Annotated in this window: 43 protein-coding genes (2 of these 43 only partly in view); 16 read left to right on the top strand and 27 right to left on the bottom strand. The window is 72.1% G+C overall.

Annotated features, from left to right (window positions below):
• The 5 genes from WMF33_RS18435 to WMF33_RS18415 form a co-directional block, all read right to left on the bottom strand.
• Nucleotides 1–1,827, bottom strand: the 5' portion of a protein-coding gene (locus WMF33_RS18435; protein ID WP_437338352.1) for a type VI secretion system Vgr family protein. It extends 924 nt beyond the left edge of the window; 1,827 of the gene's 2,751 nt are visible here — the first part of the coding sequence; its start codon is at nucleotides 1,825–1,827; the stop codon falls past the left edge of the window.
• Nucleotides 1,828–1,843: 16 nt separating this feature from the next.
• Nucleotides 1,844–4,117 carry a type VI secretion system Vgr family protein gene (locus tag WMF33_RS18430; RefSeq protein WP_437338351.1) on the bottom strand — a complete coding sequence of 758 codons (2,274 nt, stop codon included), beginning with the start codon at nucleotides 4,115–4,117 and terminating at the stop codon, nucleotides 1,844–1,846.
• Nucleotides 4,118–4,144: 27 nt separating this feature from the next.
• A complete protein-coding gene (locus WMF33_RS18425) occupies nucleotides 4,145–6,370 on the bottom strand; it encodes a type VI secretion system Vgr family protein (RefSeq protein WP_437338350.1) in 2,226 nt (741 codons plus the stop codon).
• 410 nt (nucleotides 6,371–6,780) lie between these two features.
• On the bottom strand, nucleotides 6,781–9,069 hold the full coding sequence (locus tag WMF33_RS18420) for a S8 family serine peptidase (RefSeq protein WP_437338349.1): 2,289 nt from the start codon (nucleotides 9,067–9,069) through the stop codon (nucleotides 6,781–6,783).
• A 555-nt stretch (nucleotides 9,070–9,624) separates the two neighbouring features.
• Entirely contained in the window at nucleotides 9,625–10,122 is a 498-nt protein-coding gene (locus tag WMF33_RS18415; protein ID WP_437338348.1) for a hypothetical protein, read from the bottom strand.
• 162 nt (nucleotides 10,123–10,284) lie between these two features.
• Here WMF33_RS18415 and WMF33_RS18410 point away from each other — a divergent pair, with 162 nt between their 5' ends.
• A complete protein-coding gene (locus tag WMF33_RS18410; RefSeq protein ID WP_437338347.1) occupies nucleotides 10,285–11,151 on the top strand; it encodes a helix-turn-helix transcriptional regulator in 867 nt (288 codons plus the stop codon).
• A gap of 9 nt (nucleotides 11,152–11,160) precedes the next feature.
• Here the strand turns inward: WMF33_RS18410 and WMF33_RS18405 are convergent, their stop codons facing one another.
• Nucleotides 11,161–11,985, bottom strand: coding sequence for a helix-turn-helix transcriptional regulator (locus tag WMF33_RS18405; RefSeq protein ID WP_437338346.1), 825 nt, complete (start codon nucleotides 11,983–11,985; stop codon nucleotides 11,161–11,163).
• A gap of 103 nt (nucleotides 11,986–12,088) precedes the next feature.
• On the opposite strand from WMF33_RS18405, the gene WMF33_RS18400 reads away from it, so the two are divergent.
• On the top strand, nucleotides 12,089–12,961 hold the full coding sequence (locus tag WMF33_RS18400) for an SDR family oxidoreductase (RefSeq protein WP_437338345.1): 873 nt from the start codon (nucleotides 12,089–12,091) through the stop codon (nucleotides 12,959–12,961).
• A gap of 131 nt (nucleotides 12,962–13,092) precedes the next feature.
• Here the strand turns inward: WMF33_RS18400 and WMF33_RS18395 are convergent, their stop codons facing one another.
• The 4 genes from WMF33_RS18395 to WMF33_RS18380 form a co-directional block, all read right to left on the bottom strand.
• Entirely contained in the window at nucleotides 13,093–13,413 is a 321-nt protein-coding gene (locus WMF33_RS18395) for a LytTR family DNA-binding domain-containing protein (RefSeq protein ID WP_437338344.1), read from the bottom strand.
• Between the two features lie 58 nt (nucleotides 13,414–13,471).
• Entirely contained in the window at nucleotides 13,472–13,834 is a 363-nt protein-coding gene (locus tag WMF33_RS18390; protein ID WP_437338343.1) for an ATP-binding protein, read from the bottom strand.
• A 106-nt stretch (nucleotides 13,835–13,940) separates the two neighbouring features.
• Entirely contained in the window at nucleotides 13,941–15,155 is a 1,215-nt protein-coding gene (locus tag WMF33_RS18385; RefSeq protein ID WP_437338342.1) for a cytochrome P450, read from the bottom strand.
• A 59-nt stretch (nucleotides 15,156–15,214) separates the two neighbouring features.
• Nucleotides 15,215–15,970: an SDR family oxidoreductase gene (locus WMF33_RS18380; RefSeq protein WP_437338341.1), complete on the bottom strand. Its 756-nt coding sequence runs from the start codon at nucleotides 15,968–15,970 to the stop codon at nucleotides 15,215–15,217.
• 307 nt (nucleotides 15,971–16,277) lie between these two features.
• On the opposite strand from WMF33_RS18380, the gene WMF33_RS18375 reads away from it, so the two are divergent.
• Both WMF33_RS18375 and WMF33_RS18370 read left to right on the top strand, forming a co-directional pair.
• A complete protein-coding gene (locus WMF33_RS18375) occupies nucleotides 16,278–17,123 on the top strand; it encodes a helix-turn-helix domain-containing protein (RefSeq protein ID WP_437338340.1) in 846 nt (281 codons plus the stop codon).
• Nucleotides 17,124–17,466: 343 nt separating this feature from the next.
• On the top strand, nucleotides 17,467–18,864 hold the full coding sequence (locus WMF33_RS18370; RefSeq protein ID WP_437338339.1) for a PA14 domain-containing protein: 1,398 nt from the start codon (nucleotides 17,467–17,469) through the stop codon (nucleotides 18,862–18,864).
• A 31-nt stretch (nucleotides 18,865–18,895) separates the two neighbouring features.
• Here WMF33_RS18370 and WMF33_RS18365 read toward each other — a convergent pair whose 3' ends face one another.
• Both WMF33_RS18365 and WMF33_RS18360 read right to left on the bottom strand, forming a co-directional pair.
• A complete protein-coding gene (locus tag WMF33_RS18365) occupies nucleotides 18,896–19,762 on the bottom strand; it encodes a GNAT family N-acetyltransferase (RefSeq protein WP_437338338.1) in 867 nt (288 codons plus the stop codon).
• A gap of 134 nt (nucleotides 19,763–19,896) precedes the next feature.
• Nucleotides 19,897–20,853, bottom strand: coding sequence for a LysR substrate-binding domain-containing protein (locus WMF33_RS18360; protein WP_437338337.1), 957 nt, complete (start codon nucleotides 20,851–20,853; stop codon nucleotides 19,897–19,899).
• 124 nt (nucleotides 20,854–20,977) lie between these two features.
• Here WMF33_RS18360 and WMF33_RS18355 point away from each other — a divergent pair, with 124 nt between their 5' ends.
• Nucleotides 20,978–21,730 (top strand): glucose 1-dehydrogenase, encoded by a 753-nt coding sequence (locus tag WMF33_RS18355; protein WP_061622507.1) that lies wholly within the window; start codon nucleotides 20,978–20,980, stop codon nucleotides 21,728–21,730.
• Nucleotides 21,731–21,918: 188 nt separating this feature from the next.
• On the opposite strand, the gene WMF33_RS18350 is transcribed toward WMF33_RS18355, so the two are convergent.
• The 4 genes from WMF33_RS18350 to WMF33_RS18335 form a co-directional block, all read right to left on the bottom strand.
• The gene (locus WMF33_RS18350) at nucleotides 21,919–22,464 is read right to left on the bottom strand and encodes a hypothetical protein (protein WP_437338336.1); all 546 of its coding nucleotides are present in this window, start codon (nucleotides 22,462–22,464) and stop codon (nucleotides 21,919–21,921) included.
• Nucleotides 22,465–22,496: 32 nt separating this feature from the next.
• Nucleotides 22,497–23,048, bottom strand: a complete 552-nt coding sequence (locus WMF33_RS18345) for a hypothetical protein (RefSeq protein WP_437338335.1) — start codon at nucleotides 23,046–23,048, stop codon at nucleotides 22,497–22,499.
• A 50-nt stretch (nucleotides 23,049–23,098) separates the two neighbouring features.
• The gene (locus tag WMF33_RS18340; RefSeq protein ID WP_437338334.1) at nucleotides 23,099–27,898 is read right to left on the bottom strand and encodes a hypothetical protein; all 4,800 of its coding nucleotides are present in this window, start codon (nucleotides 27,896–27,898) and stop codon (nucleotides 23,099–23,101) included.
• Between the two features lie 409 nt (nucleotides 27,899–28,307).
• Nucleotides 28,308–28,988, bottom strand: coding sequence for a TetR/AcrR family transcriptional regulator (locus WMF33_RS18335; RefSeq protein ID WP_437338333.1), 681 nt, complete (start codon nucleotides 28,986–28,988; stop codon nucleotides 28,308–28,310).
• Nucleotides 28,989–29,227: 239 nt separating this feature from the next.
• Between WMF33_RS18335 and WMF33_RS18330 the strand changes: the two genes are divergently transcribed.
• From WMF33_RS18330 to WMF33_RS18315, 4 genes are all read left to right on the top strand, one after another.
• Nucleotides 29,228–30,268, top strand: coding sequence for an MBL fold metallo-hydrolase (locus WMF33_RS18330; protein ID WP_061629619.1), 1,041 nt, complete (start codon nucleotides 29,228–29,230; stop codon nucleotides 30,266–30,268).
• Between the two features lie 113 nt (nucleotides 30,269–30,381).
• Nucleotides 30,382–31,896, top strand: coding sequence for a PLP-dependent aminotransferase family protein (locus WMF33_RS18325; RefSeq protein WP_437338332.1), 1,515 nt, complete (start codon nucleotides 30,382–30,384; stop codon nucleotides 31,894–31,896).
• 114 nt (nucleotides 31,897–32,010) lie between these two features.
• Nucleotides 32,011–33,549: a hypothetical protein gene (locus WMF33_RS18320; RefSeq protein ID WP_437338331.1), complete on the top strand. Its 1,539-nt coding sequence runs from the start codon at nucleotides 32,011–32,013 to the stop codon at nucleotides 33,547–33,549.
• Between the two features lie 216 nt (nucleotides 33,550–33,765).
• Complete coding sequence (locus WMF33_RS18315) at nucleotides 33,766–33,996, top strand: VF530 family DNA-binding protein (protein ID WP_437338330.1); 231 nt, start codon at nucleotides 33,766–33,768, stop codon at nucleotides 33,994–33,996.
• 67 nt (nucleotides 33,997–34,063) lie between these two features.
• Here the strand turns inward: WMF33_RS18315 and WMF33_RS18310 are convergent, their stop codons facing one another.
• On the bottom strand, nucleotides 34,064–34,525 hold the full coding sequence (locus WMF33_RS18310) for a macro domain-containing protein (RefSeq protein ID WP_437338329.1): 462 nt from the start codon (nucleotides 34,523–34,525) through the stop codon (nucleotides 34,064–34,066).
• Between the two features lie 627 nt (nucleotides 34,526–35,152).
• On the opposite strand from WMF33_RS18310, the gene WMF33_RS18305 reads away from it, so the two are divergent.
• Nucleotides 35,153–36,403 carry a DNRLRE domain-containing protein gene (locus WMF33_RS18305; protein WP_437338328.1) on the top strand — a complete coding sequence of 417 codons (1,251 nt, stop codon included), beginning with the start codon at nucleotides 35,153–35,155 and terminating at the stop codon, nucleotides 36,401–36,403.
• 76 nt (nucleotides 36,404–36,479) lie between these two features.
• Here WMF33_RS18305 and WMF33_RS18300 read toward each other — a convergent pair whose 3' ends face one another.
• The 8 genes from WMF33_RS18300 to WMF33_RS18265 all read right to left on the bottom strand — a co-directional run bounded on the left by WMF33_RS18300 (nucleotide 36,480) and on the right by WMF33_RS18265 (nucleotide 48,372).
• The gene (locus WMF33_RS18300; RefSeq protein WP_437338327.1) at nucleotides 36,480–37,139 is read right to left on the bottom strand and encodes a hypothetical protein; all 660 of its coding nucleotides are present in this window, start codon (nucleotides 37,137–37,139) and stop codon (nucleotides 36,480–36,482) included.
• Nucleotides 37,140–37,294: 155 nt separating this feature from the next.
• Complete coding sequence (locus WMF33_RS18295) at nucleotides 37,295–38,188, bottom strand: hypothetical protein (RefSeq protein WP_437338326.1); 894 nt, start codon at nucleotides 38,186–38,188, stop codon at nucleotides 37,295–37,297.
• A 43-nt stretch (nucleotides 38,189–38,231) separates the two neighbouring features.
• Nucleotides 38,232–39,287: a beta-ketoacyl synthase N-terminal-like domain-containing protein gene (locus tag WMF33_RS18290; RefSeq protein ID WP_437338325.1), complete on the bottom strand. Its 1,056-nt coding sequence runs from the start codon at nucleotides 39,285–39,287 to the stop codon at nucleotides 38,232–38,234.
• Entirely contained in the window at nucleotides 39,284–40,315 is a 1,032-nt protein-coding gene (locus WMF33_RS18285) for a DUF2169 family type VI secretion system accessory protein (protein ID WP_437338324.1), read from the bottom strand. Before WMF33_RS18285 ends, WMF33_RS18290 begins: the two co-directional genes overlap by 4 nt.
• A 51-nt stretch (nucleotides 40,316–40,366) precedes the next feature.
• The gene (locus WMF33_RS18280; protein ID WP_437338323.1) at nucleotides 40,367–41,830 is read right to left on the bottom strand and encodes a YkgJ family cysteine cluster protein; all 1,464 of its coding nucleotides are present in this window, start codon (nucleotides 41,828–41,830) and stop codon (nucleotides 40,367–40,369) included.
• An 89-nt stretch (nucleotides 41,831–41,919) separates the two neighbouring features.
• Entirely contained in the window at nucleotides 41,920–43,227 is a 1,308-nt protein-coding gene (locus WMF33_RS18275; protein WP_437338322.1) for a DUF1566 domain-containing protein, read from the bottom strand.
• A 920-nt stretch (nucleotides 43,228–44,147) separates the two neighbouring features.
• Nucleotides 44,148–46,592, bottom strand: coding sequence for a right-handed parallel beta-helix repeat-containing protein (locus WMF33_RS18270; protein ID WP_437338321.1), 2,445 nt, complete (start codon nucleotides 46,590–46,592; stop codon nucleotides 44,148–44,150).
• Nucleotides 46,593–47,358: 766 nt separating this feature from the next.
• Nucleotides 47,359–48,372, bottom strand: coding sequence for a hypothetical protein (locus WMF33_RS18265; protein ID WP_437338320.1), 1,014 nt, complete (start codon nucleotides 48,370–48,372; stop codon nucleotides 47,359–47,361).
• A 108-nt stretch (nucleotides 48,373–48,480) separates the two neighbouring features.
• On the opposite strand from WMF33_RS18265, the gene WMF33_RS18260 reads away from it, so the two are divergent.
• Nucleotides 48,481–49,557 carry an MJ1255/VC2487 family glycosyltransferase gene (locus tag WMF33_RS18260; RefSeq protein ID WP_061628223.1) on the top strand — a complete coding sequence of 359 codons (1,077 nt, stop codon included), beginning with the start codon at nucleotides 48,481–48,483 and terminating at the stop codon, nucleotides 49,555–49,557.
• 79 nt (nucleotides 49,558–49,636) lie between these two features.
• Here the strand turns inward: WMF33_RS18260 and WMF33_RS18255 are convergent, their stop codons facing one another.
• Nucleotides 49,637–50,428 carry a Stp1/IreP family PP2C-type Ser/Thr phosphatase gene (locus tag WMF33_RS18255; RefSeq protein ID WP_437338319.1) on the bottom strand — a complete coding sequence of 264 codons (792 nt, stop codon included), beginning with the start codon at nucleotides 50,426–50,428 and terminating at the stop codon, nucleotides 49,637–49,639.
• A 58-nt stretch (nucleotides 50,429–50,486) separates the two neighbouring features.
• On the opposite strand from WMF33_RS18255, the gene WMF33_RS18250 reads away from it, so the two are divergent.
• The 3 genes from WMF33_RS18250 to WMF33_RS18240 all read left to right on the top strand — a co-directional run bounded on the left by WMF33_RS18250 (nucleotide 50,487) and on the right by WMF33_RS18240 (nucleotide 53,138).
• Nucleotides 50,487–51,872, top strand: a complete 1,386-nt coding sequence (locus WMF33_RS18250) for an aldehyde dehydrogenase family protein (protein WP_437338318.1) — start codon at nucleotides 50,487–50,489, stop codon at nucleotides 51,870–51,872.
• 153 nt (nucleotides 51,873–52,025) lie between these two features.
• Nucleotides 52,026–52,454, top strand: coding sequence for a VOC family protein (locus WMF33_RS18245; RefSeq protein ID WP_437338317.1), 429 nt, complete (start codon nucleotides 52,026–52,028; stop codon nucleotides 52,452–52,454).
• A 213-nt stretch (nucleotides 52,455–52,667) separates the two neighbouring features.
• The gene (locus tag WMF33_RS18240) at nucleotides 52,668–53,138 is read left to right on the top strand and encodes a hypothetical protein (protein ID WP_061628228.1); all 471 of its coding nucleotides are present in this window, start codon (nucleotides 52,668–52,670) and stop codon (nucleotides 53,136–53,138) included.
• A gap of 86 nt (nucleotides 53,139–53,224) precedes the next feature.
• Here the strand turns inward: WMF33_RS18240 and WMF33_RS18235 are convergent, their stop codons facing one another.
• Complete coding sequence (locus WMF33_RS18235; protein WP_437338316.1) at nucleotides 53,225–55,930, bottom strand: hypothetical protein; 2,706 nt, start codon at nucleotides 55,928–55,930, stop codon at nucleotides 53,225–53,227.
• A gap of 400 nt (nucleotides 55,931–56,330) precedes the next feature.
• Between WMF33_RS18235 and WMF33_RS18230 the strand changes: the two genes are divergently transcribed.
• Both WMF33_RS18230 and WMF33_RS18225 read left to right on the top strand, forming a co-directional pair.
• Nucleotides 56,331–56,963, top strand: a complete 633-nt coding sequence (locus WMF33_RS18230; RefSeq protein WP_061625402.1) for a PadR family transcriptional regulator — start codon at nucleotides 56,331–56,333, stop codon at nucleotides 56,961–56,963.
• Nucleotides 56,964–57,433: 470 nt separating this feature from the next.
• Nucleotides 57,434–57,671: the beginning of an alkaline phosphatase family protein gene (locus WMF33_RS18225; protein WP_437339492.1), read on the top strand. The gene runs 1,829 nt beyond the window's last position; only the first 238 of its 2,067 coding nucleotides appear in the window; its start codon is at nucleotides 57,434–57,436; its stop codon lies off the right edge, out of view.

Raw genomic sequence — 57,671 nt, 5'->3', positions numbered from 1 at the left:
GTTCGCCATCACGCTCGCGAACTGCACCGCCGCCTGCGCCGCGAGCGCGAGCATCGCCTCGAGCGGGTTGCCGTCCATCTCGAACTGGTTCCCGCCCACCGTGGTCGTCGCGTTGCCCTTCGCCGTCACGGCCGACACCGCGTTCACCTCGAGGGTGCGGTTGCCGCCCACGCTGATCGTCTGATCCGCGCCCACCGTGTTCGACGAGCCCTTCGTGATCTTCGTCGTCTGGTTGCCGCCGACCTCGAGGGACGCGTTGTTCCCGACCACCGTGGTCTCGTTGTTGCCGATGTTCTTCTTGGCGTTGTTCGCGGCGGCCGTCTTCATGTCGTGCTGCGCGTGCACCATGATCTCCTCGGCGCCCGCCTTGTCCTCGAAGCGCACCTCGTTGGCGCCGCCGCCGCCCGGCGTGCTCGCGGTCCGGATCGCCGTGCGGGTCTTGCCCTCCGGCAGGGCGTACGGCGGCATGTACACGCCGTTGTAGAGGCGGCCGGTGACGATCGGACGATCGGGGTTCCCCTCGAGGAACTCGACGATCATCTCCCAGCCGATGCGCGGGAGCATCATCGAGCCCGACGTCTGGAGCTGCGCGACCCGCATCCAGCACGAGGCCTTGTCGTCGGTGACGTCGCTGCGATCCCAGTGGAACTTCACCTTGCAGCGCCCGTGCTCGTCGGTGTGGATCGCCTCGGGCTGCGCGCCGGCCGGCGCCACCACGGTCGCGGTCTGCGGCCCCTCGATGACCGGGACCGGGGTGACGCGCCGCGGCCTGTACTTCACGTCGGCCGGCACGAGCCGCGCCCGCGCCCTCGAGCGCGACGCGCCGCCCTCGCGCTCCTCGCCGTCGTCGTGGACGAAGGTGTGCGTCACCGCGAAGAGGAAGTACTCGCCGTCGAGCTCGCCGGCGTCCGTGATCGTGAGCGTGTGGCCGACCGCGAGCCGCGGGCAGACCGCCTCGATCTCGATCGTGCGCCGCTCGACCTGCTCCTCCTCGAGCCGGATCTGCGCGAGCCGCTGCCCCTCGCTCGGCTCGAAATAGCCGCCCGGGTAGTCGTAGCGCTCGAGCTCGGCGTGCTCGCTCGACGCCGCGCTCGCCGTGAGGTCGAGCTGCGGCCGCTTGAAGTCGAAGTCGCGGAGGACGAACTTGCCGGAGCGCACCCGCTCGAGCTCGCGGATCGCGTAGATCGCGTCGCGCTCGTCCGCCGCGCTCAGGCCCGTGCGCCGCCGGAACGGCAGCGCGGGGTCGCCCGGGATCGGCGCGGCGATGGCGCTGTCGTCGTCGAAGACGAGCAGCTCCCCGTCGGCGTCCACCTCGACGAAGCTGTAGATGCCCTCGTGCTCCATGAGCCGCGAGATGAACGCGAGCGCGCTCTCCTGGTACTGCACGCAGTACTCGCGCTTCGGACAGTCGCCGCTGAGCCGCCACTCGACCCGGGCGACCCCGTGCTCCTCGAGGACCTGCGCGACGATCTCCTTGGCGCTCATGTCCTGGAAGATGCGGGAGTCGACGCTGCGCGCGAGGAGCGCGAGGGAGGACACGACGCGCACGACGTAGCGCGCGCCGATCGCCTCCATGCCGAGCTCGGTGGAGCCGATCGACGTCGCGGCCTCCACCGTGCCGGCGAGGACGCGCGGCGCCTCGCCGGGCGCGCCGAAGGAGAGCGCCGCGGGCTTGCCGATCATCGCGTCGAGCTCCTGGAACACGTGGAGGATCACCTCCACGTCGACCACGAGCGGCCTGCCCGCCTCGTGGATCGACTCGAAGCGGAGCACCCGGGCGGCGGGGACCTCGTCGATCGTGAAGTGCGCAATGGTCTCGCGTGCCACGTTCGCCTCCTGCTCCTCAGTTGTCGATCACGAGCGCCGCGGTGTCGGCGACGTCGCCGTCGAGCTTCGCGGACACGCCGAGGATCGCGACGCTCGCGGGCGTCAGCGACACGATCGACGCGCCCATCACCAGCGTGAGCGCGCCGGTCGCCTCGAAGACGACGTTGTTCGCCTTGACGAGCTGCGCGCCGCCCGCGAGCTCGGTGTAGGTGCCGAGCGAGCTCTCCACGCGATCCCCGTTGGCGACGTTGACGATCGCGCCGCCGACCTTCACGTTCATCGATCCGCCGACCTGGACGCCGCGCCCGGCCTTGACCGCGATCACCTTCGCGCCGGTCGCCGTCTCGCTCCGGTCGCCCTGGACCGTCACGGAGCGGTGGCCCAGCGCGAGCTCCACGAGCGCCGCGCCGACCTCGTGGTTGAAGCCGGCCAGGGTCTGGTCGGTGACCGACCCGACCACGAGATCGATCTGGTTGCCCGAGACGTTGAGCGCGCTGTCGCCGGCGACGTCGCGCTTGTGATCCCCGCCGATCTTCATGTCGCGGTTGCCGCCGATCGAGAGCGAGTGATCGCCGCCGATGTCGTCCACGTGGAAGGTCTCGACCTTCATCGCCTGGTTGCCCGCGACCGAGATCTTCTGGTTGGCCCCGACGCTGCTCGTCATGCTGTTCGTGACGTTGGTCGTCTGGTCCGCGCCGATCTTCTTCGCGTGGTTGTTGCCGATCGACTCGGTGGCGTTGTTCTTCACCTCGGTGGACATGTCCTTCGAGGCGTTGATGAACATCTCCTCGCCGCCCTTCGTGTCCGACATCCGGAGCTCGTTGCTGCTGCCCCCGCCCGGCGTCGTCGCGGTCTGGAGCGAGCTCTTCCCGGCCTCCTTCGGCAGCGCGTAGGGCGGCGGCGTCAGCGCGTTGTACATGCGGCCCATCACGAAGGGCCGATCCGCGTCGCCCTCGACGTGGCGCACCGTGACCTCCCAGCCGACGCGCGGCAGCAGCATGGAGCCGCCGGTCGGCACCTGGCTCGTGCGGATCCAGCGGCTCGACGTGTCGTCCTTCTTGCCGGAGCGATCCCAGTGGAACGACACCTTCACCTGCCCGCTCGCGTCGGTGTGGATCTCCTGCCCCGAGGGCCCGGTCGTGATCGCGGTCTGCGCGCCCGGGATGACCTGCTCGCGGGCGCGGCGCGGGGGCCGGTAGCGCGTGGTCCCGGTCGGAACGCCCCAGAACTCGCAGGCCATCCGGACGTCGCGCGCGCCCTCCACGGCGGCGTCGCGGCTCGAGAGCTCGAAGTTCCGCGGCCGGCTCCCGGCGATGCGCGAGCGGACCACGAGGTACTCCTGGTTGAGCGGATCGTACGGGTGGCCCTCCACCGAGAAGCGCCGGCCCGGGAGCAGCGCGAGCGAGCCGGTCTCGCCGCGCACGACGTCGCGCTCGGCCTGCACCGCGTCGAGCAGCACCTTGGCGAGCCGCTCCGCCACGCTCACGTCGGCGGTGCGCGCCGGGTACTCGTAGATCTCCAGCGCGTGCTCCCCGGGGTCGCTGCTCTCGGCCGACGCCTCCAGCTTGAGCGAGGGCTTCTCCGGGTTGTAATCGCGGACGAACACCTTGTCGCTCCGCACCGAGACCTCGCGGGAGAGGCGCGCGACGCGATCCGCCGAGCCCGCGACGCCGAAGTCCTGGAAGAACGGGAGCGAGGTCGCGCCCTCGATGTCCTCGAGGCCGGCCTCTGCGTCGCTGAAGACGGCCACGTCCTGCTCGCCCCTCGTGTGGATCGCGAAGTAGATCCCCTCCTCGGCGAGGAGGCGGTGGACGAAATCGAGGTCCCGCTCGCGGTACTGGACCGTGTAGACCCGCGCGGGGTGCGGCTCGGTCACGCGCCAGTCCTGCTGGCCCGCGGGCACGCCCGCGCCCTCGAGGACCTCCTTCACGATGTCGACCGCGCTCTTGTCCTGGAAGATCCTGCAGTCGGCGCGCTGCGCCAGGTTCCACAGCGCCGGCGCGACCTGGATCCGCAAGGTCGGCACGTCGTCCGGGTCGGGCAGGAGCTCGGCGAGCACGATGGTCCCCGCGAAGGTGCGGGTCTGCGTGTCGTCGCTGCGCGACAGCGTGAAGACCGCGCGCTTGCCGAGGACCTCCTTCGGCCTCGGGAGCGCCGCCGCGTCGTCGAGCAGCTCGCACTCGAGGTGGGTGAGCTCCGAGAGCTGCTCGGAGAGCTCGAAGCGCAGCACCCGGTAGACCTTGCCCTCCACGCTGACGGAGGGGATCGCGAGGACATGATGGTCAGCCACTCTTCACCTCACAAGCGCCCTTGGACCTCACGATCCGAGCTTCATCGACGCGCCCATCTTGACCACCAGCGCGCCCTTGACCGCGATCTTGGACCCCTTGATCACGATGGGCCCGCCGCCGAGCTTGAGCTCGCTGCCGCCGCCCTTGAAGACGCCGACGGCGCCGAGGAGCGTGATGAGCGGCGCCTGCACCACGAGATCGCCGTTCAGCTTCTGGTAATGGAGCCCGCCCACGAGGTTGGTCACGCCGGCCGCCACGTGGGAGAGCGAGCCCTTCGTGAGGTGGAGCTCGGCCGCGAGCGACGTCTGGTCCTTGTTCGCGGTGATCTGCTCTCCGTGGCTGCCGTTGATGATCTGCGCCTTCACGGCGCCCACCGTCTCGGTCATGCCGCCGAGGACGTTGTCGTTGATCGAGGCGAGGCTCCCGGAGAGCTGGAGCGCGCCGACCTTGCGGCTCATGTCGCCGGTGATCGACTGCTCGACGCCGTTCGAGATCGTGATCTGGTTGCCGCTCACCGTGTAGGAGCGATTGCCGGTGACCTTCTCGACGTAATTGCTGATCGCGTTGGTCGTGTCGTTGCCGCCGATCGAGATGCTCTGGTTGCCCGAGATCTTGTGCGAGAGCACCGCGCCGACGTCGAGCGATTGATTGCCGGCCACGGAGATCGACTCGTCGACCTTGACCGACCGGGAGCCGTTCACGCTGATGTGCTGCTCCTCGTTGACCGCGACCTCCTCGACCTTGTCGTTGCCGATGGTGACGTTGAGGTCCTTCTGGGCGTGGATGCCGAAGCCCTGGCTGCCGGAGCTGTCGGACATGCCGATCTCGTTGTGGCCGCCCGCGCCCGGCGACGACATGCTCTTCAGCGAGCCGGACGCCTTCGAGGCGGGGAGCGGCTGCGGCGGCGTCTTCTCGGCGTTGTAGGTGCGCCCGAGGGCGACGGGCCGGTCCGGGTCGCCGTCGAGGAAGGCGACGGAGACCTCCCAGCCGACGCGGGGGAGGATCATCGAGCCGCCCATCGCGATCTGCGAGACGCGCAGCCAGCAGCTCGAGGTGTGGTCCTGCTGGCCTTGCCGGTCCCAGAAGAAGCGGACCTTGATGCGGCCGTATTTGTCGACGTGGAGCGCCTGCTCCTGGGTGCTCGACCCCGTGACGACCGCGGTCTGGACGCCGCGGATGCGCGGCCGCCGCGCGCGGCGCTCGGCCGCGAAGGGGGCGCCCTTGGGGATGCCGCGGAAGTGGTTCTCGACGTCGACGTTGGTGTCTCCGCCGGTGAGCGTCTGGTTGCCGCGCGAGACGAGGTGGGTGACCACGAACTCGCCGTTCAGGCACGGCTCCGCGGCGCCCTCGACGAGGAACGGCTCGCCCACCTTCAGCCCGGCCGCGCGGCTCTCGCCCTCGCACACGTCGGCGTCGGCGGCGAGCTCGCGCATGCGGGCGTCGGCGCGGCGGGCGCCCACGCTCCCCTTGGTGAAGCCGGCGGGGTACTCGAAATAGGGCAGGACGAAGGCTTCCTTGCGGGGCAGCGAGGACTCGGGCTTCACGTCGGGCTTCTCGAAATCGTAGTCCCGGAGGTGGACGCTGCTCGTGCGCAGCGCGCGCGTCCGCGCGAGCTTCTTGAGCGGCAGGCTGCCCGGGAGCCCGCCCTGCGCCATGCGGAAGAGCACCGGCGTCCCCTCCTCGACCGCGAAGGCGGCGGGGTCGTCGGTGATGATCATCGTGTGCCCGCCGGCCTCGTGCCGGAAATAGTAGAAGAGGCCGTTGTCCTCGAGGAGGCGTGAGACGAAGTTGAGGTGCGACTCGCGGTACTGGACGATGAACTCGCGCGGCTCGTACTCCTTCGCGGTCCGCCACTCGACCTTGTCGCCGAAGCCCGCCTCCTCGAAGATCGTCTGCGCCACCTGGACGATGGTCTTCTCCTGGAAGATGCGGCACCCCTCGCGGTGCGCGAGGGCCGCGAGGGCGGGCCGCAGGCGGACGTCGAACTGGCGGGAGTCGCCGGCGAGGCGCGCGAAGCCGGCGCGGTCGACGATGCCGTCGAACAGGCGCTCCTTGCCGGAGGAGTCGGTGACGCGGAGGCAGAGGCGGCTGCGCAGGCAGTCCTCGACCCGGAAGGCGGCGTCCAGCGTCGCGAAGCGCACCTCGACCGTGTAGGGGGTGGAGATGGCCTCGACGGCCTCGAAGCGGGTCACGGCGGTGTCCGCGGGGAGCTTGTCGCCCTCGAGGGAGAAGGTGGCGAAGGTGTCGGCCATCGGGGCCATGGTAGGCGATCGGCGGGCGGCGCCAAGCCCCGGCGCCGGGCGGGGCACGAGACCGACGCGGGGAGAGGGGCGTGGGGGGCGGATCGTGCGGTTCTAAGACCTTCGCGCGCCCGCCGCGCGATCCGAGCTCGCCGCGCGACCTGCGCCGCGCGCGTTCGCGGAGCGCCCGAGGCCCAGGATCGGCGCGAGGCATCGTCGGCTCGTTCACCGAGGACTTCGAGAGCATCGCGCCGATGCACCCGTCGCGCAGCTTCGTCGATAATGATCGCGTCCGCGCGAACTGGGGCCGCCTGCTGGCCCGCGTGCCGCACCTCCGAGCGCAGATTCAGCGCGCCGTCTTCGACGCGGAGTCCGGTCAGACCTGGTCAGCGTGGGAGATGATGGAGCAGCCGCGGGGCTCCTTACTCGGGGTCGATCTCCGCACCCGGGCCATCCGCGTCGTCGCGGTTTCGATCCTCGTAGATATAGCCCAAGTAGACCCGCATCGAGTTGGCACCGCACCCCTCGTCGTCCGACGTGACCCTCGTGCCGATGATCTCGAGTTTAAGGGCTTTGCCGCCGACCCCGCTCGCGTACACTCGCTCCTTGTTGTCGTAATCGTCGAGGCTCTCCTGCACGGGCGTCCCTGCGGTAGTCAGGAGCCTCAGATCGATGTCGTCGATCGCGCCCCCGGTCTCGTGGCGGCGGTCGTACCAGTACACGACCGCCTTCAAGTCGTCGACCCTATCACTCAACACGTTGCCCGAGTTGATAGGAAGCGTATAAACTTCTCCGTCGTCGATACATACCCTGCCTGCTTGCCAGCCGTAAGGGCTGTCCATGCCCGCTGCGTCCAGGCGCCTCATCTTCAACCGCCCGGCCCCCCAGAGATGGTCGTAGCCATGTGTGATCTTTCCGCTCTCGCCCTGCCGGTCGCCCATGAGCAAGAGGTGCGTGTACAGCATGCCGGGCTCTGCGATCAGGCTCGAATGGGAATCCTTGTAATAATCGATGAAGTTGATGGCGCCAGCGGTCACGGTCGGCGCGGAGATGCTCGTGCCGCACGCGGAGACCGAATACCCGAGGCTCAGATCGAAGAGATTCTTACGGCATGCATAGGCGGTCACGTCGACGATAGACCGGTTCTTCCCCTCGGACAGGCTGGCTCCGCCGCGCGACGTATACGAGAAAACCGCAGCGCTCCTCACGTCGGTCTCCGTGCCGGAAGACGAGTTGCCGTGCCCCCCCACGGTGAACACCCCGATGGCTGACCCGGGAGACCCAACGGTACAGTCGCTCGTGTTCGAATGCTCGGTGTTGCCAGCTGTCTTGACGAGCAGAATGCCGTTTTCATAAAGATCGTTAGCGTCCCTGGACAAGGCGCTCTCGCCGAGGCAGCTCGGATCGTCGGTGGCGGAGCCGCCGGAGTAGTTGACGACGCTCGGAGGGTGCTCCAGGCCGATCATGTGATCGAACGCCATGCGCGTTCCGCTGTTGCTCGCCCCATTGCCGTACATGTAGGCGAGGGCTTCGCCGGCATACCCTGAGTAAGCGATCTGCTGGCTGGCGGTCAGGCCCGACGCTTGCCCGTCGCGCAGATCGCCCATCACAATGCCGCTGACCAGGGTCGCGTGATCGCCTTCGTTCGTGAAATCGCTCACTGCTGTGCATCCGCTCGCGGTGCATTCGTAACGGCCGCCGATGCGAGTGCTCGTACTGGAAGCGTCCTCCCGGTACCCGGGATGCTCATCGTCCGGACCGGCTTGTTCGAGGATGGCAACGCGGACGTCGTCCGAGGAGTCTTCGGTACGCTCACCATCCCACCCGGCGTTCACGAACTGATTCAGCTGGGTCCCGCTGAGGACGAGGGTGCCATTGATGTCTGCATCGGGCGCCTCCTCGGCATCCAGGTCCATGCGCGCGATCTCCGGCCGCTGCGCCAGCGACCGAGCCGCTGCGAGCGGCATCCTCACGGTGAGACACTCGAGGTGCTCGCATCGGTAGGCGACTTTGCCGCCGAGCGCGCGGAGCGCGTCGATCACCGGCGCCTGGGCTGCCGCGATCTCGTAGCGCCTGCGCGCGAGGAGCTCGGCCCGCTTTGCCCGGTAGTCGGCCGTGGTCTCGATCTCTCCATAGGCGACGGCACGCTCGAGCTGGTCGATGAGCGCTCCGCGCGTCGACTTTTCAAGACGGATCAGGACGGTGCCGTATACGCCTCTGTGCGGAGCGGCATCGACCGCAGCAGCGAGAGCGGGGCCCAGCTTCGGCGCGGGTGCCCGGTCGGGCGAGCGCGCCCCGTTCTGCTTCCGCTTCAGCGCTTCGAGCGCGTCACGGTCGGCGCGCGTCATCGTCCTCCGTCCGAGGCGCTCGACGCCCGAGGTCGTGACCACCTTCGCCTCCTCGTGCGCCCGGGCGCCTTCGATGAGGGCGTAACGCGAGCCATCTGGCGCGTCCTTGGTGTCCACGAATTGCACCTTCCCTCCCGTGATGCCCGCCTGGCGAAGGGGATGCCGGTAAGTGCGTTCCTGTCCGCTCTGTTGCGATTCGCCGCCGCCAGACTTGGTGTTGGCAGCGTCGGGCGTGCCCAGGGCCTCGCGCGACTCGAGCTCCTCCTGTGGATCGAGCTCGCTGCACGACGACACGAGCAGCGCGACACTCAGTAGCTCGGGCAGCAGGACGGCGATTCTCCGAGACCTATGCCACTTTCGCATCAGTGCTCCCTCTCCGTCACACCCCGAGCTTCATCGACGCGTGCATGCGTCAGATGGTTCGGGATCCAAGGACGTCTGCACGTGTATCATGGTTCCTGTATGCCAGCATAGTGCGGAAAGTCACGAGTGGATGAACGTCGGGCGCTCAGCGCGTGAGGGTAATCTCAGGTGAGCGGAGCAGGATGTGAGCTGCTGAGTGCTTCGCTGCGCACCACGGCGCGAAGACCTCCCCGGCGGGGCCGTCGACGTTCATTGGGTTGAACCTCAGGATGGCTACCAGGCGCGAGATCGAGGCGCTGATCGCCGCGTGGGATCATCCAGGCGAGCCGCGACACCTGAAGCCCCCGGGCGGCGGCACCCCGGGCTGAGCTGGTGACGGCATGCGGGTGCTCCGGTCGCCATCACTAGGGTTTTCTGGATGGCACGGCCACGTCGTGGTGTGTGCGATGATGTCAATCGAACGTCGGCGCGAGTGGGCACTTTCCTTCGCAAAGGCGTTTGGACCCCCTTACCCACGCCGTGCCGAATCTCCCCAAGGCCCGACGCGCGGCTGCGTCACGCGCGCCGCTGGCTGCCGTTCTGCCAGGCGATCAGCGCGAACCAGACCATCATCAAGATCGACGCCGGCGCCAGCACCGTCGGGGGCAAGAAGGGCGAGACGAAGCTGTAGGCGAAGAGCAAGGCGCCGGCGGGGACGCCGACGAGCTTCACCGGCAGCGAGCCGGCGCGCGACGCCGTCACGATCCAGATGCCGGCGAAGATGTGGGCGCCGAGCCGCACCGGATCGGCGACGGCGCGGGGCACGTCGTTGAGCGCCAGCACGCCGGTGGTTACGTCGAGGAACAGCCAGCCGTAGCCGGCCATCCGCGCCCACTCCGGCGCGCGCAGGCTCGGGACCAGCGCGAAGACCGCGAGGTGGAAGGCAAGGCCCGGGTACTCGGGCCACAGCGCGCCGGGGGCGACGGCGAAGCTGACGATGACGGGGGCGAAGCACAGGAACGCGGCGCTGGCGGCGACGCGCGGCGAGCAGGGGGCGGCGGACGATTCGTTCATGCGTGGGCTCCTCGCTTGTCGAGCGCGAGCATGCGGCGCGACCGCGGCGTCGTCTTGGGCTTCCTTGCGCCAACGTTGGCGCGCGACCGCGAGCGTCGTCCTCGAGCGCTCGCGCGAAAACTTCGGCGAGCGCGGCCGCCGGCGCCGGTTTACCCTCGGAGGATGCCGAGAGACGCTGCGCCCGTGCGCACCGAGCTGCGCGCCTATGCCGACGTGCCCGGGGTGCGCTCGCTGCTGGTCGACGCCGACGAGCGGCTGTGGTGCGCGGTCAAGGAGACGTACGCGGTGGCGCTGATCCACCGCGGGCGCGCGGAGTTCTGGTCGCGCCGCGGCGGCGTGGCCAGCGCGCCGGGCGACCTGCACTTCGACGCGCCGGCGAGCGTGCACAGAGATCTGCGGCGCGACGGGCCGGCGCGCTTCCAGATCGTGAACTTCGACGTGGCGCTGGTGCGCGAGCAGGCCGAGCGCCGCGGCCTGCGGCCGAGCCTTTCGCTGCGGGTGCCGCTGCTCGAGCGGCGCCATCCCGATCGCCGGCCCCTGCTCGCCCTCCACCGTGCGTACCGCGGGCGGCCCGATCCGCTCACGCGGCAGGTCGTCGTGGCCGAGGCGCTCGACGCCCTGGTGCGCCAGCTCGACGGCGCCGATGCGCGGCCGCACGCCAGCGTGCCGCGCGGCCGCCTCGGGCGCGCCGTCGAGCTCGTCCACGCGCGCCTCGGCGAGGCCCTGTCGCTCGACGAGCTGACGGCGGCGGCCGGCCTCGATCGCTTCCAGCTGTGCCGCGCGTTTCGCGCCGAGCACGGGATCCCGCCGTACACCTACGTGCTGCGCACGCGCATCGCGCGCGCGTACGCGTGGCTGGCGGCGGGCAGGCCGGTGAGCGAGGTGGCGAGCGCGCTCGGCTTCTGCGATCAGAGCCAGCTGCACGGCCATTTCCGGCGCGCCTTCGGGATCACGCCCGGCGCCTTCGCCCGCGCCGCCCGCCGTGGCTACGCCCACCGCGGCATGGCGGAGGCCGGCTCCGCCGAGTGAGCGCACCGCTCAGCCGGCGTGGGCGGCGGCGAGCGCCCTGATCCGGGCCGCGTCGTCGGCCGAGAGGGGCGTGTAGACCAGCATGGCGAGGTCCGGCCGGCCATCGATCGCGAACGCCGAGAATTCGAGCGCGATCTCCCCGAGCACAGGGTGGCGTAGGCGCTTCACGCCCTCGCAGGCGCTGTGGACCTCGCTGTCACGCCACATCGCGGCGAAGTCGGGGCTCTTCGCGCAGAGCTCGTCCACCAGCGGCTGCACGGTCGCAGCCGCCCCGGCGCGGGCGGCGTCGCCCCGGAACACGCCGACGACGAACCGCGCGGCGCTCTCCCAGTCGAAATCGGCCGCGCGCGTTCGGGGATCGAGGAAGATCAGGCGGAGCACGTTGCGCTCCGCCGACGGCAGCGCGCCATAGTCGGTGAGCACGGCGGCCGCCGCCCGGTTCCAGGCGACCACGTCCCAGGTCGCGGTCCGGATCATGGCGGGGCAGGCGTCCAGCGCGTCGAGCACGCGCTGCAGCCGCGGCGTCACCCCTCCCGACGGCTGGTAGCGGACCTCCGGCGGCCGGCCGAGCCCGAGCAGGAACAGGTGCTCGCGCTCCGCGTCCGTCAGCATCAGCGCCTTGGCCAGCCGGTCGAGCGCCTGGGCGGAGGGCGCGCCGCCGCGGCCCTGCTCCAGCCAGCTGTACCAGGTGGCGCTGATCCGGGCGCGCTGCGCCACCTCCTCGCGCCGAAGCCCGGGCGTGCGCCGCCGGCCGCTGGCATAGCCGAGAGCCGCCGGATCGAGCCGGGTGCGCAGTTCGCGGAGATAGGCGCCGAGTGAGCCGTTGCCGGGCATAGAGGGTCCAGCCTGTTGAGGGTTATACCTGGATAAGCTCTCAACTTTACCCCGAAGACACGCACCCCGACAGTGACTGGGGAACTGTTCAGGAGGCATTGCGATGCGCGTATTTGTAACGGGCGCCACCGGCTGGGTGGGCAACGTGGTGGTGGACGAGTTGCTGGGCGCCGGGCACCAGGTGCTCGGCCTCTCGCGCTCGGAGGAGAGAGCGGCGGGGCTCGCCGCGAAGGGCGCGGACGTGCTGCGCGGCACCCTCGACGACCTCGGCCGGCTCGCCGAGGCGGCTGGCAACGCCGACGCGGTCATCCACCTCGCCTTCAACCACGATTTCTCGAGGTTCGCCGAGAATAGCGAGCAGGACCGGCGCGCGATCGAGGCGATGGGCGAGGCGCTGGTTGGGACGGACAAGCCAATCCTCGTCACCACGGGGTTGGCGCTGCTCGCCCCCGGCCGGGTCGCGACGGAGGCGGACGTGCCGGATCCCAGCTTTCCCAGGAAGACCGAGGCGGCGGCGGCCGCGCTCGCCGAGCGCGGCGTGCGGGTCGGCACGGTCCGGCTCGCCCCCACGGTGCACGGGATCGGCGACCATGTTTTCATGGCGATCCTGGCGGGGCTCGCGCGCGAGAAGGGCGTGTCGGCCTACATCGGCGACGGCGCGAACCGCTGGCCCGCGGTGCACGTGTCGGACGCGGGTCGGCTCTATCGCTTGGCGCTGGAAGCGGGCGCGCCGGCCCGCGTTTATCACGCGAGCGCGGAGGAGGGGATCGCCTTCCGCGCGATCGCCGAGGCGATCGGCCGCGCGCTCGACCTGCCGGTCGAGCCGCGCCCGCGCGAGCATTTCGGCTGGTTCGCCGATTTCGCCGGGGCCGACGCGCCCGCGTCGAGCGCCCGCACGCGCGAGCTCACCGGCTGGGAGCCCACCGGGCCGACCCTGCTCGCCGACCTCGCCCAGCCGGCCTATTTTGCCGGATGAGCTGCGCCTGAACAGGAACATTCATGGTGGTCCCATGCAATCTCGAATTAAGGCTGCCGCCGAATCTCTGGAGGAGATTCACCGCCCCGCGCTGAGCCTTCCCCTCACGGCATCGTCTGGCACCAAAGACGTTATCGGAGCCCCAGCGCCTGCTTCAGCGAGGGCAGGAATCGACGGCTCACCGAGACGGTCTGTCCATCGGCCAGGTGGAGGACGGCGCCGCCGGGCTCCGGCTCGAGCGCCCGGATCGCGTCGACGCGGACGAGCTCGGAGCGATGCACGGGCAGAGAGCCGAGCGCCGAGAGGCGCTCCTCCAGCGCGCTCAGGCTCTCGCGCACGAGGTGCTCTTCGCCGTCGAGGGTGAAGGTCGTGTACTTGTCCTCGGCGTGGAAGCGGGTAATCCGGCGGGGATCGAAGAAGAGGATCCTGCCGGCGTCGCAAACGCTGAGCAACGGCGCGCCGCCGGCCTCTCGACCGGCGCCGCCGTGCGGCCGCTCGCGCGGCGGGAGCTCATGAGCGCCGCCCCGCGGGCAGCCGGAGCTCTGCGATGAAGCCGCCTCCGGGCGCGGCCTTCGCGACGAGCCTGCTGTCCTCTCCGTAGAGCAGGCGCAGCCGCTCGCGCAGATCGGCGAGGCTCGTGCCGGTGCCGGGCCGGGTCGCGGGGGTCGGACCGGGCCCGTCGTCGAGGACGGTCAGCAGGAGATCGTCGCCGGCGAGCTCGGCCCGCAGGGTCACGGATCCGCCCCGCACCTGGCCGCCGATGCCGTGCTTGACGGCGTTCTCGACGAGCGGCTGGAGCCAGGAAGCGATTTCTGACGAGGGGAGCCGCTGCGGTGGGCGCGAACGGTACCAAGTGAAACCTTGAGAGCCCATCGAAACGTGGAAATGCTGCGGCTCGGGCCGAGCGCCGCCGCGGCGCGCTGTAGACGCGGCCGGGGAAGGGCAGTCTTGCCCTCGCGGAAACGTCAGCCCCGGTCGATCAGGGCAAGACGCCGCGGACCGGCAGCCGCGATGGGGTTCGCACGACGACCATCGTGCTCCACTCGATGGTGGGGTTGAGCAGATCGATTCGCTTGAATCGAGCGAGCAAGGATTCGAGCGCCACCCTCGCCTCCAGGCGCGCGAGGAGGTGGGCGACGCAGAAATGGACGCCGTGCCCGAACGCGACCGACGCCCCCGTCCCGGTCTTTGGCACGTCGCGGTCCAACTTGAACTCGTCGGGGTCGGGAAACACAGCCTCGTCACGGTTGGCGGACGCGAGGATGACCGTCACCGGAGCGCCGGCGGGCACCTCGACGCCGCCCACCTCCGCTCCGGGCATCGCCTTGCGGAAGATGTTATGGGTAGGCGGGTCCCACCGGAGCATTTCTTCGATAAAGCGAGGGATGAGCGCCGGGTTCTCGCGCAGCCGCTCCGTGTCCGCGGGGCGCTTGGCGAGGGTGATGATTGATTTGCTTATCAGTGTGGACGTGGTGTCGAACCCCGCTGGGACCAGGACGAAGACGAAGGACATGAGCTCTTCCGGGGTGAGCTTATGGCCGTCGATTTCGGCCTGGAGGAGCGCGCTCACGAGATCATCGCCGGGCGCGCGCCGCCGCGCCTCCAGGACGTCGCCGAGGTAGCGCTCCATCTCGGCGACGGACGCGCGGACGCGCTCGGCGTGCTCGGGGCTCTGCGGGACGGGCGTGACGCTGAGGAAATCGTCCGTCCACCGCTTGAAATTGGCGTGGAGGGAAGGATCCAGGGTGAGGAGCTCGCCGAGGACGCCCGCTGTCATCGGGACGGCGTAGTCGGCGACGAAATCCGACTCACCCCTGGATTGCAGGGCGTCGGTGAGGCGCTCGGCGATGGCGCGGACCATCGGCTCGATGCTCGTGATGATCCCGGGCCCCAGGGCGCGGCTGACGAGGCTCCGGAGCTTCGTGTGCTCCGGCGGGTCCATCGAGAGCAGGGAGTGCGCCCCCGGCTGCCTCGGGAGCCAGGGCGGGTGAAAGGCGTCGACGTTGCCAGCGGACGAGAATTTTTGAGGGTTCTTGAGGACGGCGATGACATCGGCGTACCGGCTCACCGCCCAGGCGCCCAGCGGCTCGAGCACGCACACCGGCCCGGAGCGGCGCATCTCGGCGTAGGTGGGGAACGGGTCCGCCTGGAAATCGGGGGCGAACAAATCAAACTTCCGCAGCTCTCGGCTCATGGGAATAGCCCTCCTGGGAGCCATTCTAGACGATACGGTCCGTCCACACGGCGGCCGTGTCAGGCCGCGACGAGCCCGCCATCGATGGGCAGGGCGACCCCGGTCACGAACGACGCCTCGTCGCTCGCCAGGAAGAGGGCCACCCGAGCCGGCTCGATCGGGTCCGCGAACCGGCCGATCGGGTGGCTCGCGAGGACGCGTTGCTCCACGGCCCCATCCTCGATCCACCTGTCGAACATCGCGGTGTGCGTGCCCCCAGGGCAAATCGCGTTCACCCGCACGTTGCGAGCGGCGAGATCGATGGCCGCGGCCTTGGTCAGCCCGATGACGCCGTGCTTCGACGTCACGTACGCGGACAGACCAGGCGTCGCAACGAGGCCTCCGACGGAGGACGTGTTGACGATCGCGCCCCCGCCGGCCTTGAGCATCTCCGGGATCTGGAACTTCATCGACAGGAAGACGCCCTTCAGGTTGATGTCGATCACGCGATCCCACTCGTCCTCCTCGAGCTCGGGCACGCTCCTGACGGCTTGCTCCACGCCTGCATTGTTGAACGCGACGTCGAGCCGCCCGTACCTCTCCACGGCGGCCGCGACCATGGCGGCGCAGTCGGCCGCGCGCGACACGTCCGTCGGAACGAAGATGGCTTCTCCCCCTCGGGCGACGATCTCCGCGGCCGTCCTCTCGCCCTCGGCCACCCGGCGAGCGGCGATGACCACCTTGGCGCCCTCCTGGGCGAACAACAGCGCTGCGGCCTTGCCGATTCCCATGTTTCCACCGGTGATGAGCGCGACTTTATCTCGCAACCGTCCCATAGGATTCGCTCCGGATCTGTGGGCCTGATGAAGGACAGGCCATGTCGTGCCAGCGCGCGGCGCCGAGGCGCTCTGCCGCGCGTCGAGGAGGGCAGCGCCCGCGTCGACGCGCAGCGGATCACCCGCATGGCGGCGCCCGTCAGCGTCGCGCGCAGGTGGGTCGAGGATGACGAGATCCGCGACCTCGGGACGGAGGATGTCCCCCCTCCGCCGGCGCGGCTTGGGCAAAATTGACGGGACCCGCGCGGCGCGCGGTCCACGGGAATGGGCCTGGCGCAGCGCGCGTCGGCCCACTAGGCTCCGGAGCATGCCGAGCGCGCTGCCAGCCCGCGATCCGGACGATCCGCTGCGGATCGAAATCGCGCGACCGAAGGCGCTCTCCGGCGTGACCGTGGCCCGCTGCCGCAGCGATGCCCGGCGCCACCGCTCCGTGAAGGACCGCTTCGCCTCGGTCTCCTTCACGGCCGGCCAAAGCGAGTGGCGGGCGCGCGGGCGCACCTGGACGGCGACGCCGGGCGCGCTCGCGCTCATGCTCCCGGGTGAGGTGCACCGCGAGGAGCGCCGCGATGGGCCGGCGCGGTTCCAGGTGGTGCTCTTCGACGACGCGCTGGTCGACGACGCGCGCCTCTCGCTCGGAGGCCGGCCCTTCGCGCCCCGGCCAGGCCTGTTTCTCGAACGCGGGGAGCCCGAGGGCGCGCCGCTCCTCACCCTGCACGCGCTCGTCCACGAGCGCGACGCCGATCCCCTCGCGCTCCAGACCGCGCTTGCCGAGTCGCTGCGCTCCGTCGTCGCGCTCACCAGTCCGGGTCGCGCCGAACGCGGACGCCCGTACGCCTGGGGCGCCCGCCTGCGCCGCGCATTCGAGCTCATCCGCGAGCGCTTCGTCACCGCGCTCTCTCTCGACGAGATCGCGCTGCACGTGGGGCTCGACAAGTTCCAGCTCATTCGCGCGTTTCGCGACCAGCTCGGCGTGACGCCGTATGCCTATGTGACGCAGCTGCGCGTCGGTCGCGCCCGCGCGCTCCTCACGCGGGGCGTGCCGCCGTCCGAGATCGCCGCGCGCGTCGGCCTCTACGACCAGAGCCAGCTCAACCGGCATTTCAAGCGCATCGTCGGCATCACGCCGGGACAGTTCGCGCGCGCCGTGGTGTGAGCGCGCCTCGCGGCGCTCGGCGCGCCCCGGATCGGCGTTGAGCGCCGATCGCGCGCCGGCATGCATGCAATGCATGAGGTCGATGTGATCTACGCATTGGAATCGCTCCGGCGGGCGACCTAAACAGCGCCCATTGAGCCCTCGCGGGGGGAGGGACCTCGGAGGGCGGGCGCCTCCGCGCCGCTCGCCGGGCCTCGTCCGTCTCCGCGGATCTCGCGCCCACCTCGCGCATCGCGCGGAGGCAGGGCGCTGCTCAAGAAAGGCATCCATGACAAAGATCCTCTCTTCGTTGACGGATACCTCCTCTCCTCGCGGCCTTCGCGCCGCCGGATGGCACGCCGGCGTGGCGCTCTTGCTCCTCGGCGCGCTCGGGCCGACCGGGTGCGTCGCCGGGGCCGGCGACGACGGCGAGGAGACCCTCGGCGTGGCGACCCAGAGGTGGGGGAGCTACGATCTCACGAGCAGCTACACGGGCAACGTCGGCGACACGCGCGGCTGGATCGTCGAGTGGGAGGTCCCCGAGCTCTTGAACGAGAGCACGGCCTGGACGGCCGTGGGCCAGTGGTACAACAACCTCGAATCGGGCATCTACCACTATCCGCCCGGCTGGTTCGTCTACTACTTCGCCGACGACAACGGCGTCACGGGGAATCACCCGAGCTGCGCCTACGACTGGCACAACCTCGAGACCGGCGTCCCTATCGGGGGCACCTGCAGGCTCGGCGGCGACCTTATCGCGCTTCAGCCGGGGCAGCATGTCGCCTTCAAGTACGAGTCGTGCACGACCGAGCGCGTGGCCGACGTCAACGGCTCTCAGATCTGCCTCTACGTCGACGTGAACGACGGCAAGGGCTGGCAGTTCCTCGCGGAGGACGACCCCGGGAACATCGAGATGTACACGCACGACGTCGAGCACTGGGCGTCCGAGGGCCAGGTCACGCCGGAGATCCCCTGCGACGCGCCCATCAAGATGCTTCGCCAGGAGGTGAAGACGACCGCGGGCACCTGGCAGCCGCTGTCGGGCGCGAGCACCTGGTCCTTCAATCAGTTCACGCCGTACGCCTACCAGAACCGCAGCCTCACCACGTCGCCGGCCACCTGGGAGGCCTGCACGCCCCCGCCCGACGGCAACGGCGACGGCCTCCGCGGCGAGTACTTCAGCAACACCAGCCTGACCGGCACTCCGTTCGTCCGCACCGACCCGATGGTGGCGTTCGGCTGGGGCACCAGCTCGCCCGGAGGGTCCGTTCCCGCCGACGGCTTCTCCGCGCGCTGGACCGGACAGCTCGTGCCGCGCTACACGGAGACGTACACGCTCTCGACCGAGTCCGACGACGGCGTGCGCCTCTGGGTGAACGGCACGCTGCTCATCGACAACTGGACGGATCACAGCTCCACGCTGGACAGCGCCACCCTCTCGCTCGTGGCGGGCCAGCCGTACGACGTGAAGCTCGAGTATTACGAGAACAGCGTCGACGCGACGATCCGGCTCTTCTGGTCGAGCCCGAGCCAGGTCCGGGAGGTGATCCCGCAGAGCCGGCTGCACGCGGCGGGCGCGGACTGCAGCGGTGTGCCGGCGTGGGCCTCGGCGCAGGTCTATACGCCCGGCACCCGGGTGACCGACGGCGGCCACCTGTGGGTCGCTGCCCAGCAGGTCTGGTGGTCGAACCCGGCCTGCCCGCCCAGCAACCCGACCTCGTGGTGCCCGGCCGACTGGATCGACCAGGGCGCGTGCCAGTAGCGCCGCGCCGGGCCGGGCGGGATGGGCGCGCTCAGGCGCCGGCGAGCAAGAAGAGCCCGTAATCGCCGGCGGGCGTGAATCCGAGCGACGCATAGGCGGCGATGGCCGCGCGGTTCTCGGCGCCCGTGAAGAGGATCGCGCGCGCCGCGCCGCCGTCCCGCGCCGCGAGCAGCGAGCCGGCGACGGCCGCGCGCGCGTAGCCGCGCCCGCGCAGCTCGGGCGGAGTCCACACGCCGCCGACCTGCACGATGTCGGGCAGGCGCGCGTTGAAGAACGTGCACGACACCGGCCGTTCGCCCGCCACGAGGACGTAAGCGTCGCCGTCCTCGTGCTGGCGCGCGACCTGCTCGCGCGACGACGCGTCGAGCGCGGGGCCGGGCGACCAGCCGAAGAGCTCGACGGAGTAGGCGGCGCGCCAGCGGGCGAGCCGATCGACGTCGACGGGCTCGGAGCGGCGGCAGAGCACCTCGCCGGAAGCGAGCGAGGCGGGCACGCGGAGCGCCGAGAGATCCAGGGCGAACAGCGTCTCGCGGGCGTCGCGGGCCGCGCCGTGCTCGGGCAGGCCGAGCGCCTCGCGGGCGCGGGCGACCTGCCCGTACGGGCCGGAGACGCCGAGCCGCTTGGCGCGACCGGAGCGCTCGACGGCGGCGCGCGCGACGGCCTCCGCGTGGACGGGCGCCTGGACGAGCACGAGCCCGTTCCAGCAATGCGCGGCGACGGCGACGATGCGGTCCTGCTCGAACGCGGCCACGTAGGTGGCCTCGTAAGGTCCGCCGCGGTCGGCGAGGCCGGCGGCGCGCACGTTGGAGCGCAGGAACATCGAGCTGTCGGCGTGCTGGACGAGGAACGCCTCGAGGGCTGCCTCGTCGCCTGGCGCGAGGGTGCGGAGGTTGATCACGACAGCGCGAGGATAGCGCGCCCCGGCCTCGGAGGGGGCCGGTCTCGAGCGGCCGCTCGCCTGGAGCGAGCAGCGAGCGCGGAGAGCTGCGGTCCTGCGCGCCGAGAGCAGCACGGCCGCGCCGAGGAGCGCGCTCACATGGGCGTCGCGGCCAGCCCTTCGGGGCGACAGCACCCGCAGTCGATACCCTCCTTCATCACGTCGTCATGGATGTGGCGCGCGAGGTGCTCGATCAGCGCCCGGACCGCGGGCGGTAATCCGCGGCGCGCGGTGAACACGAGGTGGACGATGCCCTCGGTCACGTACCACTCGGGGAAGACGCGGACGAGCTTGCCAGCCCTCAAGTCCGCCGCGGCGATGTGATCGGGCAACAACGCCACGCCCAGCCCCGCGATGGCCGCCGCTCGCAGGGCGGCGAAATCGCCGCACGAGAGGCGCGGCGCGTGATGCACGACGTGCGTTTGCCCCTCGGGCCCGACGAGCTCCCACGCCTCTTCGCCGGCCTGCTCGCTCGGGCTGAGGGTCGGTACGGAGGCGAGCGCGGCGATGTCCGGCGCGCCGCCCAGGCGACGCGCGAGGGCGGGGCTCGCGACGAGGAGCCGGCGGCTCTTCGCGAGCGTCTTCCGGGTGAGCGTGGCGTCGGTGTCGAGCCTTGTGCGCACCCGAAGCGCGATGTCGATTCGCTCCTCGATCAAGTCGACGCGCCGATTGGTGGGGATGACCTGGAGGGCGACACGCGGGTAGCGCTCCATGAAAGAGGGCAGGATGGGCCCGACCAGCTCCATCATGCCCGTGGGGCAGCTCAGCCGGACGAGCCCCTGCGGCTCGCCGTGCGCCTCGGCGACGACGGCCTCCGCCAGCGCCACCTCGCTCATGACGGATCGGCAGCGCTCATAGAACGCCTGGCCCACCTCGGTGACGCTGAAGCGGCGCGACGAGCGCTCGATGAGGCGAACGCCGAGGCGCGCCTCGAGCTGCGCTATCCGCCGGCTGAGCTTCGATTTCGGCTGCCGCAGCGCGCGCCCCGCCTTCGCGAACCCGCCGTTCGCCACGACCTCGGCGAAGAAGAAGAAGTCGTTCAGATCCTGCATCGGTGATCTCTGCGTTCCGCCAGCGGAACGCAGCGTGCCACGATCGCCGGCTGGCCGCCCCCCGCTTCGGCTTTAACTCCAGGGGGCCGGCGACGTCGAGCGCCGCGATCGAGGGACGGACACCATGAGCGACAAACTCCAGGGCAAGGTAGCGATTGTCACAGGCGGCAGCACGGGGATCGGCCTCGCGACGGCGAAGCGGTTCGCGGCGGAGGGCGCGCGCGTCTTCATCACCGGGCGGCGGCAGGCGGAGCTCGACGCGGCCGTGAAGGAGATCGGCGAGAGGGCCACCGGCGTCCGGAGCGACGTCTCGAGCCTCGCCGATCTCGATCGCCTCTTCGAGGTGGTGAAGCAGCGAGGCGCCCCCATCGACGTCCTGTTCGCCAACGCCGGCGGCGGCGAGCTCGCCCCGCTCGGCGCGATCACCGAGGAGCATTTCGACAAGACCTTCGCCATCAACGTCAAGGGGGTGCTGTTCACGGTCCAGAAGGCGCTGCCGCTGCTGCGCGACGGGGCGTCGATCATCCTCAACGGCTCGACGGCGGCCTCCACCGGGTCCCCTGCGTTCAGCGTCTACAGCGCGACCAAGGCCGCGGTGCGGAGCTTCGCGCGCACCTGGGCGCTCGACCTGAAGGACCGCGGCATCCGCGTCAACGTGCTCAGCCCGGGGCCGATCGACACGCCAGGGCTGCACGGGCTCGGCGCGACCGAGGAGCAGGCGCAGCAGATCAAGGCGAGCCTCGTCGCCAGCACCCCCCTCGGGCGGCTCGGCTTGCCGGAAGAGGTGGCCAAGGCCGCCGTCTTCCTCGCCTCCGATGACAGCAGCTTCACCAACGGAAGCGAGCTCTTCGTCGACGGCGGCGTGGCACAGGTCTGAGCGCTCGGCGCCTCGCTCATGCCGGCGCGCACGGCATCGACGTGCAGCCCACGAGAGGCGCCTCGACCTCGCGAGCAACTCTCCCGCTTGCCCAGTCTTCTTTCTCCTGGCCGACGTTCGAAGGACCCGCGAGCCACGGAGCGGCGCCGCAAGGGGCCACGGAGTGGCTCGGCGGGCTCATTCGGGAGTTAGGCGGCATCAATCCACCCGCGCGCGTCGCACTCGGTGCAGGGGAGCTCGGCTCCGAGTCCGGGCACCGGTTCAACGACGCGTTCGCCGTTGCACTTCGAGCAGACGGACGACCCCGGAGGAGGCTGCGGGATCAGCTCGAGAAGCTCGACGATGCCCGTCTTCCGGGCGCCGACGATCAGCGCGGAGTGTGCGCTCAAACCACCAACCTCGACGAGCTCATCGCCGTCCCAACCACGGAGGTCTTCGAGGACGCGGCCGTCGGAGGTCAGATAGGTCATCGGTCCCATGCCGGGGTCGAGCAAGAACGCGTCGTACTTGTCTTCGACCTCGTCCTGCCAGGAGCTCATGGCCGCGACGTACCGCCCGGCCACCTGCTCGACGGAAGAAGCTCCAGAGAAGAGGTGTCGAATGGAATCGATGAAGTTGCCGCCCGTCTGCTCGCGCGGCGCGCCGGCAGCGCTGCGAGTTGCCCGCAGCTGACGTTGCTCAAGACGTCGAGCGCGCAGGCGTTCGAGCAGGGGCGGTGGGATTTGAAAGGGCATGCGAGGACCTCCTGCGGGGTTGCCGTGTCTGCCTAGCTATCCGTCGATGGGTCAGCGGAGGACCGGCCTGCTCGCGGCTGGGGCGATCGGCCGAGGGCGGGCCGGCCGTCCAGGAGGACGCCGACGACGATGCCGAGGTAGGCGCCCGCATGGATCCCGCAGCAGACGAGGTACCGCGTGGCGGCGCCGGGTGGCCACGCGCCGAGGCTCGCCTCGCGCACGCCGAACGGGTCGAGCGCCGCCATGACGGCCGGGCAGAGCGCGAGCGCCGCGGCGAGCGCCGCCACGATCCTGGCCAGCCAGGCGTGCCACGAGAACCGGTCGCTGCGCGCGGCGCGGACGAGGCCCACGCCGGTGATGAGGGCGCCGAGCGGCAGACCTCCGCGGAACCCCGTCCACGCGACCGCGAGCCGGAACGGCAAGCTCGACGCGGCGAGGCCCTTTCCGTCGAGGAAATACTCCGGAGAGATCGTGGCGGTGACCTGATCGAAGAGCGCCCCGCAGGCGCCCGCGGCCAGGGCGCCAGCGAGGATGGCGAGGTGCTCGCGAGCGCGGGTGGGCGAGGCGGTCGGGCGAGGCCGCACGGCGCCCAGGATACGATGGATGGAGGCGACGGCGGCAAGCTCGCCGGCGCTCACTCGATCACGAGCGGCCGCGCCGGGACCACCGCGCGCGGCAGCTCCTCGTGCGCCACCCGGGCCTGCGCCTCGGGCGCCGTCACCTTCCCGGCGAGCGCGAAGCGCACCGGGATCTCCACCAGCGTCGAGAGCCGCCTCGCGTCCAGGGAGGCCCGCAGCGCGAGCACGCCGTTCACCTGCCGCACCCCGTCGAGCGGCGCGGCCAGCGACACCCCGGGGGGGAGCGGGATGCGCACGTCGACCTCGATCGGGCGGCCCAGCGTGTGGCGCAGCGAGACCCCGAGCTTGCCCGTCGCGCCCGCGCGCGGGCGCTTCGGCCAGGAGATCTCCGCCTGCACGGGGCTCGCCGCCGCGGCCGGCGGTCGGCTCCAGCGCCGCAGCGCCGGGCGCTCCAGGCGCGCCACGACCGCGGGCCCCGCCACCGCGACCGCCACCTCCGTCGCGCCCGCGTCGAGCGGCACCACGAGCCGCCCCGACGGCCCGACCTCCACGTCGCGGCGCGCGCCGCCCGACGTCACCGTGACCCGCGCGACCTCGCGACCCTCGCCCCCGTGGGCCAGGAGCGCGCGCACCGCCGCGAGCGTGCTGGCCGGCGCGCCGTAGCCGCCGCGCACGTCCCGCTGCACGCCCACCCAGCCGAGGAGCCTCGCGGGCGGCGCCGCGCTCCGGCCGAGCCCGGCGGCGCGGAGCAGCGCCGCGTAGACGACCGCGCGCGCGCTCCGGTCCTCGGCCTGATCCGGCGGCAGCGTGATTCCGCCGGTCGGGCCCAGCGCCACCCAGGCGCGCAGCCGGTCCGCCACGTTCGCGGCCAGCGCTGCCCGGTGCGGCCGCTCCGCGAGCGCGAGCAGGACCCGGGCGAGCGCCACGCGATCGCCGCTCCGGATCACCTCGTCCAGCGTGCCCGTGACGAGCGCGTCCCAGCACGCGTTCACCGCGCCCCCGGCCGGCGAGGGCTCCACCTCGAGCGCGTCGAGCGCCGCCGTGGGCTGGAGCGGCTCGGGCGGGCAGCGCGCGTCGAGCTCCGGCAGCTCCTCCACCACGGCCGCCGGGGCGAAGGTGCGCGCCCGGAGCGCCGGGGGCCAGAAGCCCACGCCCTTCTTGCCGGCCCTGTACGCGAGCAGCCGGCCCACGGCGCGGCGGCCGATGTCCTCCGCGCGCGCGACGAGCGGCGCGCCCTCGCCCCCGCGCGACGCGGCCCAGCGGCCCACGAGCGCCGCGACCTCCACCGCGTCCGCCATCGCCCCGGCGGACGTGAGCCGATCGGGATCCATGGCCTCGAGCGCCGCGGCGAGCGCGCTCGCGAGGCCGCGCTCGACGACGAGCCGGGGGCGGCCGGTGAGGCGGTAGCGCTGCGCGTCCGCCGACACGCGCAGCGTGGCCGTGGCGCCGCCCTCGACGCCCTGGGCGTGGGTCAGGTCGGTGGGCTCGCCCGCCGGGCCCACGTCCCACGCGTGCACGAGCGCGTCGCCCGGGGTCCCCTGCGCCTTCACGGCGACCGCGAGCTCCGCCCGCCCCGCGCGCAGCGCCCGCACCCGCGCGCGCACCGGCGCCGCGCCCCCCGCGGGCACGTCGACCGCCGCCGCCCGGCTCCGCGTGTCCGCGAGGGCGGCCGCGCCGCGCGCCGTGAGCTCCACGGTCGCGCGGAGCGGCCTCGGCGAGCGGTTCCGGATCGAGATCTCCACGTCGACCTCGTCGCCCTCGACCCACGCGGCGCCCGCCTCCACGCGCGCCGAGAGCGGCTGCGCGGTGGGCACGTCGAGCGTGGCCGTCGCCGGCGTGGCGCCGTCCGGCACGCCCACGAAGACGAGCCGGTAGGTCGTCTCGACGTCGCCGAGCGGAACGCGCATCCGCAGCCGACCGTCCCTGTCCGCGCGCTGGGGCAGCGACCAGAAGAACACGCCCCGCGCCGCGCCGTACGAGGTCCTGGCGGCGCCGCCCAGCCTGCCGTGGCCTTGACCGAACCCCGCGCCGGAGCCCGACCCCACGCCGGACAGGCCCAGGCCGCCCAGGCCGCTCCCCTCGCCCAGCGACGTGCCCGTGAGCTCCTCCAGGAGGCTCTCCCACGCCGACACGGTGGCGTCGCCGACCTCCATGTCGAACCTCGCGTCGACAAGGCGATCCTCGCCGACCGCCCTGGCGTACGGCGTGCCCGAGCGGAGCACGCGCTCGAACGGGTCGCGCACGTCGTCGCCCGTGCCGATCCGGCCGTCGGGCCCGGGCGCGTGCAGGGCGAAGCCGCGCCGCACCGTGAGGAACGGCGCGGGCGGCGCCGTCGTCGGGGTGAACTGGATGGTGCCGCCCCAGGGATCGCGCAGGAGCGACTCCTCGAGCTGCTCGTCGCGCACCAGGCGGCGGAGCAGCGCGTTCGGATCGCGGAGCGCCGGCTCGTCGGCGTCGAGCAGCCGCTCGCGCCGGAACGCGCGCGCCGCGGCGAGGATGCGGAAGAGCTTGAGGCGGGTGACGCGGCGAGCGACGTGATCGAACGTGACCTGCGGGTCCACCGACAGGAGGTCCGCGAGCGAGAGCGGCTCGCCGCCGGGCGTCTCGGGCGGCGCATCCATGGCGGCGGTGACCAGGGTCATCAGCTCGGGGTTCCATGCATAGGCGCCGTCCGGCCCGCGGCGGCGCACGTCGCGCAGCCGCTCCGGGTCGCTGGTGGCCTCGAAGACCGCCCCCTCGAGCGAGCGGAGCACCTTCCCGAACGCCTCGTCGAGCGCCGCTTTCGCGGCGCCGGCCGGATCGATCGCCGGCGCGATGGCCGCGCGCGCCAGCGCGCCGAGCTCCGCGCGCCGGAGCGGATCGAGCGCGGGATCGCCCTCCAGGAAGGCGCCGCAGCGCTCGGGCTCGACCATGCCCTGGCAGAGCCGCGCGCGCGTGTCGAGCGCCGCGAGGCCGCCGACGCTGCCCCCGCCGTGCAGGTCCACGACGACGGCCGCGACGGTCCCCGGCAGGCCGCGGCCGCCCCCGTCGGTGAGCGCGAGGTCCACGTCGACGGCGCCGCGCGGAGCCGCGCGGCCGCCGGCGATGCGGGCCTCGAGCCGCGGGAGCACGCGCGGCGCGACGAGCACCGCGCCGCCGGCCTGCCGCGCGGCGGCGCCCTGCCGGGGGGCGGCGGCGCTGAGCGTCCAGACGCCGGTGGCGCCCTCGGGCAGGCCGAGCGCGCCGCCCTCCGGACCCCCGGCGATCCAGGCGCTCGCCGCGCGCGCCGCGCTGGCGGAGGACTGGACGATCACGCTCCAGCCGGCGGCGTCCGCGGCCCTGCCGCCCTCCGGCCGCCGGCCGGCGCGGGCGTCCGCGCCGCCGGCGTCGATCACGCGGAGCGCGAGCGCGTCGCCGGCGCGGGCGAGGAGCCGCTCGGGCCGGAGCAGCGCCGTGGCCTCGCGATCGACGGAGACGCACAGCGCGAACGGCTCGCGCCGCGACGCGAGCGCCGGGAGCTCGCCCGCGGGCCGCACGCGCACCGCCGCCGCGACGCCGCCGGCGCACGGCCCGACGTTGCGGAAGGCCCCGAGGTCGGCGGGCGCGTCCCAGGCCACCTCGGCCTCGCCGTACGCGTCGGTGGTCACGGTGGCCTGGAGGCGGTCGCCCTCGACGGTGAAGGTGCCCTGCACCGGCTGCCGCCGCGCGTCGCGGACGCGCAGGAGCATGCGCTGCGCGGCGCCCGGGACGATCGCGCCCGCCTCCGGGAGCAGCTCCGCCTCCGAGGTGGGGCTCTCCACGGAGACGGTGGCCTCGCGCTCGAGCTCGTGCCCCTCGAGCGAGGCGCGCGCGACGAGGCGCAGCGTGGTCCCCACGCCCTGCACCACGGTGGTGGGCGCCGCGGCCGCGCCGCGGATCTCGCCGGCCGCGTCGGTGCGCGCGGGCGCGGTGAGCTTCTCCCACGCGGCCTTGTCCTCGGGCGGGCTCGTGCCCTTCGGCCCGGTCCAGACGCGCACCGGCAGCCCGGCCACGGGCTGGCCGGCGCCGTCGCGGATCCGGATCACGTAGGCGGCGCGGTCGCCGGCGCGCAGGTCCTGCTCGGACCACTCGGCCAGCATCTGCGGGGCGCCGGGCGTCTCCTCGCGCGGCGAGAGGGAGATCTGCGCGGCGTTCGAGGAGGCCCCCGCCGCGCCCCGCGCGCGGGCGCGGAGGACCCAGCGCCATCCGGGCTCGTCGATCCAGGGGACGGGCACGCGCGCCATGGCGACGCCGGCGGCGTCGGTGGTGACCACGGCGGTGTGCCGCGCGACGCCGCCCTCGAGCAGGCTGACCTCCACGGGGACGCGCGGGGCCGGCTGCCCCGAGGCCTCGCTTTGCACCGTGATCCACGCCGACGTCGCGCCGCCCGGCACCACGCGCGCGTCGGGGACGTGCAGGTCGACGTGGAGCGGCGCCTGGCGCTGCACGGTGAGGGTCCGGGTCCGCTGCCGATCGCCGGCGCGCACGCCGAGCAGCAGCCGGAGCTCGCGCTCGGGCCCGTCGGGGATGGGGACGTCGAGGTGAGCGCGCCCCTTCGCGTCGGTGGTGACCCGCACGGGCGGCGGGACGGCGCTGACCTTGCCGAGGTGCTCGGGATCCCAGGTCGCCTCCACGGTGGCCGCCTCGAGCGGCCGGAGCGTGACCGCGGTCGGGAACCCGAGCGCGAGGACCTGGACCGGCAGGGCGGCGCCGGGGGCGCCGCGGTCGGGCGCGTGGACGAAGAGGTCGAGGCCGCGGGCGACCGCGTCGCGGTGGTCCGTGGCCGCGTCGGAGGTCGCGGCGGCGCCGAGGGCGGCGGTGATGAGGAGTCCGGCGAGCGGGAGGAGGGGCCTGGGCATCGGTGGCGTTCGACAGGGCCGAGGGGAGCAGGTTCCTGCGCTGCGCGGCGGAGCGGATGGCCGGCGCGGCGCGAGCGGGCCGGCGCGGCGTTCGGCGATGGGCTCCGGCGCGGCGGATGTAGGCGCAGGTGCGCGATGCACAGCATCACCAGAACAATTCGATCCGGACGCTGCCCGGAGTCACCGGATTGAATTTCAATTCTCCGGGGAGGGTGTCGACAACCTCAGGGTTGAATTTCAATTCTCCGGGGAGGGTGTCGACAACCTCAGGGTTGAATTTCAATTCTCCCGTGAGGCTCTCCCAAAGCTCACGACGCCGGAGCCCCGCCCGCCGCGGGGGCGGCCATCGCCCCTGCCCTGCCCTGCCTGTCGCGCCGACGAGGAGGCCCCTCATGCCCCTCGCCGCACGTCATCGTGTCGTGCCGCGCGCCTTGCGCGGCCGGCCGCCCTCGGCGCGAACGCCCGGCGATCTTTCCTTCGCCCCCTTCTCTCGGTCATCCCGCTGCGGCAGGCACATCACCCGCGCGGCGACGGACATGCCCTCGACGAAGGTCTCGCGCGTCGCGGCGCCGTACTTCAGGCCGCGCGCGGCTGCGTACAACGTCTCCGCGAGCTGCCGCGCGGTGACGCCCGCGGGCGCGTAGGCGGCCACGAGCCCGGAGGCGCGCAGGGCCTCCTCCACGGCCTCGACGAACTGCCCCTCACGCTCGTCGACCGTGGGGCCGACGAGCTCCTTCGTGGCGGCGTGGAGATCCGCCGCGTCGGACCCGAGCGCGCCCACGAACTGGCCCACCCACGTGTCGAACGCGGCCACGAGCCGCTCCTCCAGGGGGCGCTCCGCGTCGGCGAGGGCGGCCGCGGCGGCGGCGAGCGCCGTGTCGAGGAAGTACGCCACCGACGCGCGAAAGAGCTCCTCCTTCGTGGCGAAGTGGAGATAGAGGCCCTGTCGCGAGACGTTCGCGGCCCGCGCCACCTCGTCCATCGACGTCTTCCGGAAGCCGAAGCGCAGGAACACCGTCAGCGCCGCGTCCATCAGCTTGCGGCGGCGCACGTCGTCGGCGGGCCTGTCGGTGGAGCTCGCTTCGCTCACGAGGATCGAAGTTGCCAGCAAACGCTTCAATCGTCAATGTCAAACTTGACAACCTGAGCTCCAGTTGTAAACATCGTCCTGTGCGCCCGTTCGGCCGTCCGCCTCGTGCGGTCAACGGGTCTTCGGCGCCCTGCGCGATGCCCTCCTTCTGCGTGGCTCGGCGTGGGCGCCGCGCTGGTCACCATCGCCGTCGGACTCTGGCTCACCAGGCGCCGCGCCCGGCAGGAGGTCCTCCCTTCATGAATGATTCCCAGCGTCGCAAGGGGCTCCGACTCGAGAGAGCGCGCGCCTCCGCTCAGTTCAAGGGCGGCCGGTTCCAGAACCCGTCGGGCGCCGGCCCCGGCATGAACGGCTCGGCGTTGCCCGTGATCGGCGAGTACTTCTTCGGTCGCGGCCAGCGGACGCCGCCCGGTCCCCTGCCCCTCGCGCGGCCTCACGAGACCTGGGCGCGGCGGAGCGCCACCGGCCTGCGGGTCACGTGGCTCGGCCACAGCACCGTGCTGCTCGAGATCGACGGCCGCCGCGTCCTCACCGATCCGGTGTTCGCCGAGCGCGCCTCCCCCGTCGCGTTCGCGGGCCCGATGCGCTTTCACCCCGTGCCGGCGGCGCTCGACGAGCTGCCGCCGCTCGACGCCGTCCTCCTGTCGCACGACCATTTCGATCACCTGTGCGCCCCCACCATCGAGGCGCTCGCCCGCACGCGCGTCCCCATCGTCACGGCGCTCGGCGTGGGCGCGCACCTCGAGGCGCTCGGCGTCGACCCGGCGCGGATCACCGAGCTCGATTGGCACGAGGGCGCGGAGGTGGGCGGCGTTCGCTTCACCGCCACGCCGTCGCAGCACTTCTCGGGGCGCGGGCCGACGAGCGGCAACAAGACGCTCTGGGCCTCCTGGGTCATCGAGGCAGAGCGGCGCAAGGTCTTCTTCTCCGGCGACACCGGGCTGTTCCCCGAATTCGCGGACATCGGCCGTACGCACGGCCCCTTCGACCTGGTGATGCTCGAGGTCGGCGCGTACCACCCCGCGTGGGGGGCGATCCACCTCGGCCCCGAGAACGCGCTGATCGCGTTCCAGATGCTCGGCGGCGGCACGCTCCTTCCGGTCCACTGGGGCACCTTCAACCTCGCCCTCCACGACTGGAACGAGCCGGCCGAGACGTTGCTCTCCCTGGCGGCCGAGCGCGGCGCGCGCGTCGTGACACCGCAGATCGGCGCGGCCTTCGAGCCCGATCACGTCGACGCGCCGACCCCGTGGTGGCGCGCCGTCGCCGGCGCGCGCTGACGAACGAGGCGGTCCCGCGCGGCTCCCCTTCGCGCGAGCGCTGCCGGCGGCGAACCGCGCCTCGGTTGACAGATCCCGGGCGGCGGGGCATCGAGAGCTCGGGGGCGGGCGCCATGGCTCCGCGCCCCTCCGGCGCAGGCACGGGCGGCGTGGCGGTGACCCGAGAACTCGTTCTTCAGCTCGGCGCGGCGGGTCAGGGGCCGCTCTTTTTGCAGATCGCGCGGGCCGTCGTCGAGGACATCGAACGGGGCCGCCTGCGCCCAGGCGAGCGGCTGCCCTCCAGCCGCAAGCTCGCCACCCAGCTCGGCGTGCACCGCAAGACCGTGGTCGCCGCGTTCCTCGAGCTCGCGCGCCAGGGGTGGATCACGAGCGCGCCCGCCACCGGGACCTACGTCTCGAGCGACCTGCCCGCCAAGCTGCCCCCCTTCCGCCGACGGGCCCTCGCCGACCGGGCCGGGTTCGACCTGCCCGGACGCCCCTTGCCGGCCCCGTCCTCGACCCCGCGCGCCGGCCTGCTCCTGCTCGGCGGGGTGCCCGAGCTCGGCTTCGTGCCCAGGCTGGAGCTGTGCCGCGCCTACCGCCGCGCGCTGCTCGGCGCCGGGGCGCGCGCGCTGATGGACTACGGCGATCCCCGGGGCGAGCCGCGCCTGCGCCGCGCGGTCGTCGAGCTGCTGACCCGGGCGAGGGGCGTGCGGGCGAGCGTCGCGTCGGTCAACATCGTGCGCGGCAGCCAGCAAGGCCTCTACCTCGCGGCGCGCGCGCTGCTCGAGCCGGGCGACTGCGTGGCGATCGAGGCGTACAGCCACCCCGCCGCCCGCGGCGCGCTCGAGCTCGCGGGCGTGGAGCTCGCGCCCGTGCCGCTCGACGGCGAGGGGCTCGACGTCGCCGCGCTCGAGGCGCTCTGCGCGGCCAGGCGGGTCAAGGCGGTCTACACGACGCCCCACCACCAGCTGCCCACGACCGTCACCTTGACCGCGGCGCGCCGCGTGCGCCTGCTCGAGCTGGCGCGGCGCCGGCGCCTGCTCGTGCTCGAAGACGATTACGATCACGAGTTCCGCTACGAGGGGCGGCCGGTGCTGCCCCTCGCGTCCGCCGACCGCCACGGGGTGGTCGTCTACCTGGGCACCCTGTCGAAGATCCTGGCCCCGGGGCTGCGGCTCGGCTTCGTCGTATCGACCCCCGACGTCGCCGAGCGGATCGCGGCCTACCGGGCCTTCGTCGACCACCAGGGCGACCACGCCATCGAGCGCGCGGTCGCCGAGCTGCTCGAAGACGGCGAGATCGATCGGCACACGCAGCGGGTCCGGCGCGCTTACCGCGCCCGCCGCGACGCGCTCTGCGAGGCGCTCGCGCGCCACCTGCCCGGGCTCGAGTTCGCCCCTCCCTGCGGGGGCATGGCCCTCTGGGCGCGGGCCCCCGGCGTCGACGTCGACGCGTGGGCCCGGCGCGCGCACGCGGCGGGCGTCTCCTTCCAGCCCGCGAGCCATTTCGCGCTCGGTCGATGGCCGCTCGACTTCGCCCGCTTCGGCTTCGCCGCGTGCGACGAGGCCCAGCTCGCGGACGCGGCGCGGCGGCTCGCGCAGACGTTGCCGAAGGCGCGGTCGAGGCCCGCGGGCGATCGCCCCTGACGCGCGCCTCGCTCCCCGCGGCGCGCGGGCGACTGGACTACGCGACATCGACGATCTGGCCCCAACGCAGGGTGCCTGCGCGAGTTAGGGTCTGACCGAAGAGGAGACCCGAACATGGTCAAAGCTTTCTTCGCCAGCATGACATTCGGCGCGGCATTGCTCGGCTGTGCCCAGGCCGGGGCGCCGAGCCCGCCCCCCGCGGAGGCGGAAGCGGAATCGGAGGGCCAGGCATCGCTGACGACGCACACGAAATGGCTTGTACAGCGGGGCGCACGCCTGCTCTTGCTCGGCGTCACCAGCGACAATCACGCCCTCTATCAGGAGGGAGAGCGCGTGTACGCGACCGCGCTCGAGCCGGGCGCGACGAGGCAGCTCGTCGCCCAGGTGCCTCCCGGGAACACCGCGTTCGTTTATACCGTCGGCAAGGTCGCGTTCTGCTGGACCAACCCCGACCGGAGCTTGCCCGGCTTCGGGGTCAGCCCCCTCGTCGTGTGGAGCGCGGCGTCCGGCCCGCGCGAGGCGTCCTCCGCCTCGCCCATCGGGACCTTCGCGACCTCGGCGAGCGCCGACGGGCGCTCGGTGCTCTTCCCCACCCATGGCAACGCCGACGGCAGCGTCGGCGACGTCGAGCTCGCCGCGACCGACATGAGCGAGCGCACGACGCTGCTCGGCGCGGTGCCGATGGGCTTCCCGCAGGGGTATTGTCGGCCCTTCGCCGCGTTCGTCGGCCGCCACGGCCGCTCGCACCCGGTCGCGCTGCACTGCGAGGGCGGCGCGAGCGCTGCCACCTTGTCGAGCTGGGAGCGGGGCGAGAGGGTCGACCTGCTCGGCGGCGTCGCGACGCCCCCCTTCTTCAGCGCCGACGCCGGCGGCGGGTCGTTCTTCACGACGCTGGCGGGCTCGGGGCACCCCGTCGTCGTCACGGACGACGGCGAGGTGAGCGCGCTCGACGAGGTGCGCTCGCGAATCGGCTTCTTCGCCAAAGGCGGCTCCGTCGTGTACACCGCGCAAACGGAGGCCGGCCTCGAGCTGCGCCGCGCCGCGCCGGGCGACTGTCGGTCGACCGAGACCATCGCCGACGAGGTCGGGGGCATTCTCACCGTCCTGGCCGGGTCGAAGGTCATCACCGACGCGTGGGCGTCGCCGGACGGCAGCAAGGTGGCCTTCTTCACCCAGCGCGACCCTGCGACCGGCCTCTCCGACGTGGCGCTCGCCGACGCGCGCGGCGGTGCCCCGCCCCTGTCGATCGACCCGCAGACGCGGAACGTGCTCGGCGGCCCGCCCTTCAGCGCCGACTCGAAGCACGTTCTGTTCGCCCGCATCGTCGACCTGACGACCGGCACCGCTCCCCTCTTGGCCTCGGGCGAGGGCGGCGTGCGGCAGTTCAGCGATGACGGGGGCTGGAGCTACCTGCCGGCCGTGCGCGGCCTCGTGTCGTTCAACGACAACACCCATTTCGACGCGGAAGACTTCGAGAGGTCGACGGCCGACCTGAAGGTCGTCGACCTGTCGCGCGAGCCCCTGAAGCCTCGGCTCATCGCGCCGGAGGCGAACCTGACCTACTTCAGCAGCCACGGCGGCCGCCGCCTCGCCTTCACGACGGACCGCCCCGGAACGACGGCCGGCCTCTACTCGGCCGAGGTCGGCAAGTAGCCCGCCCGCGGAGAATCATCGGTCGCTGGAAAAAATCTTCGCGCCCTACGCCGGCAGCCCCATGGGCAGGCCAGACGCCGGGAACAGCACCTCGCCCCTCGGCGTGCACGGGCGGCGTGGGCGCGCAGGCGGCGTGGGTGCGTCGGCCCGCCGCGCGACGTGCTACACGGTGGGCTCACGCTGGCCCTCCGGGGCGGTCGCCCCCCGAGCATCGATATGACTCAGCCTCAGCCCAACAATCCTCTTCACGGCATCACGCTCCAGATGATCCTCGAGCACCTGGTCGCGCAGCACGGCTGGGAGCAGCTCGGACGCATGATCGACATTCGCTGCTTCAAGTACGATCCCAGCATCAAATCGAGCCTGCAGTTCCTGCGACGGACCCCGTGGGCCCGACAGCAGGTGGAGGCGCTCTACGTGCGGGATAAAGCCAAGCCCAGCCCGTGACCGAGGGGCGCGGCGCTCGCGATCTGGACATGGAGGCCGCAGGAGGTCGGCCTCCGTCCCGCGCTGGTCAGGCGCCCGGGGCGCGCACGAACTGCTCGTAGACCACGAGCGTGACCGGCTTGTCGTTGGCGACCTTCACGAGGATGCTCTTGACGCGCAGCCATTCGAGGCCGGTCTTGCCGGCGCCCACGCGCGGTACGCCGATCCGCGCGATCCCCGCCCCGGCGGCGTGCGTCACCATCGCGGCGAGCGCGCGCTCCAGCGCGGCGAGCGAGGGCCTCTTCGTCGCGTTCTCCTGGATCGCGAGGCTGTACACCGTGTCGTCGCCCTCGCTCCAGACGAAGGCCTCCCCGAGCTGGACCTTCCGCTCGGCGCTCCGCTGCTCGAACGCCGGGAGCAGGCCCGGCCAGCGCTTCTTGAACGCCACGGAGATCCCCGTGTCCATCTGCCCCACGCAGCTCACGCCGTGCGCGTACGCGTGAAGATCCGGGGTGTTGAGGAGGTCGCCCTTGGTGAAGATCGTCGGCACGCGGCGCACCCTAGCACTTCCGCGGTCAGCTTCGTGAGATCCCGACGGGCCCGCGAACGCGAGGCGAGGAGGCGCCTATGCCCCGGCCACCTCGAGCGCGCGGTTCCGGCCCACGCGGTACGTCCGCACCGGCGCTCTCCCGTACGAGCCCGCCGTGCTCGCCCCAGCGCGCGGCGCGCTGGCGAGCGGCAAGGCTCCGGCGGCGAGTGCACGCGAGCGGCGGGCGCGACATTCGGCCCGAGCCTGCTCGTTCGCGATGGTCGCTCCGTCGCCTCGGGCCGCCGTGGTCGCCTCGCTCGCCGAGACGCTTACCCGCGCCGTAACCCTCGGGAATGAGATGGCGGCCCGGGCCCGAGCCCCGCCGCGACCAGACCGAGCGCCGCCCCGGCGCGGACCATCGCTCCCGAGGGCTGCGACCCATCGTCGCCCGGTTCCCCGGGGCGGGCTTCGGCGACATCGTGCTGATTGCTCGGGATACGATGATCCGTGCGCGCACTTAGTGATAGGACGAGACGGCGCTGCGGCTGGCAGCGCCAAGAAATGCTTTTGACCGTGAATCCACAGCCGGCGGCAGCTCGCCGCACAGCGAGGCTCTGCCATGCCGGCGCCGCAACGAGGAGCTCTCCCATGAGAACCGCCCATCCGTCGATCTCTGTGTTCGCGTTCGCCTGGATGATCTCCGGCTGCATGGCGGCAGCCGAGCCGCACGACGATAACGATGAAGCCGTCGGCGAGGGCGCAGCGTCTCTCGTCGCCTGCGAGGCGCTGCCCTCCGGCGACATCGTCACGAACGGCAGCTTCGAATTGCCCGATCTGCCGTTTGGCAGGTCGTGGATTCCGCCCTCGCCGACCGCGGTTCCCGGCTGGCGGCCTGCCTATGGCGAGATCGAGCTCCGCGACAGCACGTTCGGCCCGTTCCCCGCGCACGGTTACCAGAACATCGAGCTGGACGCCTTGAGCTCGAGCGGCATCTACCAGGATCTCACGACCATCCCGGGAGCGACGTACGAGCTTCGGTTCGCCTTCGCCGCGTCCACGCCTTGGGGCGGTCCGAGCGAGCACGCGCTCGGCGTCGTATGGGACGGCCAACCGGTCGCCTCGCTCACGACCAGCAGCCAGAACTGGGTCTATTATACCTATACCGTCGTCGCCTCCGGCGCGACGACCCGCCTCCAGTTCAACGATATGGGCGTCTCGAACGGCACGGGGACGTTCCTCGATCACGTCACTGTGGTCCTCGTCGAGGTCGATACGGACGAGGATGGGGTCCCGGACCTGTGCGACAACTGCCCGGAGCAGGCCAACCCCTCCCAGGCCGACGTCGACGGCGACGCCATCGGCGACGCCTGCGAGGTCGAGCCCCAGTGCGTCGTCGTGCAGCGCGGCACCTACGGGAGCGTGCAGGATACGTATATCCAGCCCGGGGTCTCGTGGCCATACGGCGATTACCCGTATCTCGTCACGACGACGCTGCCGGCGGACGTGAAGGCGGGCGTGCTGGCGTTCGATCTGTCGTTCATCCCGGCGGGATCCAACATCGAATCCGCGGTCCTCACGCTGTCCCACCCGTGGAAGGCGACCGCCAGCACCATCGAGGTGCACCGCGCGAACGGCCCCTGGCAGGAGTCGACCGTCCACGCCGGCAACTTCCCCGGGTACACCCCGGCCGTGGAGGCCGTGATCACCACGGTCGCCGAGGCGGACGCCTCCGTGAGCGCCAGCGTGGCGCCCCTCGTCCAGGCCTGGGTGGATGGATCCCAGCCGAACTACGGCGTCGCGCTGCAGGACGTGAACGACCGGACCGACATCCGGTCGAGCGAACATCCGAACGTCGCCCTCCGGCCGAAGCTCGAGGTTTGCTTCACGCCGGCCGAGTAGCGTGGCCGCGCCGGGGCGCGATCGCGCAGCGGCTGCCCCCGGGACGACATCGGGTGCCGGCCGCCGGAGCGGCCGCTCAGCACGGGATCTCGACGCACGCCCACAGGGCAGCCCCCGTCGGCTGGAGCTCGCAGGTGCAGCTCCAGGGCGGGGAGCATCGAGCGCAGACCTCCCCGAGGAGCTGTTCGCAGCGCTGGCCGTCGAGCTGCGAGGGATCGGCCGGGCACTCGAACGGCGGGCATACGTCGGGCGCCTGGCACGACCACGCGCCGTTCGTGCACCGGCAGATCGGCCCACACGTCTCGTAGCCGCAGACCAGGCCCTCGGTGTCGCAGCAGCCTCCCTCGGGTGGGAGGGATTTCGGCGGGTGCACGTCGTTCTGCTGACCGGTCTGGGACGAGGAGCAGAGCGTGTCCGTGCCGCTGCACACGCACGACATCGCTGTGCTCTTGCACTGCAGGCTCGGCGAACACGCGGCTCCCGGCGGTTCGGAGAAGGGGATGCAGCTGCCGCCGGCCCCAGCTCCGCCGACCCCAGCGCCCGCAGCCCCCGTACCGCCGGTGCCCGCGCCACCGGCCCCTGTGGTGCCGGTGCTCGCGCCGCCGGCGCCGCTCCCGCTCGAGCCCGCGGCCTGCGAGGAGCCCTGGGGGCCTTCGACCGGCGCGCCGCACGATGCGGCGACCGCAGCGGCCGCCGGGATCAGGGCTGCGGCGAGGAAGCGGCGTGCGTGACCCATGTCGCCCATGTTACCACCGGGGGCGAGGGCTAGAGGGGCCGAGCTGCTCGAGCGCCCCGCCGAGCACGCGCCCCGCCCCCCGTGACGCTGGGCGAGATCCCGCTCGACCCTCCAGGCAGGTCCGCGGGATGAAGAGGAGCTTGGGCGACCCGGTACTACGGCCCGCGATGGCGCCGCCGGTAGCGATCGTCCTCGTACGATGAGAACTTGCCCCACCTGTACACATGGCAGGCCGAGAATGGACGCTCTTGCCCGCTGCAGACCGGGAGCTCTCTCAGCAGGTCGGCATCCAGCGGCTCCGGGCTCGTGATGCGCGCCGCACCGCCCGCGTCGAGCGCCTGTGCGGCCGCGAGCACGACCCCCTCGGCGCTGTCGGAGACGACGTCGGTGCCTTGCTTGAAGCCTGGAATGTCGAGTTCCACGACGTTCACACCCGGCCCTGTCCACGCGCGCGTCCTGCCACGCGTGCCGGGCGCGAAGGTAGAAATCCCGAGCTCACGCGCGACCGCTTCACCGACGAAGCATGACGACTCCAGACGCGGACGAGCCACGATGTGAGGGCGATGATACGCCACAACATAGCCGTCCAGGAGCGCCATCACTTCCCAGTAATGGCACACGTCCTCAAAAGCGAGTGTGAAATACTCGGGTCCATCAACATGACTCCCGTAGAAGACGCAGCCGTCCTGTGCAAGCCACACCCAAGGGTCGTCCAGCATCCACAGGGGCAGGAGGGTCTGTGAAGGGTCCCGCGGATCGGCGCGCGTACCGTATTCTTGCAGGTCGTCGCGCTCCCACGGAACTTCGCCGCGCAAGTAGCGCAGCGATGCATGGATGCCGAAGACGCCGCTCGGTGTGCGGCAGAGCCCGCCCGTGAGCATCTCAGCGCGAAGCACCGCGCTGGAGCAGGGCCAGCGTATCGTCGCGAGCTCCCTCTGGAGCTCGGAAGACGGCACGGTCCACTCGACGGAGCGGTGAATGCCGAGCCGCCGAAGCAGTTCCTGAGCAAGCGCGCTCAGAGCGCCGGTATCGTGTCTGGGTTCGGACATGTTGTTGGCGGGTCGCCAGCCCGCGCCCCGCCGCTCTCGCGCTTCACCCCGGCGCCGCGACCACCACCACCGCACGCTCCCCGCCGTCGCTCCCGGCCAGCGAGACCGCGCACGGGTGCGGCGCGAACCCGCGCGCGAACGCCTCCGACGCGATGGCGAGGTGCAGCGGAATCGCCGCGGCGCCGAGATAACCTATCCGCTGCGCAGGGCTCTCCACCTGCTGCGGATCGCAGAAGAGGTGCTGAGTGCGCACCGAGGCCGCCTGGAGCTCGAAATGGCGGAACGTCTCGAACGTCAGGTCGGTGAGCATCCAGCCGACGCGCAGCCCGCGCTCGGACAGCGGCGCCAGCGCCGAGCGGAGCGCGGCGGTGAGGCCCGCGGCCTGGAACGCGGACTCGTCGTTGTCCGGTCGGGCCCGCTCGTGCGCCGTGGCCACGCCGACGATCTGCCCCAGGTCGCGGAGCTGCGCGCGCCGCGCGACCTCGGGGCGCATGAGCACCACGAACGCCGCGCACTCCCCCGGGATCAGCGAATCGAGGTTGTCCGGCCGGAAGATCCGCCCCGCGGCGTCGAGCGCGGCGATGCGCGCGGGATCGTAGTCGGTGTGCACGCCGCCAAGCAGCGCCGCGTCGATCGCCCCCCGCCCGAGCGCGTCGCACAGCTCCGGCAGCGCGAACCCCGCCGCCGCGGCCCCGCGCGTCGAGACCTTCACCGCGAGCTCCGGCGCGTGCGCCTCTGCGCGCGCGGCGAGCTCGGCGCCGAGCCGCTGCGCGGGCGCCTCGCCCCCCGGCGGCCGCTGCCCGAGGTGCTCGTCCAGGCACAGGGTCATCTGCATCCGCAGCCCGCGCGCCGCGGGGCCGAGCTTCTCGAGCGCCTCGCCGAGCGCCCGCGCCGCGAGCAGGCCAGCGCGCTGCGCCCCCGTGACGAGCGGATCCAGCGTCGGGAGGAAGCACATCGTGATCGGCTCGCCGCTCCCGTCCACGAGCGGCGCCTCGCGCATCGCCGCGGCCGCGGCGCGGTGCGAGAACGCCGTGTCGATCGACCGCAGCCCGATCGGCGTGACCGCGCCCGCGGCCACCATGACGGCGAGGGGCCTCACGCGCGCCCCCGCTCGCGCACGACGACGCGCGCGTCCTTCATCCGCCGCGGCGCCTTGACGTGCGCGCGCCAGACCATCTCGACCGCCACCGGCTTCTGCGGGCCGGTGGCGTAGAGATCGATCAGCACCGTGTCGAGGTGCGGCGCGAACGCGGCCGGCGCGCGGTCCTTCACCTGGAACTCGATCTCCACCTGCACTCGCGGCAGCTCGAAGCTGAGCGCCCCCTCGGGCGTCAGGTTGAGCGTCCGCACCGGCTCGCCGCCCGCGAGCGGCGGATCCGCGATCAGGCCGGGCGAGGCGCAGAGGTTGTAGCGAGGGTCGAAATCCTCGGGCAGGAGCGGCGCGCGGAGCTCCCGCCAGGTCGCGTCGTACGTCCCGGCGTACCGGCGGCGCGGCTCCCAGTGCCGGCCCACGACCCCGATCCCCGCGGGCGGCGGCGCGGTCTTCGCGGTCCGGATCGGGAACGCGGGGTCCTCGATGTTCGGCGCCGGCTGGTGCGTGAGCGAGGCCGGCGCGCCCGTGACGCCCATGCCGATCGGGTTGCGCGGCTCCTCGACGATCGCCGCGGGATCCTCGTCGTCCCGCCCGCCCCAGGCGTGGTCGTAGCGCATGTCGATCTGCTCGATCGGCGAAGGCGCGGTGAGGCCGGCGCCCTTGTCGACCCAGAGCCGCCTGCCGAACACGACGAGCGACTTCCGGAGCGGGCCGACCTCGACGCGCACGTCGAAGGACGGCGCCGGCCTGCCGTTCGGCGCATACGCCCGGGCCACGAAGATCACGTCGGTGGCCGGCTTGAAGAGGCACACGTCCGCCGGATAGGCGACGCTCTCCGGCTTGTCCTCCTCCCAGGGCAGATCGGCGAGGCGGACCCCCCGCGCGCGCTCGGGCGGGGAGAGCTCGAACGTGCCGTCCTCCTGGAGCTCGAAGCTCGCCTTGACGATCGCGACAAGCTTCTCGCCGTCCCGATCGACGAGGAGCTGCGGGTGCGCGGCGAAGTCCGTCTTGTTGTCGAGCGGGGGCTGGTCCATCGCGGGCGCATTATCGACAAGATCGGCGGCCGTGTCTCTCCGGGGGCGCGATCACCGCGCCCCGGCCGCCTCGGCGGCGTAGGCGTCGAGGCCGTGGCCGCGGAGCATCGCCTCGACGAGCGCGATCGGCTCGGCGCAGGCGGGGTCGTCGTCGCCCGCCGCGGCGACGACGACCGGCAGCGCCCGGGCCACGACGAGCCGCGCCGCGCGATCGCGCAGCGCCAGCGAGAGCGGCAGCGCGCCGATCAAGCGATGGCCGTGCAGCGCCGCGCGCAGGTAGAAGCGCTCCCGATCCGGGGCGGGCGCGGGCGCCGCGAGCAGCGCGGCGAGCAGGTCGGGCTCGGCCAGCGCGAGGGTCGTCGCCGCGATCCACTGCGCGGCGCGCCGGGCGAGATCCCGCTCGCCCCTCCAGCTGGCGTCCTCGCGCGCCCGCCGCGCCGCGCGCCCGTGCAGCGCGGCGAGCCACGGGCCGAGCGCCGCGGGCTCCAGCGGATCGGGCCGCTCGAAGCGCGCGATGGCGCCGCCCGTGAGCCCCTCGGCCTCGACGGCGGCGGCGAGCGCGAAGAGGCCCGCGGCCACGTCGGGCGGCGGCGCCGCCGCGGCGAGCCGCCGCGACCACGCGACGAGCTCCGCCCGCGACGCGGTCGCGCCGGGCGAGATCGGCGCGCGATCCGGCAGCGCTGCCACGTCGATGCGCTCGTCCAGGTCGCCCCGCACCCGCAGCCGCGGATCGAGCAGCGGGGCGCCGCCGGGGCGGCCCGCGCTGGCCAGCACGCAGGCGCACTCCGCGGCGACCGAGACCCGCACCGACTCGCCGTCGTCCACGAAGCTGGTCGGGAAGGTCCGGCACCCGAGCGGCTTCGCCTCGGGCCCGCCGATCGCGTGGAGAGAGCAGCGCCCCTCGCCCTCGAGGTAGGCGCACCGGCCGTCCCGCATCGCCACCACCGAGGCCGCGCACGGCCACGTCCCGCGCTCGGGCGTGAAGGCGCGCTCGTGCCGGGCGCCGCCGCTCAGCACGTCGGGCCGCAGCGCCCGCGCCCGCGCCGCCTCCTCGGGGTCGAAGAGGATCGAGGCGTAGATCCGGCAGCAGCTCCCGCGGCCGTCGCAGTGCAGGCCGAAATCGGGCAGCACCTCCAGCGGGCGCTCGCGACCGCCGCGCTCCTCGGGCGCGCGCGCGGCCCTCACCCCCGTCGCCGGCTCCGCGCACGCCGCGTCCTCGCCGGCGGACTCGGCCTCGGCCTCGATCAGGCCCGCGGCGTGGAGCTGCGCGAGGAACGCGTGCGCCGCGGGTGCGCGCGCGTGCGCGCCCTCGCGGGCGGCCGCGATCACGATGCCCTCGACGTCGCGCGTCCCGTCGGCCGCGGAGAGCAGGACCCACTCCCGCGCGCCGAGCTGGAGCAGCTGCCCGGAGCGGACGTCGTGCAGGATGATCCGCTCCTCCTCGCCGACGAGGTGGCGCCGCACGAGCACGTGGGCGGCGAGGCGAGGGCGCGCCGGCAGCGTGTTCGGGCTCACCCGGGCACGCTAACCGACGCCGGCGGCCGCGCGCCACCGAAACGAGGCGGGCGGGCCCCGCACTCCCCGCCCGCGCCCGCGCGGGCCCCTCAGCGCACGCACTTCACCCATGCGGCCGTGAAGTGGTTCCACTTGCCGCTCTCGCCGGCGTTGAACCCGGTGAAGCCGTCGTCGAAGTTGAGCGCCCACGCCGCCGGAGCGTTCCTCACGGCCGTGTGCGAGGCCCAGTACCAGTCGTTGCTGCGGGCGCCGTACTGCGTGTCCGGGAACATCGTTCTGTGGATCGACGGCGCCACCTGGGCTTCGTCGACCAGGGTCGCGAGCTCCCGGATGCTCGGCAGGCGCCAGGCGCGATCGTTGAGATCGAGCGTCGCGCAGTAGCTCTCCGCCTCGGCCCAGGCCATCGTGGTCGGCGAGTAGCCCTGCTGCCAGACGAGGCCCGTGTAGTTGTCCATCACCTCGCCGGGCGACACGACGGTGTACTGGTCGGGCGGAGCCACGGCCGGGCTGCTCGGCGCCTCCCCTTCCCCGTTGCCCCGCACGCAGCGCAGGCTCGCCGCGGTAGCCTTGGAGGTTGCGTTGCTGACGATCCCGTCGCTCAGGTTGAAGGCCCACGCATAGTCGCGCCCGGCGCCGGCGCCGGCCTGCCGGATCGTGAGGATCCAGTCGGACGCCGTCTTGTGGAATCCCCCCCGCGCCCCCGGGAATGCGGTCTTGTCGATGGCCGGGCTCTGGGTGAAGTCCACGATCGACGTCATCTCGATGCGGGTCGGCAGGCGCCAGTCCGAGGACCCGCCGAGCGTCAGCTCGTCGCAATAGCGAATCGCCTGTTCCCACGTGTACGCCTCGGAGGGAGGGCTCTCTTGCCACTCGAGGCACGTCACGTTGTCGCGCACCACGCCGCCCCCGAGAGCGGAGTAGCTCGCGGGGTTGGGCAGGCCGCTGCCCGCCGGATTGGGCATCGGCCAGCACGCCCACTTGTGCGATCCGCAGGCCGCGGCCTTGCCGCAGGTGTCGGGCGCTCCGCCGCCCGCGCCCGTCGCTCCCCCGTCGCCCGGCGCGCCGCCGCCCGCGGTGTTCTCCGCACCGCCGGCCCCGCTGCTCGCGGCGGGCCCCTCGCCGCCGGCCCCGCCGCTCGCGGCGGGCGCCGCATCGCCGGCCCCGCCGCCCGTCTCGGCGGTGCCCCCGGTCGTGAGGGCGCCGCCCGTCCCCGACGCGGCGCTCTCGGTGAGCGCGTCGCCGCGATCGCCGGCATCCCCGCTCCCGCCGGCGTCCCCGCCGCTGGAGCACGCCGCGGCCGCGAGCGCCAGGCCGAGCGCCGTTCCCCTTCCGGCACGCGCGGCCGTGGTCGACATCGTCAGGGTCGCGTGAAGGACCCACCGCTCGCTTCGATTCATAAGCACCTCCGTCAAGTCAAGCCGGCGCCGCGTCGGCGGAGCTCATTCCTGGGTCATGAGAGAGAGAAGAAACCACAGAGGCACAGAGGGAAGAGATTAAAAAATCTCATTCTTTCTCTTCTCTTCCCTCTGTGCCCTCTGTGCCTCTGTGGCTTAAATTCTCCCCCATCACGGGATCAGGAACGGGCCTCGTGAGCGCGGCGCCGGTACGCAAGAGATAAACAAGCTCGAACCGCACCAACCTATCATACGCCGCGCCACCAAGGTACATCTGCGCTGCGCGGGGTCGCAGGACCGGCGCGCCTTCCGCAGGCCGGCCCACCGACCCTGCGCGCGCGACAGGACGGGCGCGCGCTCTCGTGCGCTGGCAAATCTTCAACCAGCCGGCAAAGCGCGGGTGGCTCGAGCTTCTGGTGAGTGAATCCGAGGTGCTCGCGCGACCTGGTCAAGAACGAAAGGAATCCATCGCACCTCGATCGCGGCCGGCAGGCGACTCGTGAGGACCGGCCGGCCTCTGCCCCGAAGCCGTTCTCCTGCGCCGCTGCGGACAGCGCGCTCCAGGCGAGCTCGTTCATGGGTCGTCGCCCTCGGGATCGCCGCGATCGCCAGGGCCCACTTTCGCTCGCTCCATCCAGGCGCAATGGAGCGCGCATGCCGCTCTCGACCAAGAAGACGTCCATCGGCAGCTCCAGCAACAGCAGGCCGAAGAACAAGAACAAGCGACATCACTGGAAGCGCTACCGAGGCCAGGGCAAGGCACATCACGGCTAGTCCCGGCCGCCAGAAGTCAGGCCAGGGATGGCCGGACTGTCTGCACCGCTTCGCGGCGGCTCCGCGCGGGCGAAATTTGCCTTGTTTCCTCGGGGCTCCGCGACGCCCCGCACCCCGGCGTCCGCTTGGCGGCCGCTCACCGCGGTACGTCAGCGCACCCGCAGCTGCGCCGCCGATTCACCGAGCTTTTCGCCCTGCGCATCCACGATATGCAGCTTGTACGTTCCGGCGCTGGCCGGCACGGCGATGGACGTAGCGTCCCCCGCCGCCTTCGTCATCGTCGCGCCCTCCGTGAACGCGCCGGTGCCGGCCGGCGCGAGCCACACGGTGTTGGCCGCCGCGCCGGCGCTCCTGATCTTGATCGTCTTGGTGCCAGACGCCACCGAGGCGCTCGCCGGGAACACGTAGTCTTGAACCGCGAGCAGGCCGCTGGGGATGATTCCCCGGTGCTCTTCCTGGACGCCGGAGCTGAGGCAAATTTCGTACTGCGCTGCCGGCCACATGTTGTCCGGCACCGCGACCGGCGGGTCGATCCTGCTATCGGGCGGGTTGACGCCCATCTTGTTCACCGTGGCGTACGTCCTCAGGATGGTGAGGTGGTGCTTGGCCCCGAAATCCTCGCAGTTGATCGTGTATTTTACGCCGGGATCGATGTCGAGCACGTTGTCGTTCTGCGTGATGTACGCGCTGCCCTCGTCGTTGTGCAGGCCGTACGTGGGGCCGCTCGTCGCGGGCGGAATGCCCTTGACGTAGTTTTCGTTGATGGTCGTGCCCGGCATCTGACCTAGCGTGTAGACCGCGCCGCTGTCGTGCAGCCTGCTCAATGTATCGATGAATCGATTGTTATTGATCGCGTTGTCTTTACAGGTGGTCGAGTCGGGGAAGTTCCGCCATCCCCAGCCCAGGTTGATGCCGTTGTAGGCCGTCTTTTGGATCTGGTTATAGGTGATCTTCAGGCCATCGACGAAGAACGCGGTGATGCCCGAATGGCCACCGAAGCCAGGCAGTGAGCTCACATCGTACAGGAGGTTGTTGCTGATGGTGTCGTTTTTACAGATGCCCTCGACCCCCGGGCCGAACTTTTGGTGCGGGCCGGTGTCGCCCACGTACAGGTGCTGCGGGTGGCCGACCGTGATGCCGCTGCCGGCGATGTCGGTGATGTAGTTGCCAACGATGGTGGAATTTACGACGTCGTTGATGAAGGAAATCCCTTCATTGCCGCTGTGCTTCACCACGTTCCCGACGAATTCGATCGAGTCGGCGTTGCTGACCGTGATCATCCCGGGCAGCGTGTCGGTGATCTCGTACTTGCTGTTGTGCCAGTTGCCGTCGCCGTAAGCGACGTAGATGGTGGCGCCCTGTACCGTCGCTTTGCCGCGCGACTCGCCCACGCTGTACAGGTTGTAGTCGGTGTTGGCGAAGGTGATGCCCTGGAAGGTGAGGTCCTTGACGCGGCTGGCGGTGGAGTCGCCGGCGATGTCGATCAGCTTCTCTGCGATCGGCGCCTGCACGTCGACCTGAGCCATGTCTTCGCCCTGCCGCGGGTAGTAGTAGAGGGTGCCGGTCGTCTTGTCGAAATAGAACTGACCGGGCGAGCTCAAGAACTCGCGCGCGTTGTAGATCGTGTGAGTACCAGACACGCTAAAGCCCGAATTCCAACCCGGGGTTTGCGCGATGGCGCCGTAGGGCTGCTGAAAGAGCAGCGCGCGGAAGTTGTCTTGCGTCGTGGTGACATCGCGAACGCAAACGATATTCTCGTTCCAGGTGGTGCCGTTCACGATCTCGAGATCGTCCATATTGCTGGCGATGGCTGGTACCGCGTCGAGGTCGTACTTGGCGCCATCGCTGCCGCTGCCGCTCGCCCAAGCCCAGCTCTGCTGCCCGGCCGTCACTCTGTACGTCCCGACCCCTCCGCGCGACGTGACCCGCTTGCTCGTCATCAGGGCACGAGCATCGTTCACGTACAGGTTGCGCAGCTTCGTCGTTCGGTTCAGCTTGGCCTTGTAGATATTGCCTGTGTCCGGCGTCCATCCGGTCACCTGCGTCGCGCCGTTCAAAACGGGCTTTTCCCCGGGGTAAGCCTGGTAGTAGATGCGGTGGCCGTTCGTGCCCGAGTCCGGCGGCGTGAAGGCGATGGCGTCGGTGAGGCTGTACGTGCCAGCTCGGAGGTAAACGTAGATGTCGCCGGTCATGTCGGCGTTGACGGTGCGGACGACGTCGCGCGCCCTGGTGACCGTCTTGAACGGCGCGCTGGCCGTGCCTGGATTGTCGTCGCTGCCGGAAGGCGACACGTAGTACGCCGCTTGCCGCGTCCCGGTCTCGTCTGGAACCTCGCCGCCGCCGCCCGCTCCGCCGCCCGCTCCGCCACCGGCCATCGCGCCGGCGCTGCCGCCGCCCCCGGCCTCTGCCGCTCCTCCGGCTCCTGCAGTGGCGTCGGCTCCGCCGGTCGCGCCGCCGCCAGCCGAGCCGTCACCGCCAGCCAGGTTGGGGCTCGTTCCGTCCGATGAACATGCAGCCAACCCAGCGAACGCCGTGAGCGATGCGGCGACCAGAAGCTTGACGTGACGAACGGTGGAATCGAGACTCTCACGCATGATTATTGCCTCGAACGTAAGGTGATCCAGCCGCCGACGCGAAGCACCGCGCTGCCTCCAGATCACGTCAAATCAGCAAGGGCTCGACCCGCGGCGATGCTGCCGCGAGCGTTGCTAGGGCCTCGCGAAGGAGCGGTGCGTCGCGAAGCGGGCGTCGCGAAGCGGAGACGCCGACCGAGCATGTGCGCCGGGACGCCACGCGGCGATAGGCGCTGCACCCCTGCCGAGGGCCAAGCCGCGCCGCGTTGGACCAGCTCCCACCGGCCGTGGCGTGAAGGCGGCCCCTTCGATGCATGAACGAGTTGTTGCTGCAGCGTCCCTTTTCCAGGAGGGAGGCGGATGGCGTAAGGAATTTCCGACACCTGAGGTCAGCGCGGCGATTCGCCCTTGAAATCCTCGAATCGTATTCCATCCAGGCGGCAAGCGCGTCTTGCTATGGCATCCCATCGGAGCCCAACTGCTGCTTCCTCCCCTGCATGCGCCTCACCTGAAGCCAGGAGCCCGACCGGCACCGTGAACGTGCATGAGGAGAGCGGCCCGGTACGCATGGCGCACCTATCCAGGGCAAGGCGAGAGAATACCCAGCGCAAATGTTAACGTTAACATGGCTGGCGTCAAACGAAATCGACCGGCGCGAATGCCCTCGATCCCGAGGGGTGCGCAGCGGCGGCGGGCCGAGGCGGCCGCGTGAAAGAAACGTCTGGCGCCGCTGCTGGCGTGCTTGGAGACAGCTGCCTGACACCGGGCGCCTGTGCCCAGGTCGAGACTATTCGCTCCAGCGCGCGCGGCCGGCCGCGCGCCCCACGAGCGCCGCGGCCGCCACCGCGGCCCGCGCCCGCAGCGTCGCCCGGGGCAGGCGCGGCTCGGCCGGCGGCGCCACGAACGCCTCCAGCCACGCCTCGGCCGGCGGCCGCGCCAGCACCCCGCCGAGATCGAACAGCGCGAGATCCTCCACGCCGGCCGTCACCGCGACGGCCACGTCTTCGCGCAGCTCGGCGACCGAGCGGTATACCGGCTCGTCGCCGAGCGCGCCCCTCCCCACCGCGCCCACCGAGGCGCCCGCCCTCGGACCGAACCGCCGCGCGGCGGCGCCGCACCCCCAGGCGAGCAGCGCGACGGCGTCGTCCCGCCCGAGCGCGCCGCGCGAGTACCCCTCGAACAGCGACGTGTACAGCATCGCGCCGACCCGCCCCCACGGCGGCGCCGACACGGGCGTCCCGAGGATCCGCTCCCAGCCGCCCGCCGGCCCATCGGCCAGGACGAGCGGCACGATCGCGGCCGAGGTCGCCACCCCGCGCCCGTGGATCGCGCCCGCCATCTCCACATACGCGCGCTGCGCGTCCCGCCACCGCGCGTCCCGGCCGGCCGCGCCCGCCCGCGCTCCCCGGACCCCGCCGCCGAGCAGCGCGATCGCCCCGCGCCCGCCGTCGAGCGCCCGGCGCACGGCCTGGATCGGCGGCTCGAGATCGACCGCGACCTCCGCCGCGGCGAGGCCGCGCGCGTCGAGCGCGTCGAGCAGCCGCGCGACGAACGCGCCGAACGCCGCCGCGTTGCCGGCGCTCGCCCACCGCCCGTCCTCGTCCGCGATCATCGGCCACACCGCGACCCCGACCCCCGCGTCCGCGCACGCCGCCGCGAGATCCGGCAGGCCCGCGGCCGTCTGGGGCCGCACCGCGATCGCGAGCTCCAGCCCGTACCGCCGGAGGAGCGCGAGCGTTCCGGGCGCACGCACGACCTCGAGCGGCAGGAGCTCGCTCCAGATCCGGCGGCGCGGCGTCACGCCCGCCGCCCGCGCCGCAGCGTCCGCGCGCTGGCCAGCGCGCCGCCCGCGCCCCGGCCCCGCCGTTTCCTTCCGAACCCCGGGCAGCGCCCGCTACACTCGCGCGCCATGAAGATCCTCTACGGCGTCGTCGGCGAAGGGATGGGGCACGCCATGCGCTCGCGCGTCGTGATCGAGCGCCTGCTCGAGCTGGGGCACGAGCTCGAGATCATGGCGTCGGGACGCGCGACCGATTTTCTGTCGAAGCGCTTCGCGGGGGTGAACCGCATCCACGGGCTCCACATGATCTACGAGGAGAACCGGGTGCGCCGCGGCAAGACGCTCTGGTCCAACGTGCTCTCCGGCGCGACCGGCATCCCGAAGAACATCGCCGCGTACTTCGAGCTCATCAAGGACTTTCGCCCCGAGCTCACCATCAGCGACTTCGAGTCGTGGACGTACCTCTACGCCAAGCTCCACCGGCTGCCGATCCTCTCGATCGACAACATGCAGATCATCAACCGGTGCACCCACGACGCGGAGATCGTCGCCGGCCACGAGGCGGGCTTCCAGCTCACGCGCGCGTTCGTGAAGAGCAAGCTGCCGTTCTGCCAGCACTACGTCATCGCCACGTTCTTCCGCCCCCCGGTCCGCAAGCAGGAGACGACGCTGGTGCCGCCGATCCTCCGCCCCGAGATCATCGCGGCCAACCGCCGCCCCGGGGAGCACCTGCTGGTCTACCAGACCGCCGAGGGGAACGAGGCGCTCGCCGAGACGCTCGCCAGGACCGGGCTCGAGTGCCGCATCTACGGGATGCGCCGGAGCATCACCGAGGAGCAGGTCGAGGGGAACCTGCGCTACCGCCCGTTCAGCGAGGAGGGCTTCATCGACGACCTCGCCTCGTGCCGCGCCGTCATCGCCGGCGGGGGGTTCACGCTGATGGGCGAGGCGGTCTACCTGCGCAAGCCGATGCTCGCCGTCCCCCTCGGGCGCCAGTTCGAGCAGGTGCTCAACGCCCGCTACCTCGAGCGCGAGGGGTTCGGCCGCGGCGCCGACTCGCTCGACGACCCGGCGGTCGTCGCGGATTTCGTGAAGGCCATCCCCGGCTGCGAAGAGAAGCTCGCCGGCTACTCCCAGGACGGCAACCGCCGGCTGTTCCAGGTGATGGACGAGCTGCTCGATCGCGCGCACGCCGGCGTGCTCTGAGCGCGGCTCGGCGGCGCAGCGCGACGGCGCGGCGCGGCGTGGCGTCGTCTTCCTCGGCCCCTCCGACCGCCTCCGGATGCTACCGCGCGTTGCGGCTCTTCGCGCTCGGGCGCTGGCTCCACGACGCCGAGGCGGTGTCCTCGATCCGGATGAGGACGGCGGTGATGTTGTCGCGGCCACCGTTCTCGTTGGCGCAGTCGATGAGCTTGCAGCACGCCTCGGCGAGCACGGCGTTGTCCTCGATGATGCGCGCGATCTCGCGGTCGTCGACGAGCCCGTGGAGGCCGTCGGAGCAGAGGAGGAAGACGTCGCCGGCCTCGACGCGCTCGGCGCGCAGGTCGACGTCGACGCTCGGGCCGATCCCGAGCGCGCGCGTGATCACGTTGCGGGGCAGGTACGCGAGGTCGCTCTCGGTGAGGTCGGGCCGCTCGAGGAGCGCGTCCGCGATCAGCGAGTGGTCGCGGGTCAGCTGCGCCATATCGCCGTTGCGGAGCAGGTAGCAGCGGCTGTCGCCGGCGTGCGCGACGTAGAACTTCCGCTCCCGCGGCGAGAACGCCGCGGCGACGACCGTGGTCCCCATCCCGCGGTAGAACCGCGAGTCGTCGGCGTGCGCGAAGATGCGCGCGTTCGCGTAGGTCACGGCGGCGCGGAGACGGTCGCCGGTCGACGCCTTGCGTCGCTTGCCGTTCGCCTCGCGGAAGTAGCCGGCGATCGCGCTCGCGGCGATGCGGCTCGCGACCTCGCCGGCCTCGTGCCCGCCCATGCCATCCGCGACGACGTAGACGTTGAACTCGGGGAGGAGGATGTATCGGTCCTCGTTGTGGATCCGCTCCCTGCCGACGTCCGATAGACCTGCCGCGATGGCGCGCATTCGCCCCGAGTCTAGACGACGCTTGGCCTCCCAGGGAACTGGGTTAATCTCCCCCGCCATGCCCGACCTGGTGATCGACAACCCGTATACCCTCGAAGAAGCCGTCCGCCGGCCCCTCGCCGACCCGACCGAGGTCGACCGCCTCCTCGACGCCGCCACCGCCGCCGCGCGGAGCTTCTCGCGCACATCCCTCGCCGAGCGCGCCGCCCTCTGCCTGCGCGCGGTCGAGCGCCTCGAGGCCAGCGCGCCGTCGATCGCCGCCGACATCACCCGCATGATGGGCAAGCCCCTGCGCCAATCCCGCAACGAAATCGCGGGGATGGCCAAGCGAGCTCGGCACATGATCTCGATCGCCGAGGCCGCGCTCGCCGACGTGGTCCTCCCGGAGCTCCCGGGGGTGGAGCGGCGGATCGTGCGGGCGCCGCTCGGTGTGGTGTTCAACCTCCCGGCCTGGAATTACCCGCTCCTCACGGCCGTGAACGTGGTCATCCCCGCGGTGCTCTCGGGCAATGTCGTGCTGCTCAAGCACTCGCCGCGCTCGCCGCTCTGCGGGGAGCACTTCGCGGCCGCCTTCGCCGAAGCCGGCGCGCCCCCCGGCCTGGTCCAGGCCTTCCACTGCGACCACCCGACCTCCGAGCGCATCGCGTCGGATCCGCGCGTCAATTTCGTGGCGTTCACAGGTTCCGTCGAAGGCGGACGGCGGATCTACGCGGCCACGTCGAAGAAGGTGGCCGTCGACGCCGGGCTGGAGCTCGGTGGGAAGGACGGCGCCTATGTCGCAGCCGACGCCGACCTCGAGAAGGCGGTGGACGGGATCGTCGACGGCGCCTGCTACAACGCCGGACAGAGCTGCTGCGCGGTCGAGCGCGCGTACGTCCACCGCGATCTCTATCCGAAGTTCGTGGAGGCGGCGCTGGAGCTGATGAAGGGGTACGTCCTCGGCGATCCGACGGACGAGCGCACGAACCTGGGTCCGATGGCGCAGCCGCACGCGCCCGCGTTCCTGGAGGCGCAGGTGAAGCAGGCGCTGTCGCGGGGCGCGCGGGCGCTCTGCGGCGGCCGTGCGACGCAGGTCGACGGCCGCGGGCGGTTCTTCCAGCCGACGCTGCTGGTCGACACGGCGCCGGATCTCGACGTGATGCGCATCGAGTCGTTCGGGCCGGTGCTGCCGGTGGTGCCGGTCTCGTCGGACGAGGAGGCGCTGGCGCTGATGAACGACAGCGATCTCGGGCTCACCGCGTCGGTCTGGACGCGGGACCGCGAGCGCGCGGCGCGGCTCGCGCGCGACCTCGAGGTCGGCACGGTCTACATGAACCAGTGCGACACGCTGGATCCGGCGCTCCCGTGGACGGCGGCGAAGAACAGCGGCAAGGGCGCGACGCTCTCGACGCTCGGGTTCCTGCACCTGACGCGGCCGAAGGCGATCAACTTCAAGCTCGGCTGAGGGCCGAGCGGGCAACTTCAAGCTCGGCTGAGCGCCGAGCGGGCAACTTCAAGCTCGGCTGATGGCCGGCGCCGCCCGGCTCAACAGACGCGCAAGGGAGGCCGTGCCGTTCAGGCCTCCCCTGTGCCACGGCTCATGGGGAGTAGTGAAAGCATGGAAACACAGCAGCTCTATCGCGGGCGTCTCATCGATCACATCCAGCTCGTCGTGGCGGACATCGCGGCGAGCAAGAGGTTCTACCAGGCGGTCTTCGACGCGGTCGGCGTCCCCATCGGCGGCGAGGCCGACGATTACTTCTGGGCCGACGAGCTCTTCGTCTCGAGCGCGAGCTCACAGGCCGCCGCGGGCGAGCTCACCGGCCGGACGCACCTCGCGTTCCAGGCGAACGACCGCGCGACGGTCGAGCGCTTCCACGCCGCCGCGATCGCCGCGGGCGGCAAGGACAACGGCGCCCCTGGCGAGCGCCCGTACCATCCCGGCTATTACGCGGCCTTCGTGCTGGATCCCGACGGGAACAACATCGAGGTCGTCCATCACGGGCCGGCGAACAGGTCGGCGGACGCCATCAAGATCACGTTCTGAGCAGCGCGAGCCCCCGGCGCCCCTCGGGTCGACGCCGGCGGCGATGCGATGCGATGCGGTGCGCTGCGATGCGATGCGGTGCGCTGCGATGCGACGTCGTGGCGCATCGGCGGCCTCACGAAGCGAGGCGACGCGGCGCGCGCTTGACATCAAATCATATCCGTCGTCTCATCCATCCTCCCCATTGGACCATTCTTAACCACTGGAGCAGCATTGAACACCTGGAAGATTGCGGCGGTGGCCGGCGCGCTCGCGATTGCCTCGGCCCCGAGCGTCGCGCGCGCGGATTGGTACATCGAGGCCGAGACCATCCAGTATGACTTGTATCCGTACGCGGTCGGATACGGCTGGGGCGCCAACGCCGACGCGTTCCTGCAGCTCAACTGGAACGGCGGACCTTACAAGTACTTCTACGTCGCGAGCGCGGGCTCGTACGTCCTCCACGCGCGCCTGGCCGGATCGATCTGCAACGGCTATCCGGCCGCGCTCTTCTTCATCGACGCCGTGGCCCGCGGCCGGCGCCCGATCGGCGCCGGCTGGACGCACCAGACGTCCGATGCGGTGTGGCTCGAGGCTGGCTGGCACTCCTTCGCGGTCGCGCTGGAGAACGACTATGCCGCGGCGGGGTGCAACCGGGACATCTGGTTCGACGCGGCGTGGATGTACGGCAACACGTCGATATGATGCGTCGCGACGAGCGCGCCGCTGCGAAGCGGTGTGCTCTCCCGCTTCGTCGCCGGCGAGCGCGTTGCGGCGCGTCGCCCTGATGGTCACGTCGCCGGCTCCTCCACCTCGATTCGCTTCCTCGCGACCGGCCTCGCCGCGACGTCGTTGAGGACCACGCCGAGGATGCGGCGCTCGCCGAGCTGCTCGACGGCCCGCGTGAGCGAGGACGCCCGCGTCACGGAGACGCGGGCGACCACGAGGACGCCGTCGCAGGCGTCCTCGATGACGTTGGCGTCGCCCGAGCCGAGGACCGGCGGGCCGTCGAGCACCACGTAATCGTAGTAGCGCCGGAGCGCGCGCATGGCGGCCTCGAAGTGGATCGAGTGGAGCGCCGCGGGGTAGCTCGCCTCGAGCGACGGCTCCGCGAGCACCGAGAGCGAGGGGCTGAGGGCGATCACGCCGAGCGGGCGGGCCTCGCCGGCCATGCGCCGGCGGAGCTGCTCCGAGAAGCTCGCGTGCGCGGGCAGCCGGAGGCCGAGGGTCGCCGCGACGCGGGGGCGCGCGAGGTGGCCCTCGACGAGGAGGACCCGCGCGCGCTCGGCCTCGGCGAGCGTCATCGCGAGGCGCGCCGCGACCGCGGTCTTGCCCTCGGCCCGGCCGGGGCTCACCACGGCGACCGTGAGCGGCTCGCCCCCTCGCCGCTGATCGAGCCGGTGCCGGAGCACCCGGAGGGCGGCGAGCGCCGACGCGGGCGCGCCCCGGAGCAGCTCGAACACCCCGCACCCGTCCGGATCGACGTCGGCGCCGAGGATCTCCACCTCGGGCTCGCGGAACCCGGCGCCGCCGGCGTACGCGAGGTGGCGCGGGCCCACCCAGGCGAGCGGCCCGCCGGGCGCGCCAGAGGCCGGCTCGGCCGCGCTCCAGGCCTCCTCGGCCGCGCTGGAGGCCGGCTCCGGCGCGCTCCAGGGCGAGCGCGGGCCGGCGTCGCCCTCGAGCTCCAGGCCGTCCGGGAGCGTGTCCTCCTCGCCCTCGGCGAACCCGGGTTGACCCGGCTCGGCGAACCCGGGTTGGCCCGGCTCGGCGAACCCGGGTTGGCCCGGCTCGGCGAACCCGGGTCGACCTGGCGCTGGCCCCGCCGGTTCGCTGGGCCGCTCGCCGCCGTCCTCGTGCGCGGCGGCGGGCGCCGCGCCGTACGCCGGCACGATCGCGCGCTCGCGGAGCGGCGGCTGCGGCGGGAGCTCCGGCATCGCGGCCAGCAGGGCGGGGCCGCCGAGCGCGTGGATGTCGCCGCCGTCGTACAGCGTGTCGTTGAGCAGCACCCGGGCCCCGGCGACGCCCAGCGCAAAGAAGAACGTCACCGCGGCCCCCGCGAAGAACACGCGGCCCCGACCGCGATCCGGCCGGCTCGGCAGGTACGCCGAATCGAGGACGTCGAGCTCGGTCTCGCTCTTGTTCTCCGCGGCGTCGGCGGAGAGGTCCGCGGCGCGCTCGTTGGCCTGAACGGCCTTCAGGTACTCGCGCGCCCGCTCGAGATCGAGGCGGAGCCGGTGCCACTCGGTCTCGAGCTCGATCACCCGCTCCTCCGCGTCCCCGTCCGGCCCCGCCGGCGCGCGCCGCGCCTCGCCCCCCGCAGCCTCCAGCGCGCGCCGCGCCTCGCCCCCCGCCGCCGCCCTGCCGCCGCCGGCGCGCGCGCGCAGGCCCGCGATCTGCCGGAGCAGCGCGCTCCGCTCCGCCGACAGCGCCGCGCGCCGCGCCGGCGTGAGCTCGCCCGCCTCGCCGCGCGGGACCTCGGTGAGGCCCGCGCGCACGAGCCCGAGCGCGCTCTCGGCGGCCGCGAGCTGGCTCCTGGCCGCCTCGACGCGGCGCTTCGCGGCGATGGCGTCCGGGTGGATCGGGGTCACGGTCGACAGCTTCTCGGCGAGCGCCGCCTCGGCCGACACGAGCGCCGCGGCGGCCGCGTCGCGGGCCCGCTGCGCGTCGATCACGCTCGGGGGCAACGGCTGCCCCGGCGCCGCCGCGGGCGAGCGCGCGGCCCCGAGCAGCGCCTCCACCCGGGCGAGCTGCCGCTCGAGCGCGGCGAGCTGCGGGTCCATGGGGCGGGTCGGCGGCGAGGCGCGGGCCGCCGCGGGCGCGGGGGCGCCGGGCGAACCGAGCGGCTGGGGCGCCGGCGCGTACGGCGAGTCGTTGAGACCCCACTGGAACTGCGGGTTCTTGGCGAGGAACGTCGCCAGCGCGCGGCTCGCCTCGTCGACCTTGGCGCTCGCCTCGGCGAGCTCCCGCCGCAAAAAGTCGCGGGTCATCGTCGCGGCGCCGAGGCTGTCGCGGCGGTAGTCGTCGATCAGGATCTGCGTGAGGCGGGCGGCGACCTGCTGCGCGACGCGCGGGTCGTCGTGGGTGAACGAGATGACGTACGTATCGCTGCTCTGTGCGCGGAAGCCGACGTGGCTCTTCATCTCCTCGACCGCCTCGACCATCGAGCGGGAGGTCTTCTCCGGGTACAGCCCGAACGCCTCGATGACGCCGGCGAGCGTCCCGCGCGCGATCAGCGCGTCCTTGAGCTTGGGCCCGAGGCGCGCCGCCCGCGCGGTGCTGCTCTGGGGGTCGCGGCCGGTCTGGATGGTCTCGCGGTAGAGGATGGTGGCCTCGCTCCGCCACACCCGCTTCGTGGCGAGCGCCAGGGCGAGGGAGATGGAGAGCCCGACGGCGATCATCGCGGCCATCCCGCGCCAGTACATCCGGACGCGGCCGAGGACGCTGATCGCGCGATCGAGGCGCTCGCGGGGTGTGCTCTCCGTGCTCAGGCTGGACATGATGTTCCCCGCACCGCGGGCAGCGCCGTCCGGCGCCGCGCGGCGCAACGGGCGCGCCCGGGGCGCTTTGCCCCCGCACGGCAAGGCGCGTGCTCGCGGGCGCGTCACCCAGAGGCGCACCCGCGCGACGGGTCGAGGGGCGCGCAGATGGGGTGACGAGGACGAGCGCCGTGGACGCTCCACGTACATCGCCGGCCTCCACGCGGAACGCGGCCAGCCGCCGGTCCCTTGACACGGGCAGGTCGAGAACTATCGTCTAGATATATCTTTTAGACTATCGGCTCCGGCGCCGCAGGGCGGCCCGGGCCGTGGGGCCGGGGGTGGTCCGCCCACGCGCGCGCGGCAGCTGAGTGCTCGCCGCCGTGGCGGTCCGCCGCCGAGCAAGAGAGGGATCGCGTCTATGTTCTGGGGATGTGAACATCATCATGGCCATCATCATCACGCAGGCCCGCGCGGGCCGAGGGGTCCGTTCGGGCGGGGCCGGGGCGGGTTCGGCGGCGGGCCGCCCGGCTGGTGGGGCGACTGGTTCGGAGGGCCGCCGCTCCGCGCCGATCGCGGCGGCGTGCGCTACCTCGTGCTCGACGCCCTCGCCGAGCGGGCCCGCCACGGCTACGAGGTCATCCAGGCGATCGAGCAGCGCAGCGGCGACACCTACCGGCCGAGCCCCGGCGTCATCTATCCGACGCTGCAGATGCTCGAGGAGCTCGGCCACGCGCGCGTCATCGAGGCCGACGGCCGCAAGATTTACGAGATCACCGACGCGGGGCGCGAGGACCTCCAGGCGAACCGCGAGTACGTCGACGAGTTCTACGAGCGCTTCGCCGAGACCTCGTGGGAGCGCTTCGCCGAGGATTTCGGCGACGTCATGAAGCGCGTCGGCGCGCTCATGCGGCTGCTGCGCCACGCGATGCACCGCGGGCGCCTCACGCCCGCCGTGCTCGCTCGCACGGTGAAGGTGCTCGACAAGGCGGCGGCCGAGATCGAGGAGCTGCTCGCCGAGGATCCGGAGAAGCGCCCCGGCCGGCGCCCGTGATCCGCGCAGCGCGGCGCCGGCGCGCCGAGACCGCGCCGAGGGCCGCAGCCCGCTTCGCGCGCCCCCGCAGGGTGACCTCGGCACGGGCGCTGATCCGATGTCGTGACATCGGTCATCTGCCGACCACACACGCATTCAATCCTTCACATCACACCTCCGAGCGCGCCTGAGGCCACGTCCGTTCACATCGGACACGAGGAGCACGTCGTGTAGGCCGCGCAATGTTGGCTCGCCCTCCAAACGATCTTGTGATCGAGATGCGGTTAGCATAATGTGCTTGTTGCGCTCGGCGGGCACGGGGGGGCGCAGGGGGTCGACGCAGAGCAGATCTGCGGACCGCTCGTCTGGCGAGTGGCGTCTGAGGAGAGTGCGCTGGGGGCCTCGCGCGGCGGCGCGCCGCGGGGGAATGCGCGGTGTTCCATCGATGCGGCGGATCCAGCGCGAGCATCGTGCGGAGGCGGAACGTGAGCATGAAGTCCATCGAGCACGTCGTGCTCGTCATCCTCGAAAATCGCTCCTTCGACAGCGTCCTCGGCTGGCTGTACGCAGACCCGAGCGCGGGCCCGGCGCTGAACATCCCGGAGCCCGCGCCGGGAGAGCGCCGGTTCGAGGGCCTGGCGGGCCTCGACCTGGCGGCGTTCACCAATGTCGCGGAGGGGCTCAGCTGCGCGCCCGTGAAGGGCGCCTCGGCCATGAACGTGCCCTGCG

Origin of the sequence: Sorangium sp. So ce394 (assembly GCF_051474665.1) — a bacterium.
GTDB classification, from domain to species: Bacteria; Myxococcota_A; Polyangia; order Polyangiales; family Polyangiaceae; genus Sorangium; species Sorangium cellulosum_D.
Note: the sequence above shows the minus strand (reverse complement) of the source record. Positions and strands in the feature narration are given on the sequence as shown.

Bases quoted from the DNA above. Each gene is read 5' to 3' on its own strand.
- WMF33_RS18340 (WP_437338334.1), bottom strand. From the start codon at position 27,898: ATGCCCAGGCCCCTCCTCCCGCTCGCCGGACTCCTCATCACCGCCGCC.
- WMF33_RS18300 (WP_437338327.1), bottom strand. From the start codon at position 37,139: ATGGGTCACGCACGCCGCTTCCTCGCCGCAGCCCTGATCCCGGCGGCC.
- WMF33_RS18400 (WP_437338345.1), top strand. From the start codon at position 12,089: ATGCGCGTATTTGTAACGGGCGCCACCGGCTGGGTGGGCAACGTGGTG.
- WMF33_RS18255 (WP_437338319.1), bottom strand. From the start codon at position 50,428: ATGCGCGCCATCGCGGCAGGTCTATCGGACGTCGGCAGGGAGCGGATC.
- WMF33_RS18325 (WP_437338332.1), top strand. From the start codon at position 30,382: ATGGCTCCGCGCCCCTCCGGCGCAGGCACGGGCGGCGTGGCGGTGACC.
- WMF33_RS18235 (WP_437338316.1), bottom strand. From the start codon at position 55,930: ATGTCCAGCCTGAGCACGGAGAGCACACCCCGCGAGCGCCTCGATCGC.
- WMF33_RS18295 (WP_437338326.1), bottom strand. From the start codon at position 38,188: ATGTCCGAACCCAGACACGATACCGGCGCTCTGAGCGCGCTTGCTCAG.
- WMF33_RS18405 (WP_437338346.1), bottom strand. From the start codon at position 11,985: ATGCCCGGCAACGGCTCACTCGGCGCCTATCTCCGCGAACTGCGCACC.
- WMF33_RS18320 (WP_437338331.1), top strand. From the start codon at position 32,011: ATGGTCAAAGCTTTCTTCGCCAGCATGACATTCGGCGCGGCATTGCTC.
- WMF33_RS18245 (WP_437338317.1), top strand. From the start codon at position 52,026: ATGGAAACACAGCAGCTCTATCGCGGGCGTCTCATCGATCACATCCAG.
- WMF33_RS18420 (WP_437338349.1), bottom strand. From the start codon at position 9,069: ATGCGAAAGTGGCATAGGTCTCGGAGAATCGCCGTCCTGCTGCCCGAG.
- WMF33_RS18425 (WP_437338350.1), bottom strand. From the start codon at position 6,370: ATGGCCGACACCTTCGCCACCTTCTCCCTCGAGGGCGACAAGCTCCCC.
- WMF33_RS18350 (WP_437338336.1), bottom strand. From the start codon at position 22,464: ATGCCCTTTCAAATCCCACCGCCCCTGCTCGAACGCCTGCGCGCTCGA.
- WMF33_RS18330 (WP_061629619.1), top strand. From the start codon at position 29,228: ATGAATGATTCCCAGCGTCGCAAGGGGCTCCGACTCGAGAGAGCGCGC.
- WMF33_RS18375 (WP_437338340.1), top strand. From the start codon at position 16,278: ATGCCGAGCGCGCTGCCAGCCCGCGATCCGGACGATCCGCTGCGGATC.
- WMF33_RS18355 (WP_061622507.1), top strand. From the start codon at position 20,978: ATGAGCGACAAACTCCAGGGCAAGGTAGCGATTGTCACAGGCGGCAGC.
- WMF33_RS18250 (WP_437338318.1), top strand. From the start codon at position 50,487: ATGCCCGACCTGGTGATCGACAACCCGTATACCCTCGAAGAAGCCGTC.
- WMF33_RS18275 (WP_437338322.1), bottom strand. From the start codon at position 43,227: ATGAATCGAAGCGAGCGGTGGGTCCTTCACGCGACCCTGACGATGTCG.
- WMF33_RS18315 (WP_437338330.1), top strand. From the start codon at position 33,766: ATGACTCAGCCTCAGCCCAACAATCCTCTTCACGGCATCACGCTCCAG.
- WMF33_RS18260 (WP_061628223.1), top strand. From the start codon at position 48,481: ATGAAGATCCTCTACGGCGTCGTCGGCGAAGGGATGGGGCACGCCATG.
- WMF33_RS18360 (WP_437338337.1), bottom strand. From the start codon at position 20,853: ATGCAGGATCTGAACGACTTCTTCTTCTTCGCCGAGGTCGTGGCGAAC.
- WMF33_RS18230 (WP_061625402.1), top strand. From the start codon at position 56,331: ATGTTCTGGGGATGTGAACATCATCATGGCCATCATCATCACGCAGGC.
- WMF33_RS18390 (WP_437338343.1), bottom strand. From the start codon at position 13,834: ATGGGCTCTCAAGGTTTCACTTGGTACCGTTCGCGCCCACCGCAGCGG.
- WMF33_RS18380 (WP_437338341.1), bottom strand. From the start codon at position 15,970: ATGGGACGGTTGCGAGATAAAGTCGCGCTCATCACCGGTGGAAACATG.
- WMF33_RS18410 (WP_437338347.1), top strand. From the start codon at position 10,285: ATGCCGAGAGACGCTGCGCCCGTGCGCACCGAGCTGCGCGCCTATGCC.
- WMF33_RS18385 (WP_437338342.1), bottom strand. From the start codon at position 15,155: ATGAGCCGAGAGCTGCGGAAGTTTGATTTGTTCGCCCCCGATTTCCAG.
- WMF33_RS18270 (WP_437338321.1), bottom strand. From the start codon at position 46,592: ATGCGTGAGAGTCTCGATTCCACCGTTCGTCACGTCAAGCTTCTGGTC.
- WMF33_RS18415 (WP_437338348.1), bottom strand. From the start codon at position 10,122: ATGAACGAATCGTCCGCCGCCCCCTGCTCGCCGCGCGTCGCCGCCAGC.
- WMF33_RS18305 (WP_437338328.1), top strand. From the start codon at position 35,153: ATGAGAACCGCCCATCCGTCGATCTCTGTGTTCGCGTTCGCCTGGATG.
- WMF33_RS18285 (WP_437338324.1), bottom strand. From the start codon at position 40,315: ATGGACCAGCCCCCGCTCGACAACAAGACGGACTTCGCCGCGCACCCG.